Genomic DNA, 54,823 nt, shown 5'->3' with positions numbered 1-54,823 from the left:
CGGGAGCCGAGGGCGGTCAGCAGCGGGGCGCCGATGACGACGCCGAGGGCGTAGGCGGAGACGAGGTAGCCGGCGGTGGGCACGGACGTGCCCAGATCGTCCGCGACGTTGGGCAGCAGGCCCATCATCACGAATTCCGTGGTGCCGATACCGAAGGCCGAGATCGCGAGCGCGAGCAGAGCCAAGGGCATGAAAGACCCAGACCTTTCAGGGGACGTCCGTAAGGGGAGAGGTAAGTTCTCTTACGGAACAAAGTCTCTCAGCCGCAGTATTCCGGCGCGGGAACGGGGCGTGACGACCGCGTTTCGGCAGTTCGTCGGCGAGGCCCGCCGGCGTCGGCCCATCTGCCTCGGTCAGATCTTGACCGAGGCGGCGACCGGGAGGTGGTCGCTGCCGGTCGACGGCATGACCCACGCCTTGACCGGATCCATCCCCTTCATCATGATCTGGTCGATCCGGGCCATCGGGAACGCCGCCGGCCAGCTGAAGCCGAACCCGTCGCCGGCCGCGCCCTGCGCGGAGCGCATCTGAGAGGTGACCGGGGCGAGTGAACGGTCGTTCATGGTCCCGTTGAGGTCGCCGAGCAGCATGACCTTGCGCACCGGGTCCGCGGCGATCGCCTCACCCAGCGCCTCGGCGCTGCCGTCGCGCTGGTTGGCGGTGAAGCCCGCCTCGACCTTGACCCGCACCGACGGCAGATGCGCGACGTAGACGCCGAACCGCTGACCGTCGGCGGCGGTGACGGTGGCGCGCAGCGCGCGGGTCCAGCCCATCTTGATGTCCACCGGCCGGGCGTCGGACAGCGGGCGCTTGCTCCACAGGCCGACGGTGCCCTGCACGGTGTGGTACGGGTACGCCTTCGCCAGCCCCTGGCGGTAGGTGGGCAGCGCCTCGCCGGTCAGCTCCTCCAGGGCCACCACGTCGGCGCCGGACGCCACGATGTCCTTGGCGGTGGCCGCCGGGTCGGGGTTGCCGGCGTCGACGTTGTGGGTGACGACGGTGAGATTGCCGCCGGTGCCCGCCTTGTCGGTGATCTGCCCGCCGAAGAGGTTGAACCACGCGAAGACCGGCAGGACGAGGGCGATCAGCGCCGTCGTGGAGCGCCGCAGGACCGCGGCGAGCAGCAGCAGCGGGATGCACAGGCCCAGCCACGGCAGGAACGTCTCCAGCAGACTGCCCAGGTTTCCCACGGCGTTGGGGATCCGGGCGTGCAGGATCATCAGCAGCCCGAGCAGCACGGCGAGTACCGCGAGCACGATGCCGCGCCGCCACATCCCTTCCGGGCGCCACCAGTTCCGCAGGCGTTCGGCCCGGGAAGCGGCCCGCTCGGGGCCCTGCCCCTGTCCCGGCTCCGTCATGTATGCCTGCGCCATGTAGCTGTCCTCACTGCCTTGCTCCGGTGCGCACGTCGCCTGTGGTCCACGACCCTAGGCGATCGCCGTAACGCACTTTCTTAGATACGTGGTGCGCCTTCTTGGATGTGAGGACGGCGCGACGGCGGGTCGGGGTTCCGGTCCCGGGGTTCGTGACGGATGCTGTGACACAACGGGCATGATCCGGTCATATGAGCGTCCTTCGCGGCGGTGTTCGCGCGAGGTTCGGGCGGGTTCAGCCCGCCGCGGCCCGGGGACCGGGCCGTACCCCCTCCAGGACCATGTCGACGATGTCCTCGGCGAGCCCTTCGGGCAGTTCCTTGTGCTCATGGAGCATGGCGCGGGCCAGCATCGGGCCGACGAAGAGGTCGGCGACGGTCTCCAGATCGCGGTCGGCACGGATCTCGCCGTTGGCCACACCGCGCCGCAGGACGCCGAGCAGCGCCTCGTGGCGGGCCCGGACGACGGTGTCGTGGTACTCGGCCCACAGCTCGGGCTGGGCCTGGACATGGCTGACGAGGGTGCGCAGCAGCGCCGAGTTGCGCTTGGCCAGCCCCCGGCGGCGCAGGAACTCCAGCAGGCAGACCAGGTCGTCGCGTACCGAATCGCCCGGCAGCCGGGGGCTCTGGGCGTCCAGCGAGCGCATGACGTCCAGCATCAGGGCGCTCTTGCCGGGCCAGCGGCGGTAGACCGTGGCCTTGCCGACGCCGGCCTCGCGGGCGATCCGCTCCATGGACAACTCGCCTATGGAGACGCCGTCCTCCAGCAGGCGCAGCACCGCCTCGATGATGGCGGAGTCGGCCTCGGCGCTGCGCGGCCGCCCGCGCCGCCCGGCGGTCGCCGGCCCCGGCCCCGCCCGGTCCGCCGTCGCCTCGGGGTCCTGCGCCGCCCGGGTCATCGCGCTGCGCCCGCCTTCCGCTCGTCCTGCGGCTCCGCCGACCGCGGCGCCGGTCCCATTTTGCCCGGCAGGAAGGCCAGCACGACCAGGGCACCGATCACCGAGACGGCGGCCGAGCCGAGGGCGGTGACGTGTATGGCGTGGACGAAGGCGTCGTGGGCGGCGGTGACCAGCGGCCGGCCCGCGGGGCCCATCCGGTCCGCGAGGCCGAGGGTGGCCTCGATGGACTCGCCGGCCGCGTGCCGGGCGCCGGCGGGCACACCTGGCAGGGCGTCGAGCTTGTGCTGGATGCCGTCGCGGTAGGTCGTGGACAGCAGCGAGCCGAGGACCGCGACGCCGAGGGTGCCGCCGACCTGCCGGAAGACGTTGTTGAGCGCCGAGCCGGAGCCGGCCTTCTCGCGCGGCAGCGACTGCATGATCGCGACGGTGACCGGCGGCATGATGTGCGCCATACCGGCGCCCTGGAGGAAGAACAGCACCTCCATCACCCACATCGGGGTGTCGGTGTCCATCAGCAGCAGGCCCGCCATCGTGGCGGCCACCGCGAGCATGCTGGCGGTGCACACCGCGCGGGCGCCGTAGCGGTCCACCGCGAGCCGGGCCCGCGGCGCGAAGATCAGCTGGGCCGCGGCCAGCGGGAGGAGCAGCAGGCCGGACTGGAACGGGGTGTAGCCGCGCACGCTCTGGACGTAGAAGACGATGAAGAACGTGACGCCCATGAGCGCGAAGAAGACCAGGGCGATGGCGGCGATGGCCGCGGAGAACGCGGGCCGGCGGAAGTAGCCGATGTCGATGGAGGGGTGGTCGCTGCGCTTCTGGTGCAGTACGAACACCGCCAGCACGGCGAGGCCGCCGGCGATCGTGCCGAACACCTGGGGGTCGGTGAAGTCGGCGAGCTGGCCGCCCTTGATGATCCCGTAGACCAGCAGGACCAGGCCGACGACGGACAGCAGCACCCCGACCGGGTCCAGCCGTCCGGGGCTGGGGTCCTTGGAGTCGGGTACCAGGATCACCATCGCGACCAGCGCGATCAGCACGATGGGGACGTTGACGAGGAAGACCGAGCCCCACCAGAAGTGGTCCAGCAGCAGACCGCCGGCGATCGGTCCGATGGCGATGGCCAGGCCCACGCCGCCGGCCCACACGCCGATCGCCCGCGGCTGCTCCTCGCGCTCGAAGACGTTCATCAGGACGGCGAGGGTGGCCGGCATCACGAACGCGCCGCCCAGGCCCATCAGGGCGCGGAAGACGATCAGCTGGGTGGGGGAGCCGGCGAACGCGGCGAGCACCGAGCCTGCGCCGAAGACCACCAGGCCGAAGAGCAGCACCTTCTTGCGTCCGAGGCGGTCGCCGAGCAGGCCGGAGGTGAACAGCAGCCCGGCGAAGACCAGCGTGTAGGCGTTGATCGCCCACTCCAGCTCGCTCTGGGTGGCGCCGAGGCCGGTGGGCGCGGGCGTGGCGATCGTCTTCATGGCGACGTTGAGGATGGAGTTGTCCAGCACCACGATCAGCAGGCTGAGCATCAGCGTGCACAGGATCGCCCAGCGGCGGCGGTGGATGCGGTCGGGGACCTGCCGGGCGGGTGGTTCCCCCGGGGCGGATGGGGTGGATGAGGTGGCCATGGCGACACCCTAACGCATTTCGATACGGGGCCGTTCCGTATCGAAAAGAGCCGGGTCGCCCGGCGTGGCTCCCGGCGCGGCCGGCCGGTGGCAGGAGGCTGCCGTGCCCCTCCCTTTTCCTTTGCGTGCGGGCCGTGCCAGCATGGTGGGGAGTCCGGGGACACCGTCAGGGTGCCTCGAGATGACGAACAGGAGCCGTCACCATGACGCAGCTTTCGCCTGCTCCCGAGCCGGCCGCCGGGGCTACCCCGGGGTCCACCGCGAAGCCCGCTTCGGAGCGCAGCAAGTCGCTGTACGGAGGCACCGGCTCGCGCCGGATCACCGTCCGCGACATCGCCGCCGCCAAGGAGCGCGGCGAGAAGTGGCCGATGCTCACCGCCTACGACGCGATGACCGCCTCCGTCTTCGACGAGGCCGGGATCCCGGTCCTGCTCGTCGGCGACTCGATGGGCAACTGCCACCTCGGCTACGAGTCCACCGTCCCGGTCACCATGGACGAGATCACCCTGCTGTCCGCCGCGGTCGTCCGGGGCACCAAGCGCAGCCTGGTCGTCGGCGATCTGCCGTTCGGCTCGTATCAGGAAGGGCCGGTCCAGGCTCTGCGCAGCGCCACCCGGCTGGTGAAGGAGGCGGGCGTCGGCGCCGTCAAGCTGGAGGGCGGTGAGCGCTCCGCGGACCAGGTGGAGCTGCTGGTCTCGTCGGGCATTCCGGTGATGGCGCACGTCGGGCTGACCCCGCAGTCGGTCAACGCCTACGGCGGCTACCCCGTACAGGGCCGCGGCGAGGAGGCCGCGCAGCAGCTGCTGCGCGATGCCAAGGCGGTGCAGGACGCGGGGGCGTTCGCGGTCGTCCTGGAGGCCGTCCCGGCCGAGCTGGCCGCCGAGGTCACCCGTTCCCTGCACATCCCGACCGTCGGCATCGGCGCGGGCCTGGACTGCGACGCGCAGGTGCTGGTGTGGACCGACATGGCCGGTATGACCGCGGGCCGGGTGCCGAAGTTCGTCAAGCAGTACCTGAACATGCGGGAGCTGCTCGGCGGTGCGGCGAAGGAGTTCGCGCAGGAGGTCGTCGGCGGTGCGTTCCCCGCCGAGGAGCACACCTTCCACTAGGCACGCCTTCCTCCGCAACGATCGGCCCGGCGGCCGGAACCTCGCGTTCCGGCCGCCGTCGCCGTAGTGCCCCGCCCGGTCCGCCGGTGCGGCCGTCGGCGGCCCGTCCGCGGTGTCGGCGGTCTGTCCGCGGTGTCGGCGGTCTGTCGGCGGGTTGTCAGTGGCCGCTGGCATCTTTGAGGGCATGACGCGACAGACGATAACCACCAGGGGCGGCAACGCCGTGGAGGTGCGCGGTCTGGTCAAGCACTTCGGCGACGTCAAGGCCGTCGACGGGGTGGACCTGGACGTGAAGGAAGGCACCGTGCTCGGCGTGCTCGGCCCCAATGGCGCCGGCAAGACGACGCTCGTGCGCTGCCTGTCCACCCTCCTGGTGCCGGACGCCGGCCGCGCCGTCGTGGCCGGCTTCGACGTGGTGCGCCAGCCCCGCGCGCTGCGCCGCACGATCGGCCTGACCGGGCAGTACGCCTCGGTCGACGAGAAGCTCTCCGGCTGGGAGAACCTCTACATGATCGGGCGGCTGCTCGATCTGTCCCGCAAGGACGCCCGCGGCCGCGCGGACGAGATGCTGGAGCGGTTCTCGCTGACCGAGGCCGCCAAGCGGCCCGCGGCCAAGTACTCCGGCGGTATGCGCCGCCGGCTGGACCTCGCCGCCTCGATGATCGGCCGCCCGGCCGTCCTGTATCTGGACGAGCCGACCACCGGCCTGGACCCCCGCACCCGCAACGAGGTGTGGGAGGAGGTCCAGCGGATGGTCCGCGAGGGCGCGACGGTGCTGCTGACGACCCAGTACATGGAAGAGGCCGAGCAGTTGGCCGACGAGCTGACGGTCATCGACCGCGGCCGGGTGATCGCCGAGGGCCGGGTCGACGAGCTGAAGGCCAAGGTCGGCGGGCGGACCCTGCAGATCCGGCCCTCGGACCCCGGCGAGCTGGACCGGATGGTCGGCGCCATCGCCCAGGCCGGGCTGGACGGCATCGCGGGCGCGACCGCTGACCACGACGGGGGTGTGGTCAACGTCCCGATCATCAGCGACGAACAGCTGACGGCGGTGGTCAACGTGCTCGGCCAGCGGGGCTTCGCGCTCGCCGGGATATCCACCCATCTGCCCAGCCTGGACGAGGTGTTCCTGGCCATCACGGGCCAGAAGACCTCGGAGGCCGCCGAAGACGTCATGGACCGGAGTTACGCGGAGGTGTCGGCATGAGTGCCGCGACGATCACGGCGCCGCTCGCCAAGCCCGGCGCCGACGAGGGCCGGATCGGCCTGCGGGCCAATCTGCGGCACATCGGCGCGCTGGTGCGGCGCAACGCCCTGCAGATCAAGCAGGACCCCGAGTCGATGTTCGACGTCCTGCTGATGCCGGTCATCTTCATCCTGCTGTTCGTGTACGTCTTCGGCGGCGCGATGTTCGGCAAGGGCAACCAACAGCAGTACGTCCAGTATCTGGTGCCCGGCATGATGGCGATGATGGGCATGAACATCGCCATGGCGGTGGGCACGGGCGTCAACGAGGACTTCCGCAAGGGCGTGATGGACCGCTTCCGGACCATGCCGATAGCCCGGTCCTCGGTCCTGATAGCCAAGATCGTGGTCGAGATCGGCCGGATGCTGATCGCCACCGCGATCCTGCTGGGCATGGGCTTCCTGATCGGCCTCGAAGTCCACGGCAGCCTGCTGGAGTTCGCCGGCGCGATCGTGCTGTCCACGGCCTTCGGCGCCGCCCTGATGTGGATCTTCATCCTGCTGGGTCTCGCCATGAAGACCCCGCAGGCGGTGCAGGGCGTGGCGATGATGGTGCTGATGCCGCTGCAGTTCGGCTCGTCGATCTTCGCGCCGACCAAGGACATGCCCGGCTGGCTGAAGGGGTTCACCGACGTCAATCCGCTGTCCAACCTGGCGGACGCGGCCCGCGCGCTGATCAACGGCCAGGGCGCGGTGGCGCACCCGACCGTGGTCACCCTCGCCTGGGCGGTCGCCATCACGGCGATCACGATGCCGCTCGCGGTGGCGAAGTTCCGCAAGAAGACCTGACGCGCGTCCTACGGGGGGCTCCCCCGTAGGACGGCCATTCGCCCGGCTCGCGTCAGATGAGAGCGGTGGCCTCTTCGAGGGAGAGGCCACCGCCTTCGGCGTACGCGGCGTCATAGGCGCCATCGCCCAGCAGCGCCCGGGCCGCCGCCTCGGTACGGGCCCGGTCGTCGCGGATGATCAGCGCCGGGACATGGTCGACGACCCGCAGCGCGTCGTACGCACCCACCAGACGCGCCGCGTCCCGGCCCGCCCGTTCACCGTGCACAGCCATCAACACCCGTGCGCCGCCGAGGAGTTGGAGTACGGGCAGATCCGGGGCGACCATCCGCGCCAAGGGCTCCTGCATCATCTCCAAGGCCTTGCGGAACCTCGGCAGCAGCCCCTCGGTCAGGCCCTCCTCCAGATCCACCGAGACCAGCGACGCCTCCAGGAGCCCGACGAACATGTCCGGGGCGCGGGAAGTGAACAGCTCCCGCACCGTGAGCAACTCCTCGCGCGCCTCCTGGAACCGGCCCGTCATGGACAGCCGCATGGCCAGCGACAGCCGCGCGAACGGCTCGGTGTCCCGGCCGCTGTTGCCCTTCGCGGTCTCGGCCAGCACCTCGCGCAGCATCCGCTCGCCGGTCTCGCCCTGGCCGTCCTCGATCAGTACGGCGCCCAGCCGGCCGCGCAGCAGCAGGGTCTGGCCGTGGGCGCCCACCTCCTCGGCGTGCACCATCGCCGCCCGGTAGTCGCTCGCCGCGAGCTCGTAGGCGCCGCGCTTCTCATGGGTCTCGGCGCGCCCCGACAGCGCCTCGGCCGCGCCCCAGGCGTCGCCGACCCGGAGGAAGATCCGCAGCGCCTCGTCGGCGTCCCGCGCCGCCTGGGGCAGCCCGCCCGCATGGTCGTTGAAGATCTTGGCGCGCAGCTGCAGGACATACGCCAGCTCCCATGCGTAGCCCCGGTCGCGGCAGGCCCGCACCCCGCTGTCGACCAGCTCCGCCAGCTGGTCGAGCTGCCCGGTCAGCAGCACCGCGTAGTGCCACATCACACCGGGCACCCGGCAGGTCTGCGGCAGACCGGCGCGGTACGCGGTGAGGACGCCGGCCAGTTCCTCCTGCATCGCCGGGTCGCGCAGGGCCTGGATGTCGCTGTCCAGGCTGGACAGCGCGACCAGACGGACCTCGCGGCGGGCCTCCGTCAGCTGCTCGGGGTCCATCGGCGGCGGCTGGTCGATGGGCGTCTCGTGCAGCTCGGGCGCCGGTTCGACGGGGTGGAGAAAGGGGTTGGGGCCGAGCGCGGCGGCCGCGGTGGCCCAGTGGCGGGCGTCGCTGCGGTGATCGCGCAGCGACCAGAACCAGAACAGGGACAGCACCAGGCACAGCGCCTCGTGCTCGTCACCGGCCGCGATGGCACGGCGCAGCGCGGTGCGCAGATTGTCGTGCTCCAGCTCCAGCCGCTCCATGCAGGGACGCTGCCGGGGCCCGCGCAGCAACGGGTCACTGGTGCGGGCCAGTTCGCGGTAGGCGACGAGGTGCCGACGCTCCGCCCCGGCCCGCTCGCCCGCCTCGTCCAGCCGCTCACCGGCGTACTCCCCCACCGTCTCCAGCAGTCGGTAGCGCATCTGCTCCTCGCTGCCCCGGCCGGCCGGCGCCGCCACCACCAGCGACTTGTCGATCAGCGAGCCGAGCAGCCCGGCCACCTCGTACCCCTCGACGCCGTCGCCCGCGCAGACCTCCTCGGCCGCGGCGAGGTCACAGCCGCCGGCGAAGACGGACAGCCGGCGCAGTACCGCCCGCTCGGGCTCGTCGGTCAGGTCCCAGGACCAGTCCACCACCGCGCGCAGCGTCTGCTGCCGGGGCAGCAGGGTACGGCTGCCGCTGGTCAGCAGGCGGAAGCGGTCGTCGAGCCGGTCGGCCAGCTGCCGCGGGGAGAGCAACCGCAGCCGGGCGGCGGCCAGTTCGATGGCCAGCGGAAGCCCGTCGAGGCGGCGGCAGATCTCGGCGCAGGCCGCCGCGGTCTCCTCGTCGGCCCCGACCTGGAAACCGGGGCGGGCGGCGGCCCCGCGGTCGGCGAGCAGCCGCACCGCGACCGGGTCGGGCAGCGGCTCGACCGGCCGCAGCACCTCGCCCGGTACGGCCAGCGGCTCGCGGCTGGTGGCCAGCACCGTCACGCCGGGGCAGTGGGCCAGCAGCCGCTCGGCGAGCTCGGCGGCGGCGCCGATCACATGCTCGCAGTTGTCGAGCAGGAGCAGCATCCGGCGGCCGGCGCAGTGCTCGGCGAGCCGGGCGAGCGGGTCCAGGGCGGTCGGGTCGGTGGCGGCGCGCAGTCCCTCGGCGGTGGTGCCGCGGACGACGGTCTCGCGGGCGCCGAGCGCGGTCAGCACCGCCTCGGGCACGGTCTGCGGATCGTCCACCGGAGCCAGCTCCGCCAGCCATACGCCGTGCGGCCAGGCCTCAGGCAGCGCCGCCGCGGCGGCCTCGGCGGCCTCCTGCGACAGCCGGGTCTTGCCGGCGCCACCGGGGCCGAGCAGCGTCACCAGCCGGTGCTCTGCCAGATCGGACCGGATCGCCGCCAGATCGGCGTCCCGGCCGACGAAGGAGGTGAGCCGGGCCCGGAGGTTGCCGGGGCGGGCGGGTGCGGCGTCGAGCGGGGCCGCGGGGGGCACGGCGGGCGCGGCAGGGGCGGCAGGGGCTGCGGACGGAGCCACGGTCGGTTCCGGGCCGGGGGTCAGCAGCTCCGCGTGCAGGGCGCGCAGCTCCGGGCCCGGGTCGGCGCCGAGGCGGTCGGCGAGGCCGGTGCGTATCTCCTCGTAGGCGGCCAGGGCCTGTGCGGTGCGGCCGGCGGCGCGCAGCGCACGCAGCCGCAGGGCCTGGAGGGGCTCGTCGAGGGGGTGGTCCTGGCACAGCGCGACGAGGGTGGGCAGGGCCCGCTCGGCGCGGCCGAGGGCGAGGTCCGCGGCGAGGCGGGTGCGCTGGGCGTCCAGGCGGCGGCTCTCCGCACGGGCCGCCTCCACCCGCGCGTCCGGGAGGTCGGCGAGGGCCGGGCCGCGCCAGAGCGCCAGCGCCTCGTCGAGCAGGGCGGCGGCCCGGGACGGGTCCGCGTCGGCGAGCGCCCGGCCGCCGTCCGCGGTGAGCCGCTCGAAGCGGTGCAGGTCGACGGCGTCGGGCTCGGCGCACAGTCGGTAGCCGCCGTCGACCGAGGCGATGGCGGCGCGTCCCAGGGCCCGGCGCAACCGGCCGACCAGCGCCTGCAGCGCGCCGGCCGTGTCGGCGGGCGGGTCGGCGCCCCAGACGTCGGCGATCAGCACGTCCGGGGAGAGCGCGCGGCCGGGGCGCAGCGCGAGGGCGGCGAGCAGCGCGCGCAGGCGTGCGCCGCCGAGGGGGACGGGGGTACCGTCGGCCCGGTCGGCCTGGGTGGTGCCGAGAATTCCGTAGCGCACCACGCCATTGTCGTCCAAGGACGGAACTCCTTCGCCACCGGTTTTCGTTTCCCCGGCAGCGTCCCGGGGAGGGGCCGGGGTATCGACGCCGCTTGGGGGGACCCGCCGTGGTCCGGTTACGGTCGTGGCCGCCCCTCACCACACTCTCGGGAGCCCGCACCATGACCACAGCAATCCGGCCCGCCGACCGCCGCGTCAGCCCGGTCTTCCTGGCGCTCGCCGCCGTCCTGGCGGTGTCGGGGTGGGCCGTGTGGAGCGGCACCCTCGCCGCGAACACCGGCTTCGCGGTCTTCTTGTTCGTGGTGTCCGGCTGGGTGGTCTCGCTGTGCCTGCACGAGTACGCGCACGCCCGCACCGCCCTGCACAGCGGCGACATCTCGGTCGAGGCCAAGGGCTATCTGACGCTGAACCCGCTGAAGTACACCCATGCGCTGCTGAGCATCGTGCTGCCGGTGATCTTCGTGATCATGGGCGGGATCGGGCTGCCGGGCGGCGCGGTGTTCATCGAGCGCGGCCGGATCCGGGGCCGCTGGCGGCACAGCCTGATCTCGGCGGCCGGACCGCTGACGAACGTGGTGTTCGCGGCGGTGTGCACGGCGCCGTTCTGGCTGGGCGGGCTGTCGGGCGTGCCCGCCACCTTCCGCTTCGCGCTGGCGTTCCTCGCGCTGCTCCAGGTGACGGCCGCGATCTTGAACTTCGTGCCGGTGCCCGGCCTCGACGGCTACGGCGTACTCGAACCGTGGCTGCCGCTGAAGCTGCGGCGGCAGGTGGAGCCGTTCGCGCCGTTCGGGCTGCTGGCGGTCTTCGGGCTGCTGTGGGTCCCGGAGGTCAACCACGTGTTCTTCGACCTCGTCGACGCGATCCTGCGCGGCCTGGGCGTCTCGCAGCTCGACACCTACCTGGGCCAGGAGTTCTTCCGCTTCTGGCAGGGCGAGCCGCAGCTGCTGCCGTCGGGGGCCTGAGCGGGGTCCTCAGGCCCGCTGCGCCTGCTCCAGCTTCGTCTTGCGCACGTAGAACCACGCCATGTTGCTGGAGATACCGGCCAGCAGGACCCAGACGATGCCGATGAAGCTGCCCTGCACGAAGGAGACGACGGCCGCGGCGACGGCGAGGACGCACACGACGAGGGCCATGAGGGCGAGTCGCCGGGCCGGGCTGGGCGGGGGCAAGAGGGCCATGGGTCGGCTCCTGGGTGAGGGGTCACACGATCCCTCCCAGTGTCCCCCATGCCCCGGGACGCCGAAGCCCGCCCCACCCGCCCCCGCTCGGCAGGGGGTCACACGTCGGTGACCCGCAGGCCCGCGTGCGCCTTGTAGCGGCGGTTGACCGAGATCAGGTTGGCGACCAGCGACTCGACCTGGTGGGCGTTGCGCAACCGGCCGGCGAAGACCCCGCGCATTCCGGGGATACGGGCGGCCAGCGCCTGCACCAGGTCGGTGTCGGCGCGGGACTCGCCGAGCACCATCACATCGGTGTCGATCCGCTCGGTCGCGGGGTCCTGCAGCAGCACCGCGGACAGATGGTGGAAGGCCGCGGTGACCCGGGAGTCGGGCAGCAGGGCGGCGGCCTGTTCGGCGGCGCTGCCCTCCTCCGGCTTGAGCGCGTAGGCGCCCTTCTTGTCGAAGCCCAGCGGGTTGACGCAGTCGACGACGAGCTTGCCGGCCAGCGGCTCGCGCAGGGCCGTGAGCGTCTTGGCGTGGCCCTCCCAGGGAACGGCCACGATCACCACGTCGCTGCGGCGGGCGCACTCGGCGTTCTCGGCACCCTCGATGCCCAGGCCGAGCTCGTCGGCGGCGGTCTGTGCGCGCTCGGCGGCCCGGGAGCCGATGATCACCTTCTGGCCGGCCACGGCGAGTCGGTAGGCCAGGCCGCGGCCCTGGTCGCCGGTGCCGCCGAGGACTCCGACCACGAGGCCGGAGACGTCCGGGAGGTCCCAGGGGTCGCGCTGGAGGGCGGCCTTCGCACGGGTCGCGGCATTCGGGGACTGCGCAGCGTCGGAAGTAGTCATGACAGCGATCCTGTCACGCCGTTACGTCGTGCGGGGTGACGGCCACCGGTGCCGCGTCGCCCGCACGGCGGTCACGACTTCACGCTGCCCTCGGTCAGCCCCGTCCGCCAGTAGCGCTGGAGCACCGTCATCAGCACCATCAGCGGCACCACGGACAAGAACGCGCCGCCGACCGTGTACTGGTAGAGCACCGGTTGGCGGTCGGCGTAACCGGTCCAGGAGGTCAGGCCCAGCTGGATCGGATAGAGGTCGGAGTCGGAGAGCATCACCAGCGGCAGGAAGTAGTTGTTCCAGATGTGCACGAACTGGAAGAGGAAGACGGTGACCAGCGCGGGGGTCATCAGCCGCAGCCCGAGCCCGCCGAAGATCCTCGCCTCGCCCGCGCCGTCGATCCGCGCCGCTTCCAGGAGCGAGTCGGGGACGGCGGCGGCCGCGTAGATCCGGCAGAGGTAGACGCCGAAGGGGCTGACCGCGCTGGGGATCAGCACCGCCCAGAAGGTGTTGGCCAGTCCCATCGCGCTGAAGAGGAAGTAGAGCGGGAGGGCGAGCGCGGTGCCGGGGATCAGCACCCCGGCGAGGACGACGTTGAAGACCGCTTCCCGGCCGCGGAAGGGGAACTTGGCCAGCGCGTAGCCGGCCGCGGCGGACAGCAGGGTGGCGCAGACCGCGCCGATCCCGGCGTAGAGCAGGGAGTTGGCGAACCAGCGGGCGTAGATCCCGTGGTCGTAGGTGAGGACGTCGAGGAGGTGGTCCAGGGGCCGTGGACGGTCGGAGAACCAGAAGCCGAAGGTGCCGAAGAGGTCGGCGCTGTTCTTGGTGGTGGAGACGGTCAGCCAGTAGACGGGCACCAGGAAGTAGATCGCGGCGAGGGTCAGCAGCGAGGCGGTGATGATCCGGTGGCGGACCGGGGGCCGGTTCATCCGCCCTCCTTCGCGCGCCCGCCGACCAGCCGCAGGAAGCCGAAGGACAGCACGCACGCCACCAGTGCGAGCAGCACCGCCTCCGCCGCCGCCACATGCTGGTTGTTGCCGACGAACGCCTCGCTGTAGGCGTGCAGGTTGGGGGTGAAACCGGAGTCGATGGAGGAGGCCAGCGGGCGCAGCACCATCGGCTCGGCGAACAGCTGGAGGGTGCCGATGATGCTGAAGACGGTGGTGAGCACGAGCGCCGGCCGGATCAGCGGGATCTTGATGTGCCGGGCGACCTGCCAGGCGCTCGCGCCGTCGATCCGCGCCGCCTCGTACAGCTCGCCCGGTACGGCCTTGAGCTGGGCGATCAGCACCAGCATGTTGTAGCCGGTGAACTGCCAGGTGACGATGTTGGCGATGGCCCACAGCACGGTGCCGCGGGAGAGGAAGTCCACCTGCCAGCCGAGCGAGTCGGCGATCTTCACCAGCGGGCTGATGCCGGGGACGTAGAGGAACCCCCACAGGATCGAGGCGATGACGCCGGGCACGCCGTACGGCAGGAAGAAGGCGCTGCGGAAGAACGGCACCCAGCGCGCGGCGGCGCTCTCCAGGAGCAGCGCGAGGGCGGTGGCGAGCACGATCATCAGCGGGATCTGCACGGCGCCGAAGAGCAGCACCCGGCCGAAGCCGGTCAGGAACCGGTCGTCGGACAGCGCGTGGGCGTAGTTGTCGAGACCGGCGAACGCCTCGTGCTCCCGGCCGCCGAGGCCGAGCGGACCGGTGCGTTCGGTCCGGTGCAGGCTCTGGTAGAGCGCGTAGCCGATCGGGGCGAGGAAGCAGAGGGCGAAGACGGCGAGGAAGGGCAGGACGAAGCCGGCCGCGGCCCGGGCGTTGCGGGCCTCGGTCCGCGAGGCCCGGCGCGGACGTCGCAGCGGGACCGGCCGCGGGGCGGCGACCGGCTCCGCCCTGCCGAGCGTGTCCCGGCTCACCCGCCGCTCTCCACCTTCAGGCCCTTGCCCTTGAGGTCGGCGAGGGTCTGGCCCTGCACCTTCTTCAGCACGGCGCGGAAGGAGCCGCCGTCGGCGAGCGCGTCGGTGAAGGCGTCGCCGAGCCGCTGGTAGAGGGTGTCCACGCCGGGTCCCCAGCGCCAGCTGGTGTCGACGTGCGCACCGGCGTCCGCGAAGATCCTGCTGTACGCCTGGCCGCCGAAGAAGGGCTTGTCGACGTCGAGGTCGGCGGTGGCGTAGCCCTTCTTGGCGCTGGGGAAGCCGTAGCCGCCGTCGATCAGCAGCGCGATCGACTCGGGGTCGGTGTTGAGCCAGACCGCGAAGTCCAGGGCGTCCTTGGGGTAGCGCGCCTTGGCGAAGACGGCGGTGGTCGAGCCGCCCCAGTTGGCGAAGACCTTCTCGCCGGCCTTCCACTGCGGCATCGGCGCGGCCCGCCACTTGCCCTTGGTGCCCGGCGCGTTGCCGGACAGCAGCGCATCGCCCCAACTGGCGCCCAGCCAGGCCGCGACGGCCCCCGTCTGGAGGTCCTTGTACCAGGCGTTCTGCCGGTCCGGGATGGTCTTGACGAGCTTCCGCCTGACCAGCGACTCCCAGTAGTCGGCGACCTTGCGGGTGGGTTCGTCGTCGATGCCGACGATCCAGGTGTCCCCGTCGGCCGCGTACCACTTGGCGCCGGCCTGCCAGGCGAGGCCGGCGAAGCGGTTGCCGTTGGTGGGGGCGAAGGTCTCGATCCAGGCGCCCTTCTTGCGGACGGCCTTGGCGGCGCTCTCGTACTCGTCCCATGTCCCGGGGGTCCGTACGCCCCACTCGTCGAACAGGTCCTGCCGTACGAACAGGCCCATCGGCCCGGACGCCTGCGGGATGGCGTAGACCCCCTTGCCGAAGACGGACTGCTGCCACTGCCAGCCGAAGAACTTCCCCTTGTGGCGGGCGGCGCCGAGCGGGGCGAGGTCCAGCAGCCCGTTGTCGAGCAGGAAGCTGGGGACGACCGGGAACTCGATCTGTCCCAGGTCGGGCGGGTTGCCGGCCTTGATGGCGGCGTGCATCTTCGCGTACTGCTCGCCGTTGACGGCCGACACCTTCTCGACCTTGACCTGGACCTCGGGGTTCTCGCGGTTCCACCGGTCGACGGGCTTGTCGATGCCCGGCACCCAGGACCAGAAGGTCAGCTCGATCTTCTGCCCCTTCCTGCGTTCCTCGGGTTCCGGGCCGTCGTCGCCGTCGCCGCAGCCGGCGAGCGCGAAACCGGCTACGAGGGCGGCCGCCCCGCCCAGGACCGTTCTGCGGTGCACGGGGTTGCTGGTCATGTCGGCTCCTCCACGGGGATGCGGCGGAAGGTGATCGTCGAGTACGCGCTGAAGTCGCCGGTCTCGTAGAGCAGTCCGACGCTGTCGCGGTCGAGGGTGGCGCCGTCGTCGTCGCTGAGCAGGGCGTGGCCGCCGTTGTAGCGGGCCTCGGTGGCGTCGGCGGCGCTGTGGACCTGGAGGAGCAGCACCCGGCCGCCGGCGAGCACGAGCGGTGCGGGGTTGCCCGCGGTGCCGGTGCCGGTGCGGCCGACGACCTGGAGCGGGCCCCAGGTGCGGCCGCCGTCCAGGGACCGCTTGAGCACGATGTCGATGTCGCCCCGGTCGGCGGCCGACGAGACCCGGCCCTCGGCGAAGGCGAGGAGGGCCCCGGAGCGCGCCCGGACCACGGCGGGGATCCGGAAGCTCGTGTACCCCACGGTCCCGGCCCGGTACGGCACTGAGCTCTCGTACGCCATGGGTCACCCCCAATGGGCAAGGACGTAGGATGTCCCTTGTCCTGCGGTGACCATAGGGAGTGCCCAACTGGCCGTCAAGGCACCGCACATGGCGCCTTTCCGTGTCGGCAAAGACACTCCCGACACAGCATGAAATCCCGGTGAACGGGACGAAGGGGACAGTATCTTCGGCGGCCGGACCCGACCGCCCCGTCCGGCAGGCCCTAGTCGGCGAGCCGGTGGCGGATCCCGTCGAAGTGCCGGTGTATCGCCTCCACCGCGCGGTCCTCGTCGCGGGCCTCCAGCGCCTCCACGATCTCCCGGTGCTGACGGTATGTGACCTCCGGGTCCGGAAGGGCGTCGGACAGGTCCTCGCGCACCCGGCGCAGGGCCGCCCAGAAGGCGTCCAGCACCTCGCTCAGCAGGTGGTTGCCCAGGGAGCGGTAGAGGGCGAGATGGAAGGCCCGGTCGGTGGCGCTCTGCACCATGCCGCCGCGCGCCTCCTCCGCCATCCGCTGCACCAGCCCCTTGAGGACCGTGAGGTCCCCCGCGGGCAGGGTGCGCGCGACGGTGCCGATCAGGCCCGCCTCCAGGGCCTCGCGGACCTCCATCAGCTCGTACAGGCTCGACTCGCCCTGGTGGTGGCGGACCGCCGCACGGAAGGCGACGCCCTCGACGAACGGCTCCAGGGTGAGCGGGCCGACGTAGGTGCCGAAGCCGTGCCGGATCTCCACGATGCGCATGGCCTGCAGCGCCTTCAGCGCCTCGCGCACCGAGTTGCGGCTGACGTCGAGCAGGCCGACGAGTTCGGCCTCGGTGGGCAGCGGGTCGCCCGGCACCAGCCCGCCCTGCAGGATCAACTGCTTGATCTGCGCCTGCACATCCTCGGACATCGTCCCTCGCGCCATGGACTCTTCCTCTCCCGCAACCGCGTCTGCCGTACCGCCGACCCGCCCCCACGCCCTTGAGAAGCAGGGGCACCCCGTCCGACCCGCCCCACCCGGGACCGCACATCCTTGACCGACCGCCTGTGAACAGGTCTATTGTGCTCCGACATAGGACATCCCATGTCCCATGTCCGGCGACATCGGTCACCACCCGTCCGACATCGGAGACCCGGAGCCCCCATGGCACTGCGCACCCCCCTCCACGGCGTCATCCCACCGGTCTGCACCCCGCTCGACCCGCGCGGCGAGGTCGACACCGCCTCCCTGACCCGCCTGGTCGACCACCTCATCGACGGCGGTGTGCACGGACTGTTCGCCCTCGGCTCCACCAGCGAGGTCGCCTATCTGACCGACGCCCAGCGCGCCACGGCCCTGGAAGCGGTGCTCAAGGCCGCGGACGGCCGGGTGCCGGTGCTCGCCGGGACCATCGACACCACCACCCCGCGGGTCCTCGACCACGCCCGCACCGCCGCCGGCCTGGGCGCCGACGCCCTGGTCGCCACCGCGCCCTTCTACACCCGCACCCACCCCCGGGAGATCGCCGCCCACTTCCGGCACCTGCGCACGGCCGTGGACCTCCCCCTGCTCGCGTACGACATCCCGACGGCCGTCCACAGCAAGCTGACGCCCGCCCTGGTCAGCGAGCTGGCCGTGGACGGCACCCTGGCCGGGCTCAAGGACAGCAGCGGCGACGAGGGCTCGCTGCGCCGGCTGATCGTGGCGCTCGGCGGCCGCGCCGCCCGCCGCACCGGCCCCGCCCCCGGCTTCTCGATCCTCACCGGCTCCGAACTGACCGCGGACGCCGCCTTGTTGGCGGGCGCCGACGGCGTCGTCCCCGGCCTCGGCAACGTCGACCCGGCGGGCTACGTACGCCTCTACGACGCGGCCCGGTCCGGCGACTGGGAGCGGGCCGCCGCCGAACAGGAGCGCCTGGTCGCCCTGTTCTCGATGGTCGACGCCGGCCCGGAGAGCGAGATGGGCCGCAGCTCCTCCGCGCTGGGCGCCTTCAAGGCGGCCCTCCACCTCCTCGGCGTGATCAAGCAGGGCACCACCGCGCTCCCGCAACTGCCGCTGGGCGAGGAGTCGGTGCGGGAGGTCGGGCGGCTGCTCACCGAGGCCGGTCTGCCACTGCCCCGGGGAGACCGGCGAACCGGTTGAGGGGCCACACGGGAGGGCGCCTCAAGTCCCGTACGGGTGAAAGCCGTTGAAACCGAAACCAGGAAGCGCCGTCCTGCGGCAGGATGCCGTGCCATGGATGCCGTACGGGTAGCGCTGTTGCGCGAGGTGCTCGCCGGGACGGAGTGGGTCCAGGCCACCCGCAGGTTCGCCGGGTCGCTGCGGGCCGCGGTCGCACCGCACGGCGGCGGGCTGCTGCTGGTCGGCAGCGCCGCGTACGAGCCCTGGCATCTGGCCGCCCACCTGGACGACGAGGCCGCCTGGTCGGGCCTGCCGGAGCTGTCGCCGACGCTGGTGCGCCATCGCGTCCCCGGCGGTGCGCCGACCCATCTGGCGGTGGGGCTCGGACGGCTGGCGGCGGCCGGGCGGGGCGAGACGCTGCTGGTCGTCACGCCGGGGCAGCCGGGCGCCGGACTGCTGGAGCGGGTGCACGACGCCCGCCGCAACGGCGCGACGGTGCTGGCGCTGGACGGCGGCGACCGCGATCTGCACGCCCTGGCCCATGACGCGCTCGCCGCGCCGGCCGGGGCCCCGCCCGACGGCGGGACCGGCACCCCCGCGGACCTCGACCTCGACACCGTCCAGCATCTGGTGAGCGCGGCCGCCGGCGAGAACAGCCTGCCCGCCCCCCGCCGGCACCGCCGCTTCCGCGACCGGCTGGCCCGCATCGCCGACGCGCTGACGGAGCCGCCACCGCCGCGCTGGTAGGACACCGCCGCAAAGCCGGCGGCGCCGGCCGGTCCGGGCGTCGCGTTACGCGTCCTCGCCCGCGCCGCCCTTGCCCTTCGCCTGCCCGGCGTCCATGTCGTGCCACTTCGGGTCGGTCTCCCACTCCAGGTTCCGCTCCTTGGCGGTCTCCATGGCGTGCGCGGCCTCCTCGCGGGTGGCGTACGGGCCGAAACGGTCGGCGGCGCGGCACTCCGGGCCCTCCTCGACCCTCTGGTGCCGGAGGCAGTAGTACCACTCACCCGGCTTACCGACCGTCCGCCTCTTGAACAGCGCCATTGCCGCCTCCTGTGGGTGTTCCGTGTCACCATCCTGCCCGACGGCCCGCGGATACACTCGCTGGCATGTCTGGCCAGTCGCTTCTTGTCCCGGGGAAGATCTCCCCCACCCGCCCCGTCCCCGCCTCGATCCCGCGCCCCGAGTACGTCGGGAAGGACGCGCCCACGCCCTATACGGGGCCCGAGGTGCAGGACGCCGAAACGATCGAGCGGATGCGGATCGCCGGCCGGATCGCCGCACAGGCGATGGCGGAGGCCGCCAAGCTGATCGAGCCCGGTGTGACGACCGACGAACTCGACCGGGTCGCCCATGAGTTCATGTGCGACCACGGCGCCTACCCCTCCACCCTCGGCTACCGCGGGTTCCCCAAGTCCCTGTGCTCCTCGCTCAACGAGGTCATCTGCCACGGCATCCCGGACTCCACCGTCCTCAAGGACGGCGACATCGTGAACCTGGACGTCACCGCGTACATCAACGGCGTGCACGGTGACAACAACGCCACCTACCTGTGCGGCGACGTGGACGAGGAGTCCAAGCTGCTGGTGGAGCGGACCCGCGAGGCGCTCCAGCGCGCGATCAAGGCGGTCAAGCCGGGCCGCCAGATCAACATCATCGGCCGGGTCATCGAGTCGTACGCCAAGCGCTTCGGCTACGGGGTGGTCCGTGACTTCACCGGTCACGGCATCAACTCCTCCTTCCACTCCGGCCTGATCGTTCCGCACTACGACAGCCCGCACCACACCACCGACATCAGGCCCGGCATGACCTTCACGATCGAGCCGATGCTGACGCTGGGCACGCACGAGTACGACATGTGGGACGACGGCTGGACCGTGGTGACCAAGGACCGCAAGCGGACCGCCCAGTTCGAGCACACGCTGGTCGTGACGGAGACCGGGGCGGAGATCCTCACGCTTCCCTGAGCCAAGGCGTGCCCGGGTGAGTGGAGGGCGGCGGGACGCGGCCTCGCGGGGCCCGTCCCGGCCGTGGCGCACATTTTACCGACAGCGCGTCGGGAACAGGGGTAGCCTGGTTACCGACAGGACGTCGGGAACAGGTTGACTTAGGTAAGCCTAAGTAGTTAGGTGGCCCCAAGGTTCAGCGGCTCAGCCAAGCCCCTGCTCCCGTCCTCCCCCAGGCTCTCGACTTCGTTCGAGCAGGGGGGACCCCCATCCTCGGTCCCCGGAGGTCCGCCTTGGCAGCGTCCAGCCCGACCCACCCGACCCCGTCCACTCCGTCCGCTCCCCCCACGCCGTTCTCGACGGTCATCCGCACGGCGTCCCACGAGCAGCACACGGAGGCCGAGAACTCCTCGTTCATGAGCGACCTCCTCGGCGGCAGGCTCGGCGTCACGGCCTACCGGCGCTACACCGAGCAGCTGTGGTTCGTCTACCGCGCGCTGGAGGGCGCCTCCGAGGCGCTCGCCGACGATCCGGTCGCGGGCCCCTTCATCCGCCCGGAGCTGGCCCGCACCGCCGAGCTGGAGCGCGATCTCGCCCATCTCGGCGGGACGGCCTGGCGCGACGGCCTGGAGCCGCTGCCGGCCACCGCCGCCTACGCCGCCCGCGTGGCGCTCTGCGCCCGCGACTGGCCGGCCGGCTACGTGGCCCACCACTACACGCGCTACCTCGGCGATCTCTCCGGCGGCCAGATCATCCGCGGCACCGCCGAGAAGACCTGGGGCTTCGCCCGCAAGGGCGACGGAGTGCGGTTCTACGTCTTCGAGGACATAGCCAACCCCGCCGCCTTCAAGCGCGAGTACCGCACGCTGCTGGACGCGCTGCCGGTGGACGACCTGGAGAAGCAGCGGGTGGTCGACGAGTGCAAGCGCGCGTTCCGCCTGAACAGCGCGGTCTTCAGGGAGTTGGGCGAGCAGTTCCCGCTCAGCGCGTAGCGCGGCCGGGTCCGGGGTCCTCCCCCGGGCCCGGATGTAGCCCATCGGACGCCCCTTCGGACGCCCCTCAGCGGGAGGTGCGGCGGCGGGTGGCATAGACGGCGGCGGAGCCGGCGGCCAGGAGGGCGGCGGCACAGAGGAGCAGGGCGCCGGTGGGGGCCGTGGTGCCGGTCGCCGCGCGTTCGTCGCCGGTGGTGGCGTCGCCGGCATAGAGGGCGCCACTCGCCGGGTCGTAGCCGCCGGACGCGGAGTCGAAGCCGAAGCGGCTCTCGCCGACCGTTGCGGCGGCGTCGGCCGGCGTGCCACCGCCGTGCGCGACGGGCCCGGTGACAGCGGACTGGTAGGAGGCCTTGATCGCCTGGTCCGACCGTCCGCCGGAGAGCGTACGGACCGCCGCCGTACGGGCCGCGGCCTGCGCCCCGGCGGTCGGCAGCAGTGCCCCCATGGCGCCGGCCAGCAGCGCCGTGCCGAGTGCGACGGCGAGCATCCGGACCAGCCCGCGGCGCAGTTCGGCGCAGAGCACGCGCATGCGGTGGCGGATGCGTCCGAGGGTGGAGTCGCGGGTCGCGGCCGGGGGGAACGGCGGCATGGAGCACCCCTTCCAGGGCTGACTACTTAGGTAAGGCTAACCTAAGTCACATGCCGTCAGATGGGAACCATCGATGAACGCCCCCCGGCGCCGCCGCACCCGCGCGCCCCTCGGGCCGCCCGCGGGGACCTTCGCCGAAGGGTCGCCGCCGCGGACCCATCGGCAGCCGGTGGAGGCGGACAGGCATCCACGGACCGGAATACCGCTGGTCAGGCCTCGTCGCGAGATATGACCCTTACCTTGACCACGACTTGACGGTTCCGTGACTGGACATGGGTCAATCCGTGATCGGGCCGTTGTCCATGAGAGCGGGATCACTGGACAGGGTGGGCAGGAGAAGGTAAGCCTCAGATAAGTTAGGGCCGCCTTAGTGGCGACCCTAACGTCTGCCTACCCTTCCCGTACGTCGTTTTCGTACATCCGAGCCCGCTGGGAGCCCCGTATGCGAGCCCTTCGCCCCTCCGCCGTCGCCGCCATCGCCGCGGTCGCGGCCGTCACCGCCGTCGCCGGCTGCGCCGCGAAGAGCGACGGCAAGGCAGGCGGTGGCAAGGGCACGATCGAGGTGACCGCGACCGACTCCAGCTGTGAGCTCTCCGCCAAGGAGTTCCCCGCCGGACACGTCCGCTTCGCGGTGCAGAACAAGGGCTCCAAGGTCACCGAGGTGTACGTCTACGCGCCCGGCGACCGCATCGTGACGGAGCGGGAGAACATCGGGCCCGGCACCAGCACGGAGATCACCGCCGAGATCAAGCCCGGTTCGTACGAAATCGCCTGCAAGCCGGGCATGAAGGGCGACGGGATCCGGCAGAAGGTGACCGCCAGCGGCAAGGCCACCACCGTCAAGCGCGATCCCAAGCTGGACGCCGCGGTCGCCGCCTACCGCAAGTACGCCCAGGAGCAGGCCGACCAGACCATCCCGAAGGCGCAGAAGTTCGCCGACGCGGTCAAGGCCGGCGACCTGGACGAGGCGAAGAAGACCTACGCCGTCTCGCGGATCGGCTGGGAGCGCACCGAGCCGGTCGCCGAGTCGTTCGGCGACATCGACCCCAAGGTCGACCTGCGCGAGGACGGCCTGAAGAAGGGCCAGAAGTGGACCGGCTGGCACAAGCTGGAGAAGTCCCTGTGGAAGGAGAAGAAGATCTCCGGGGACGACAAGAAGCTCGCCGACCGGCTCATGACGGACCTGAAGGACTGGCAGAAGCGGGTCGGCAAGGCCGAGATCACCCCGACCAGCATGGCCAACGGCGCCAAGGAGCTGCTCGACGAGGTGGCCACCGGCAAGGTGACCGGTGAGGAAGAGCGCTACAGCCACACCGACCTGGTCGACTTCCAGGCCAACATCGAGGGCGCCGAGAAGGCCTACCAGCTGCTGAAGCCGGTCGCCGCCAAGAACGAGCCGGCGCTGGCCAAGGAGCTGGACAAGCAGTTCAAGGCGATCCACGCACAGCTCGACAAGTACCGCGACGACAAGTCCGCCGACGGCTTCGTCTCCTACGACACGGTCGACAAGAGCGAGAGCAAGGAGCTCTCCGACGGCGTCAACGCGCTGGCCGAGCCGCTGTCGAAGCTGGCCGCCGCCGTGGCCGTCACCAAGTAGTCCGCCGCCAGGCCACAGGGGGTCACGATGACGCACGACAACAGCACCGGAGCCCAGGACGAGCGGGCCGCCGAGGACACCGCGGCCACCGACGCCGCGGCCGCGCGGACCACCGACGGGCGGGCGCCCTCCCGGCGTTCGCTGCTGGGCTGGGGCGGCGCCGGGCTGGCGCTCGGCGCGGTCGCGGCCGGTGGGACGGCGGCGGCGCTGCGCGCCGGCAGCGACGTCCAGCCGGCCGCCGCGGACGCGACCGCGGGTGCCGCGGTCCCCTTCCACGGCAAGCACCAGGCCGGTATCGCCACCGCCGTCCAGGACCGGCTGCACTTCGCCGCGTTCGACGTCACCACCGACGACCGCGACGAGCTGATCGTGCTGCTCAAGGACTGGACGAAGGCCGCGGCGCGGATGACGTCCGGGGACGCGGTCGGCGACGGCGCGGTCGGCGGGCTGGCGGAGGCGCCGCCGGACGACACCGGCGAGGCGCTCGGCCTGCCGCCGTCCCGGCTCACCCTGACCTTCGGCATCGGCCCGACGCTGTTCGAGAAGGACGGCAAGGACCGCTTCGGCCTCAAGGCCCGCCGGCCCGCGGCGCTGACCGAGCTGCCGCAGTTCCCCGGCGACAACCTCGACAAGACCCGCAGCGGCGGCGATCTGTGCATCCAGGCCTGCGCGGACGACCCGCAGGTCGCGGTGCACGCGATCCGCAACCTGGCCCGCATCGGCTTCGGCAAGATAGCCATCCGCTGGTCGCAGCTCGGCTTCGGCAAGACCTCCTCCACGACGCCGGAGGCCCAGACGCCGCGCAACATGATGGGCTTCAAGGACGGCACCCGGAACATCGCGGGCACCGACAGCGCCGCGCTGACCAAGCACGTGTGGGTCGGCGAGGGCGACGAGAAGGGCCCGGCCGGCTGGATGGCCGGCGGCTCCTACCTCGTCGCGCGCCGGATCCGGATGCACATCGAGACCTGGGACCGCACCTCGCTCCAGGAGCAGGAGGAGATCTTCGGTCGGAACAAGGGCGAGGGCGCCGCGGTCGGCAAGAAGAACGAGCGGGACGAGCCGCATCTGAAGTCGATGCTGCCCACCGCCCACGTACGGCTCGCGCACCCGGACTCCAACCACGGTGTGCGCATCCTGCGCCGCGGCTACTCCTTCACCGACGGTACGGACGGCCTGGGCCGGCTCGACGCGGGGTTGTTCTTCCTCGCCTACCAGCGGGACGTGCGCGAGGGCTTCGTCCCCCTGCAGCGGAGGCTGGCGGCCGACGACGCGCTCAACGAGTACATCCAGCACGTCGGTTCCGCGCTCTTCGCGGTGCCGCCAGGTGTCCGCGACGCCGACGACTGGTGGGGCCGGGAGCTCTTCGCCTGACGCCGCCGGCGCCGAAGAGCCGCGCCGGAAAGAAGACTGCCGCCGTATGAAGGAAGGGAAGGCCCCGACGTGTTGGGCAACTACCTGATCGGTCTGCGCGAGGGCCTGGAAGCCAGCCTCGTCGTCTGCATCCTGATCGCCTATCTGGTCAAGACCGGGAGGCGGGAGGCGCTGCGCCCGGTCTGGCTCGGTATCGCGCTCGCCGTGGTGCTGTCGTTCGGGTTCGGTGCCGCCCTTCAGTTCGGCTCGCAGACCCTGACGTTCAAGGCGCAGGAGGCGCTCGGCGGCTCGCTGTCCGTCGTCGCGGTGTGCCTGGTGACGTGGATGGTCTTCTGGATGCGGCGCACCGCGCGGCACCTGAAGCAGGAGCTGCAGGGGAAGTTGGACGCGGCGCTGCAGATGGGCACCGCGGCGCTGGTGGTCACCGCGTTCCTGTCGGTGGGCCGCGAGGGCCTGGAGACCGCGCTGTTCGTCTGGACCGCCGCCCAGTCCGCGAACGACGGCGTACGGCCGCTGGTCGGGGCGCTGCTGGGGCTGCTGACCGCCGTCCTGATGGGCTGGTTGTTCTACCGCGGCGCGGTCCGGATCAACCTCGCGAAGTTCTTCACGTGGACCGGCGGGATGCTGGTGGTGGTCGCGGCCGGCGTGCTGGCGTACGGCTTCCACGACCTGCAGGAGGCCGAGTTCCTGCCGGGGCTGGGCAGCAAGGCGTTCGACGTCAGCGAGCAGATCCCGGCCGACAGCTGGTACGGCACGCTGCTGAAGGGCGTCTTCAACTTCCAGCCGGACCCGACCGTCCTCCAGGTCACGGTGTGGGCTCTGTATCTGATCCCCACGCTTCTGTTCTTCCTCGCCCCGGGTAGGGTGTCGCCGAATCGTGCCACCCCGGCGGCCGCCCAGTCCGCCCCGGTCGCCCCGAAGGAGCCCGAGCCCCATGACACGCAGGTCGCCGTTCCGGGTGCCCGTAACTCTGACGTCGGCAGCGACGGCGCTGCTGATACTGAGCGGGTGCATGACGGTGCACGGCGAGAGGGAGATGCTGCCGGCGGTGTCGAAGGCTGAGGGCGCCAAGGCGCTCGAACGCTTCGCCGACGGCTTCAACAAGGCCAACCGCCTGCTCGATCCGAAGCTGAACCCCTCCTTCGAGGCGGGCCCGCTGCTCGCCATCGACCAGGCCGGGATAAAGGCGGCGCACGCGCTCCGGCCGCAGGGCAATCCGGGCTTCCTCCCGCTGGCGTTCAAGGACGCGCACTTCACCGTGCCCAAGCAGAAGGGCTGGCCGAAGTACTTCCTCGCGGACGCGCTCAGCAACCGCAAGGACGCCAGTGGGCAGCACACCCGCTGGTTCCTGGTGTTCGGCCGCGACGACATCGACGAGAAGTGGCGCGCGCAGTACTTCGCGCAGTTCGCCGGGAACAAGGCACCGCAGCTGAAGACGGACGCGGACGGCTACGCGGAGGCGGTGCCCACCGGTGCGAAGTCGGGCCTCACCGTGGACCCGGGCAAGCTGAGCCGCCGCTACGCGGACTATCTCAACACCGGCAAGGGCAGCACCTTCGCGTCCGGGCCGAACACCGACGGCTGGCGGAAGCAGCGCGCCAAGGACTCCCACCAGCTCGGCGCGCGGATCCTGTGGGAGGACACCGCCTCGGAAGCGCCGCCGGTGGCGCTGCGAACGGCGGACGGCGGTGCGCTGGTGTTCTTCTCGACCTTCTACCACCAGCAGAAGACGGTCTCCGAGGGGTCGGTGATCACGGTGCCGGCCGGTCTGCAGGGCCTCGTCGAGGGCCCGCAGAAGAAGACCAACCGGATGGCCTTCACCACGGTCTCGTCCCAGGCGGTCACGGTGCCGGCCAAGGGGTCCGGCGAGAAGGTCGTCGTCCTCAACCGGCGCGAGGGCAAGACCTCGGTGAAACCCCAGTAGGGGCCCTCGCGGGGCGATCGACGCCGAAGGGGCCGACCGGGTGATCCCGGCGGCCCCTTCGGTGTGCGGAGCGGGGGTCAGCGGCCGATCGGCCAGGCCGCCGTCTCGTGGTAGGGCTCGCGGTCGGTGCGGTCGTGGAACTCGGCGCAGGCGTCGGTCAGCGACTCCAGCAGCGTCAGCGGGTCGGGCAGCGGCAGCTCGGGGCCGCGCAGCCAGGTCACCGCGGGCTGCTCGCCGGGCAGCGCCGAGGGCGGCAGGAGGACGTAGCTGCCGCGGCAGTGCCAGCGCAGCCCCGGGTGGTCCTCCAGGGTCTCGGGGTGGCAGTCCAGCTCGCAGGGCCACCACTCGTCCTCGTCGTCCGGGGTGCCGCGGGTGGCGGTGAAGAACAGCATCCGGCCGTCGCCGAAGCCGGCGCCGCCCAGCGTGATCGGCCCCACCTCGATGCCCGCCGCCTCCAGTCGCCCCAGGGCGCTGCGACCCGCCTCGACGGGGACGTCGAGCACGTCGTGGGCGATGCCGGTGGCGGTGATGAAGTTGGCCTGCGGGAGGGTGCGGACCCAGGCGGCGACCACGTCGCGGTCGGTGGTGGCGACGGTCTGCCAGCCGAAGGAGATGGGATGTCGGCCCGGGGTGGGACAGCCGACGCGTTCACAGGAACAGCCGTAGCCGGAGGGGTGTGCCGCCGGGGCGACGGGGAAGCCCGCGTCGGCCGCGGCCAGCAGCAGGTCCTCGCGGCCGCGCGCGGCCGCCGATCCCGTGTCCGTATCGCCGCCGTCCGATCCGCTCTTCGGCCGGCGCAGCCACTGGGAGAACCTGCTCTTGCGTTCCATCTATCCCCTCACTTCGAGCGGTGGTCTGGGATCAATGCTGCCACCATCCTGCGCTTCGGGTGACCGGTGTGGGGATCCGGGGCGAACCGAGAACGGGCGAATACCGGCAATACACCCCATCGGCGACAGGTCGCCGGCCTCGCCCGCCGTCCGCCCGGCGCGGTCAGTCGCGGGGTCGCAGACCACGCAGTACCTGGTCGACAAGGGTGTCGACGAACTCGTAGGTCAATTCGCCGGTGCGCATCAACCAGCGCTGTGAGAAGGGACTCAACACCATCTCGGCGGCCAGCCGCACGTCGATGTCGGCGGCCACCTCGCCCGCCTCCTGGGCGGCCCGCAGCCGTTCGACGTAGACGCGGATGCCGGGCTCCAGCAACCGGCCGACGAAGGTGCGGGAGAGCTCCTCGTCACCGGCGCCGGCCGCCGCGAGGGCGCGGTAGGGGGCCTGGAACGCCGGGTCGTTGAACTCGTCGGCGGTCGCCCGCAGCACGAACTTCAGGTCGGCGGCCAGATCGCCGGTGTCCGGGAGGCCCTTTTCGTAGTCCTCGTCGACGCCGGCGGTGAACGCGTCCAGCAGGACCGCGGCCTTGGAGGGCCACCAGCGGTAGATCGTCTGCTTGCCGACCCCGGCCCGGGAGGCGATGCCCTCGATCGTGAGTTTCTCGTAGCCGACCTCGCCGACGAGGGCGAGGGCGGCATCGAAGATCGCACGGCGGGAGCGTTCGCTGCGGCGGGAGGCGTCGGGTGCGCTTTTGTTGGCCATGGCGCGGAGTCTAGCGAGGAAGAGGCGAGACGTATCGTCTTGACGAGACGAAGCGTCTCGGTTCATAGTGGTGGACATCAAGCGAGACGGATCGTCTCGCAGAAAGTGGTCGGCGAGGAGAGGGGATCCCCATGAGCAAGGGCAATGCGGGCGGAATGCTCGGTGTCGGAGGCACCCGGAGCAAGCTCTCGCGCGGTGCGCTGCGCGGCGCCGGCGGAGGTGCCCGTGGTGGCCAGGGGCAGCCGGATCCGCAGGACCGGCGCCGCGAGCTGCTCCGCAAGTTCCAGGAGCGGTCCCGGAAGGACTGACCTACGAGCGGGCCCAGTCGTCGCCCCACGACGCGTCGCGGGCCGCGCGGTAGCGGTCGCCGTGCCGCTTGGTGACCGTGGTGCGCTCCAGACCGTCGTTCACAGTGCACAGGTCCAGCAGGACCTGGCCCTTGCGCAGCTGGGGCTTGCGGACGATGCGGGCGCCGGCCGGGGCGGCGTCGAGGGCGGTGGCGGCCACGTAGCTGAACTTCTCGTCCTCGTACGGCAGGGATCCGCCCTTGACCTGGCGGTGCAGCGAGGAGCGGCTGACCCGGGCGGAGAAGTGGCACCAGTCCTCCCCGGGGACGATGGGGCAGGTGTCGCTGTGCGGGCAGGGGGCGACGATCCGCAGCCCGGCCTCGACGAGCTGGGCGCGGGCCTCTCGGATACGCAGGTAGCCGTCGGGCGTGCCGGGCTCGATGAGGACGACGCTCTTTGCGGCGGCGGCCGCGGCGACGACGGCGCGGCGGTCCTCGGGGCGGAGTTCGCCGAGGACGTAGGAGACCGTCACGAGGTCCGTACCGGCGGGGAGGGCGAGGCCCTCGCCGAGGGTCCGGCGCTGCCAGTCGGTGTCCGGCAGGACGCCGGCGGCCAGTTCGGCACCCAGGTCGAGGGCGGGCTGGGCCCAGTCCCAGACGGTGCTGTGGTGGCCTTCCCAGATGGCGGCGGTGGCCCAGGTCGCGGCGCCGGTGCCGCCGCCGATGTCGATGTGGGTGGCCGGGGACCAGTCGGGGACCCGGGCGGCGAAGGCGGCCAGCGCGGCCCGTACGGCTTCGAAGGTGGCCGGCATCCGGTAGGCGGCGTACGCGGCCACGTCGGCGCGGTCGCGCAGGACCGGGGCGTCGGTGGGGGTGCGTCCCCGGTAGTTGGCGATCAGACGGTCCACCGCCTGCGCGGCCTGCTTGGGCGGCAGGCCGTCGAGCAGGCCGGCCAGTGCGGCGCGCAGTTCCTCGTGCATTGGACGAATTCTACGGCGGGCCCGGACGCGCTCCCCCACCCCCGAACGGCCCCGGGGACACCCCGCCCGCCGTGCCTCACACGGCCCCCACCACGGCTCTGGCCAGGCGGGTGGCGGCCGCGGCGCGCGGGGCGCTGCCGCTGATCCGGCGGCGGGGGTGGACGGTGTTCGCGAGCAGGATCAGGAAGGTGTCGGTGGCGCGGTCGAGAACCAGGCTGGTGCCGGTGAAGCCGGTGTGCCCGGCCGCGCCGCGGCCCGCCAACTCGCCCATGAAGTACGGCTGGTCGATGCCGAAGCCGAGGCCGGGCGGGTCGAGCAGCGCGGCGACCGCGCCGGCCCCCAGGATCCGGGCGGAGCCGTAGGCGCCGCCGTTGAGCAGCGTGCGGCACAGCACGGCGAGGTCCTGGGCGGTGGAGAACAGGCCCGCGTGACCGGCCACACCGCCCAGCGCCCAGGCGTTCTCGTCGTGCACCTCGCCGCGGATCATGCCGCGGTCCGCCTTGGCCCAGGGGCGCCGCTGGTCCTCGGTCGCCGCCACTCCGGGCGGCGCCAGCGGGCCGTAGCAGGTGCTGGACATCCCCAGCGGGCCGGTGATGCCCTCGTGGACCAGGGCGTCCAGGCGCCGTCCGGTCAGCTGCTCCAGGATCAGCTGGAGGGAGATCAGGTTGACGTCGGAGTAGAGGTAGCTGGTGTCGGGGCGGCCGGTGGGGGAGGCCGCCTCCCGCCACAGCAGCTCCAGCTGGGCGGCGCGGTCACGGCGCTCGTAGAAGGGCAGCTCGGGGGCGAGCCCGGAGGTGTGGGTGAGCAGCTGGCGGACGGTGATGCCGGGGGCGAAGGCCGGCAGATGGGCCTTGACCTGGTCGTTGAGCACCAGGCGGCCGCGCTCGACCTGCTGGATCGCGACGATGGCGGTGAAGAGCTTGCTGAGCGAGGCGAGGTCGAAGACGGTGCCGGCCCGCATCGGCTCCCACTGCTCGCGGGGCAGATCCAGCCCCCGGTCCTGTTCGGGGTCGTAGGCCCGATAGCGGTGCGCCCAGCCCGCGGCGGCCTCGGCGACCACGACCGGCCCACGGCCGGCCAGCACCACGGCCCCCGGGCACCACGGCGGCCGGCCGTCGGGCAGCGCCCGCACACCGCGCACCAGCCTTTCCACCCAGGCCGGGTCGAGCCCCGCCTGGGTCGGCGTGCCGTAGGTGAGTCTCGGTGCCTTCAGGATCAGGTCCTCTCGCCCGCGCTCGGGGTGCTCTCCTTCCTACGCTGCCACGGGCGGCACATTCCCAGGAAGCTGACGAGCGCCAAAACGGCGCATACCAGCTGTACGAGGGCCATCGGGACGGCGGTGTGCTCACCCGCGACGCCCACCAGCGGGGAGGCCACCGAGCCCAGCAGGAAGGTCGAGGTGCCCAGCAGCGCGGAGGCGGAGCCGGCCGCGTGCGGGGTGCGCAGCAGGGCGAGGGTGTTGGCGTTCGGCAGGACCAGGCCCATACCGGCCATCAGGACGAAGAGGCCGGCGGCCATCGGGGCCAGGCCCACCGTGCCGAGGACGCCGGCGGACATCACCAGCAGTCCGCCCGCGGCGACGGCGATCAGCACCAGGCCGCAGCCCAGCACCTTCTCCATGCTGACCCGGCCGACCAGCAGCTTTCCGTTGATCTGGCCGGCCAGGACCAGGCCGACGGAGTTCAGGCCGAAGAGCAGGCTGAAGGTCTGCGGGGAGGCGCCGTAGATCTCCTGGACGACGAACGGCGAGGCCGAGATGTAGGCGAAGAGCGCGGCGAAGGCGAAGGCGCCGGCGAGCAGGTAGCCGGTGAAGCCCCGGTCGGCGAGCAGATCGCGCATGGTGCGCAGGGTCTGGCCGAGGCCGCCGGGGTGCCGCCGTTCGGGTGCCAGGGTCTCCGGCAGCGTGCGCCAGACCAGGAGGGTGAGCGCCGCGCCGACCGCGGTCAGGACGACGAAGACGCCGCGCCAGTCGGTGATCTGGAGGATCTGGCCGCCGATGAGCGGGGCGACGACCGGGGCCACGCCGGAGATCAGCATGAGGGTGGAGAAGAAGCGGGCCATCGCGTCGCCGTCGTAGAGGTCGCGGACCACCGCCCGCGCGATGACGATGCCGGCGGCGCCCGCCAGGCCCTGCAGCAGGCGGAAGGCGATGAGGAAGGCGACGTCGGTGGCGACCGCGCACAGGGCGGTGGCCAGGACGTAGATCACCATGCCCACCAGCAGCGGGCGGCGGCGCCCCCACTTGTCGCTCATCGGGCCGACGATCATCTGCCCCAGCGCCATGCCCGCCAGGCAGGTGGTGAGGGTGAGCTGGATGGTGGCGGCCGGGCTGTGCAGGGCCGCGGTGACCTGCGGCAGGGCCGGCAGATACATGTCCATGGAGAGCGGCGCGAGCGCCGTGAGGCCGCCGAGGACGAGGGTGACGAGGAGGCCGGTGCGGCGGGACGCGGCGGGTGCTGCTGCCGCGTCCCGCCCGGCTATGGCGGGCGAGTCCTGGGTCTCGGCCGTGGTGGGGCCGGGCTCTGTCATGAGCGTCTCCATGGGTCGTTGATGACCGAACCATGGTGTCATGCACGCGGCCGATACCGGCCGGTTCCGGGCCGGTCCCATCGACCTAGGACCAACGTCCCACTCGGCCCCGGGGCCGCCCGAGGGGTCAGGGACGGTCAGGCCCTGGGACCGTCAGACGCCTTCAGGCCCGTCAGGCGTCTTCAGGCCCGTCAGGCGGTCTTCAGGCCCGGATCGCCCGCCTCGGAGACGAAGGACGCGGCGGTGGCCACCGGCGCCCCGGGGGTGGTGACGGCGGACACCGTCCGGTAGTCGGCGCGGGCGGTGTCCTGGTCCAGGGTGACGGTCACATAGCCGCGCCGGCCGTTGTAGAACTTCAGGTGCGGGTTGGCGGCCATGTAGGTGGCCCAGTTGGCGGGCTTGTCCGCGCCGTCCTTGCCGCTGGCGATCGAGGTGGTGACGAACTCCACCCCCGCGGTGCGCGAGGCGGGGTCCTTGAAGTCCTTCTTGATGTCGAAGGCGTAGTGGACGTGCACATCACCGGTGAGCACGACGAGGTTGTCCACACCGGCCGACTCCGCGCCCGCCAGCACCCGGGCACGGGAGGCCGCGTAGCCGTCCCAGGCGTCCATGCTGACCTGGTAGCCCGGACCGGTGGCGTTGCGCCGCTCGGAGAAGGTGACCTGCTGGGGCACGACGTTCCAGCGGGCGGTGGACTGCCGCCAGCCGTCGATCAGCCAGCGCTCCTGGGCGGCGCCGGTGAGGGTCCGCCCGGGGTCCTCGGACTCGGGGCCCGGCGTGTGCCAGCCGTCCCCGTAGGCCTGGTCGGAGCGGTACTGGCGGGTGTCGAGGATGTCGAACTGGGCGAGCTGCCCGAACTGCAGGCGCCGGTAGAGCCGGGCGTCGGGTCCGTTGGGCCGCTGCGGGCGGCGCAGCGGCTGGTTCTCCCAGTACGCGCGGTAGGCGGCGGCCCGGCGGACGAGGAACTCGGCGGGCGGGAGGTTGTCCTCGCTGATGTCGGAGGCGTAGTTGTTCTCCACCTCGTGGTCGTCCCAGGTGACGATGAAGGGGTGCGCGGCGTGGGCGGCCTGCAGGTCCGGGTCGGACCGGTAGAGGGCGTAGCGCAGCCGGTAGTCCTCCAGCGTGACCGTCTCGCGGTTGAAGAGCGCGGGCAGCTTGCGGTCGGTGTAGTTGCGGGCCCCGCCGGTCGCGCCGACCGGGTACTCGTAGAGGTAGTCGCCGAGGTGGAAGACCACGTCGAGGTCCTCCTGCGCCAGGTGCCGGTAGGCCGTGAAGTAGCCGTCGTGGTAGGCCTGGCAGGAGACCGCGGCGAGCTTCAGCGCGGAGATCCGGGCGCCGCGGGCGGGCGCGGTGCGGGTGCGGCCGACGGGGCTGATCCAGCTGCCGGCGCGGAAGCGGTAGTAGTAGACCCGGTCGGGCGCGAGGCCGGTGGGCTCGATGTGCACGGAGTGGTTGAACTCCGGATGCGCGTCGGCCCGGCCGCGGCCGGCCAGCCGTGTGAAGCGCTCGTCGTAGGCGACTTCCCAGCGGACGGTGACTCTGGCGTTCGGCATCCCTCCCCCACTCTCGTACGGACGCGGTGCGAGGCGGGTCCACAGCACCACGGAGCCGGGCTGCGGGTCGCCGGAGGCGACGCCGAGGGTGAAGGGGTTCTCGGTGATCTGGCGGGGGTCGGCCTCGGCGGCGTACGCCGCGCCGGCGCCCGGGAGGTTGGTCGCGAAGGCGAGGGCGGCGGCGGCCCCGGTGGCGGTGAGGAAGCGGCGCCGGCCGACGTGAGCCGCGGCGGCCCGGATCTGCTGCTCGTACGCTGCTGGGTGCGTCATCTGGCCCTCCCCTGATGGCGGTTGTCGCCCACGATTGGAGTGCCCCGGGACGGCGCCGTGCTGTCCCGTGTACGACGCATGCATGACAGCCGGATGATGGTTGGGCCCGGACCGGACGACGCAGGACAATCACGGCATCCGCCGTCCGCTGCCGGGCCTCCGTAGGATGCGCTGCATGGCTGAACTGATGGTGCGGGACGGCACCTGGAGCTTCGACGGCGAGAGCGTGCGCATCGTGCCGGGAAGCGAGCGCGGGGTGCACAAACTGCGTCAGGACCTCGGCGAGTTCACGGTGCCGCTGGCCGCGCTGGCCGGCGTCGCCTACGAGCCGGCCCGCAAGGGCGGCCGGCTGCGACTGCGGCTGCGGGCCGGCGCCGACCCGCTGCTGCAGGTCACCGGCGGCACCCTGCCGGACGACGCGAACCCGTACCAGGTGGCCGTGGACCCCGGGCGGGTCGAGGTGGCCGAGTACTTCGTGGACGCGGTGCGGCAGGCCCTGATGCTGGATCAGATACCGGACGGGCCCTGCGACCGCTACCTGCTGCCCGGCCCCTCGGTACCGCTGTCGGCCGCCGGGGTGGACGGCATCGCCACCTTCGACGGCGAGCGGGTGCAGATCGAATGGCGCTGGAACACCAGCGAGACCAAGCGGCATTGGGGCCCCAGGGACCTCGCGCTGGCCGACCTGGCGGCGGTGGAGTGGCGGGCCGCCGCGGGCCTGGAGTCCGGCTACCTCCGCTTCCGTACGCACGGGGGGACCGAGCGGCTCAAGCCGGAGCACGATCCCCACTCGATCGAGCTGTGGGGCTTCAAGAAGGAGAGCGGCACGACGGCGCTGCTGGCGGCGGCGGTGGCGGCGCGGCTGCCGCACCCGTCGGGCGACGGCGCGCCGAAGCCGGCCGCGGCGGCCCCGGCACTCGCCCCGCCCACCGGGGAGACGGCCGCCGCACCCGCCGAGGACCATGACGCGCTGCTGCGCCGGCTGCGGGAACTGGGCGAGCTGCACCGCGACGGCATCCTGACCGAGGCGGAGTTCACCGCCGCGAAGGCGGCCGTCCTTCAGCGCTTCCACACCGGCGGCTGAGTCGCCCGGTCCGCTCCCCGTACGGCGTTTACGCTGCCGCCATGGCACAGAACACAGAGCGGGCACGGGCAGCACAGGCGACGCCGACGGCACGGGCCGGGCAGGTGGGCGGGACGGCCACCGCGCCCTGGCCCACACTGCCGGCGCCCTCCTCACCGGCCGGGCAGAGCCCGCAGACGGCAGCGGTGCCGCAGGAGGCACGGCGGGGCGGGGCAGCGCCCCGGAAGGTGGCGGTGGTGACCGGCGCCGGTTCCGGCATCGGCCGGGCGGTCGCCCATGCGCTGATCGCCGAGGACTGGTCGGTAGTGCTGGCCGGGCGGCGCGCCGAGGCGCTGGCGGAGACCGCCCGCCTGGTGGGGCTCACCGACATCAACAGCCCCACGGTCATGACGGTGCCGACCGACGTCACCCGCCCCGACCAGGTCGACGCGCTCTTCGCGGCCGTGCAGGACCGCTTCGACCACCTCGACCTGCTCTTCAACAACGCCGGCACCTTCGGCCGGGCGGTACCGCTGGAGGAGCTGTCCTACGACGACTGGCGCACGGTGGTCGAGGTGAACCTCACCGGCTCCTTCCTCTGCGCCCAGGCCGCCTTCCGCGCTATGAAGGCCCAGGACCCGCAGGGCGGACGGATCATCAACAACGGCTCGATCTCCGCCCATGCGCCCCGGCCCCACTCCATCGCCTACACCGCCACCAAGCATGCGATGACCGGCCTGACCAAGTCGCTGTCCCTGGACGGGCGTCCGTACCGGATCGCCTGCGGACAGATCGACATCGGCAACGCGGCGACCGAGATGACCGGCCGGATGCAGACCGGCATCCTGCAGGCGAACGGCCAGACGGCCGTCGAGCCGGTGATGGACGCGGCGGACGTCGCCCGTACGGTCGTCCACATGGCGGCGCTGCCGCTGGAGGCCAATGTGCAGTTCGCGACGGTCCTGGCGACGAACATGCCGTATATCGGGCGGGGTTGAGGTGCCCGCCCCACGGGGCCACCGCGGGCGCCGGACGGGGCCGCCGCTGCCGTGACCGGCCCCGCGCGGCCGCCCCCGGTACCCGCCCGCCGGCACCGATCCCCGTACGCCCCCTGCCCTCCCGCCGCTTCCGGTGGCACGCTTACCTCGGATCCGCACCACTCGTCTGCCGGGCCGCCCCCGCGCGGCCCCATCCCCCGCGGCCGCGCGCGCCCTGCCTCGCGCGGCCCCGCAGAAGGAGTTACGCGTGAGACGAACCGTTCGCGGCATACCGGCAGTTCACGGCATACCCACGGCACACCCCGCGCGCAGGTCCCGGGCCGCCCTCGGCGCCCTGACGGCCGCCGGTACGCTGCTCGCCCTGCTGCTCCCCACCGGCTCGGCCGGCGCCGCCACCCCGCCCGGCTCCCACCGCTCCCCCGCCCCGCAGACCGTCGCCGACGCCTTCTGGACCGCGAGCCGGATGCGCTCCGCCGCTCCCCTGGACCTGGCCGCACCGGCGAAGGGCGCCCTGACCACCGCCGTTCCGCGCAGCGCCCCCCTGAAGGTGCCGCCCACCCTCCCCACGCTCCCTCAGCTCCCGAAGGTGCCCTCGCTCCCCTCGCTGCTGCCCGGGGTGCTCCCCCAGGCCGGCGGGCCCTGGACCGGCGGCGGCGCGGTCACCAAGACCGCCGGCCGGGTCTTCTTCACCTACCAGGGCCGCAACGCCTCCTGCTCCGGCGACGCGGTGACCAGCGGCAACAAGAGCACGGTGATCACCGCCGGGCACTGCGTGAAGCTGCAGGGCAACTGGCACACCAACTGGGTCTTCGTCCCCGGCTACCACGACGGCGAGGCCCCGTACGGCAAGTGGCCGGCCGCCAAGACGCTCGCCACCCCGCAGTGGACGGCCAGCGAGGACATCAACTACGACGTCGGCGCGGCGGTCGTCGCCCCGCTCGACGGCAAGAAGCTCACCGACGTCGTCGGCGGCCAGGGCCTGTCCTTCAACTCCGGCTACAACAAGGCGATGTACGCCTTCGGGTACCCGGCGGCCGCCCCGTACGACGGCAGCAAGCTGATCTACTGCAGCGGCAACACCATCAAGGACCCGCTGTTCTCCAAGGACCACGGGCTGTCCTGCAACATGACCGGCGGATCCAGCGGCGGCCCCTGGTTCACCTCGTTCGACGAGAAGACCGGCACCGGCCTGCAGGCCTCGGTGAACAGCTTCGGCTACCAGTTCCTGCCCAACACGATGTTCGGCCCGTACTTCGGCGACGACGCCAAGAACCTCTACGAGAAGGCCCAGACGAGCTGAGCCGGACATCCTGAGCCGGACTGGGCGAGCCGCGCCCCGGGGCCGTACGGCGACACCCTGCGGACACCGTCCGGAGGCGCCGTACGGCCTCCCGGCTCTCTCCCGCGGGCGTCAGGTCCGGGGCCGGTCCCGGCAGGAGAGGGCGTCGATGGTCTCGAGGCGTGGCTTGTAGTCGGTCTCCCAGGTGGCGTCGGCCTTCGGTATCGACCACAGCGAGGTCGCGAAGTCATGGCTCCAGCTGTTGCTGCCGACATAGTCCCGCAGCGCGTCGCGCAGCCGCAGGCAGTCCTTGCGGTGCCCCTTGTTCATGGCGATGCCGTAGTGGTTGGCCGACCCGTAGGTGAGGTCGGGGACGACCCTGAGATCCGGGTTCTCCTGCGTGAAGCCGTAGAGGATCATCTGGTCGGTGGAGACCGCGTCGGCCACCTTCTTGACCTTGAGGTCCTCGATGCAACTGGAGGCGTCCGGCCGCTCGTAGACCGCGATCCGGCTGTACTCGGGGCCCTCCAGCGTGGTCACCGAGGTGGTTCCGGGCCAGGTGCAGACCCGCTTGCCGAAGAGGTCGTCGGGCCTTCGGATGCGGTGGTCGTCCTTGCGGACCATGATGCCCTGGTAGGTGGAGGCGTACGGGCCCGCGAAGTCCAGCTTCCTCATCCGCTCGACGGTGATCGAGAACGTCGCGACGACCAGGTCCTTCTTCTTCTCCGTCAGCACCGCGCTGCGGTCCTCGGACGGCACGATCCCGAAGTCCGGTTCGACGCCCACGGCCTTGAGGATCTCCTGGGCGACGGTGATGTCGAAGCCGGAGAACTTGTACGTGTGGACCACCCCGGTGCCCGGCTGGTCGTTCTTCGCGCCCACCGAGACCTTGCCGGACTCGAAGAGCGAGGGCGGGGCGGAGGCACCGCAGGCGGTCGCGGTCAGCGCGGCGCCGGCGAGCAGCAGCGCCCCCGGCAGCGTCCGCCACCCCCGCCGAACGCGCCCCCGCCGCCCCACCGCGGCCCCGGCCGATATTCCTGCCGCTACTGCTACTGCTACTGCTACTGCTCGCACCATCTCCCCGTTCACCCCGTCCTCCCCGTTCACCCGTTCACCCCGTCTATGCGTCGTACAGCACCGCGCCCGTCACATGGACGTCCATGCGGCAGCCGCGCGCCGTGTGCAGCCGGACGTCGATGCGGACGCTGCGGACCCCCGCGCCCAGCGAGAATTCGGCCGTGCCACCGGGGCGGATCTCCTTCGACTGAGCCGCGGCGCCCGAAGTGAGCAGCGACAGCGTGGCGCCGGTGTCCGGAAGGCAGGTGGGGCCGGCCGGTTCGTGGTCGGCGATGGCCAGCGTCAACCGCAGGCCGTCGCGGGGCTGCGCCAGGGCGGAGGCGTCGAGCCGAAGGGCCAGGGCGCGATGCCCGGTGCCGTCCAGCGGCTGCCGGCCCTCCGTACGCACCTGCCCGGTCACATCGATCTCACCGTGCGTCAGGACCTGTCGGAACGCCAGCCAGCCGCCGACGGTGGCCAGGACGGAGACCAGCGAGAGGACGCCGACCACGCGGGCGTCGCGGGGCCTTCGGCCGAGGACGCGGGCGGCGGCCGTGCCGAGCGACAGCGCGGCGAGCGTGCCCCACAGGGTGTACTGCCGGGCCGGCCCGTCCGGCCAGTTGGTTCCGGCGACCACCAGGGCGGCGCAGGCCAGCAGCAGGGGCAGCCAGCGGGCGCTGGGGTGCATCACCCACTTGATGATCACGTTCCTGATGTCATTGGCCGCGATGGAGTGATCGCCGTGCGCCGTCGGGTTGTTGTAGACGTCGCCGTTGTCGCCGAGGCGGCCGGTCATGAGCCGTCCCGGGTGCGCTCGCCGCCTCCCATGTGGATGTCGCCGTGGATCTCGACAGCCGCGATGGAGCCCTGGCCGGTCGCGGTCGGGGTGTTGTGCACGGTGTATCCGCCGGTGGACGGGGCGAGCCGGTCGACGTGGTCCAGGAGGTGGGCGGCGTCACGCCGGGCGGCCGGGGCGCGCAGCCAGGCGGTCACCGCGGCGGACAGCAGTCGGCGCTCCTGGTCGGTGAGCGTCGCGAGCAGCTCGTCGAGGGCGTCCGCACGGTCGGCGTCCAGCTGATGGGGCGTGCCGCCGCCGGTGTCGCCGGCGAGGTCGCCGTCGGTGCCGTCGCCACGGCGCAGCAGCCGGCGGAAGAAGCCCTCGCCGGCCGTCACGGTGCGTTCGGCGATCCGCTGCTGGGCGGCGGTGATCACCGAGGTGCCCAGGCTGTTCGCGGCCAGGGTGAGATAGGGAGCGATTTCGGTGGACACGGTCGCCAGGTCGGACATCCAGCTCTCCCCCACGGATGGACATCAGGGGCGCACCAGGGGCGTGGCACACCACCCCCATCACCCTTACGAGGAAGGCGTGTTACCCATGTGGAGGATGCATCACACCCACACCGCTGAGGGGTTTCGAGCCGTATTTCAGGCCGGGGTGGCATTGGGGCGGCTGAGGCCCGCCCCTTCTCGGAAGCGGCGACGAAAACGGCCCCGCCCCACCCCCTCGAAGAGGGGCGGGGCGGGGCCGACCGCCTGCGGGCCCGGAGAACCCGGCAGGACGCGTCACGCCAGGGGCAGAGCCTTGGTCGCAGCCTGAACCTGGTCCGTGGACACCGGAAGGTCCTTGATCGGAAGCTTGTCCGTGGAGACCGGCAGCCCCTTGGCGGGGAGGGCGTCCGTCGACAGCGGCAGCCCCTTGGCCGCAAGCGCGTCCGTGGAGAGTCCGCCAGTGGGCAGCTGGTCCGTCGACAGCCCGCTGGTCGGCAGCTGGCCCGTGGACGCTCCACCGGTGGGCAGCTGGTCGGTGGACAGCCCGGAGGTCGACAGCGGCAGACCCTTGGCCGGCAGACCCTTCGTCGGCAGCCCCTTGGCCGGCAGCGTCTTGGCCGGCAGTGCCGTAGTCGGCAGCCCACCCATCAGCGCCCCGCCCGCCGTGGCGGTCTTCGTCGTCTCCCCCAGGACGTCACCCGCCGATCCGGCGACATCGCCGGCCAGCGGCGCGACCGTCTGCGCGGCGGTCTGCGCCGCCCCGCTCGCCGAACCACCGAGCTCACCGGGGTCAACGGCACTCGTGCCGCCCAGGTCGGGGGCCTTCGGCACCTCGACGGCCTGGGCGGCACCGGCCGAACCCAGCGTCAGGGCGGCTGCGGCGGTGGCGGCTGCGGTGAGGACTCGTCGCATCAAAACTCCTTAGGGAGGTGGGGAGATGGGCTTTTATGAAAAGAACGACGCACCCCGCCACCAGACACGCACCACACCCCGCACTCGGTCCACGTGCAGTCGCCGGTCAACGCGCTACGGTGACAGCCACGTTGGGAACCACCGCGCATCGGGCGGGGAGGGAGTGCCGGCCATGCCGAAGCCGGAGGACTGGATGACGGCCCGCCCCGAGGCGCCGGTCGAACTCCACCCGGACAGGCCGCACGCGGCGCGCGTGTACGACGTGCTCCTCGGCGGTACCACCAACTACCCCGCCGACCGCGCCGCGGCCGAGCAGACGCTCGCCGCCGTGCCGAACGCCTCCGTGATCGCCCGGCAGAACCGGGCCTTCATGCGCCGGGCGGCCCGGTATCTGACCGCCGAGGCCGGAATCCGGCAGTTCCTCGACCTCGGAACGGGCATCCCGACCTCGCCCACGCTCCATGAGGTCGTCCAGGCCATCGCCCCGCGGTCACGGATCGTCTACGCCGACAACGACCCCATCGTCCTGGCGCACTCGCGCGCCCTGCACACCAGCCACCCCGACGGCCGGACCGCCTACATCCAGGCGGACCTGTGCTATCCGGACGAGCTCCTCCAGAACCGGCGGTTACGGCAGACCCTCGACCTCGGGCGGCCCGTCGCACTGACCCTCATCGCCGTACTGCACTGGCTGCCGGCCACGCGCGATCCGTACGCCATCGTCCGCCGACTGATGCGTGCACTGCCCTCCGGCAGTTTCCTGGCGCTGACCTACGTCACGGACGGCTTCGCGCCCGTCGCTCTGGAGAGGGTCCCGGGGACCCTCTCGACCACGGTGCCCCACCTCAACGCCCGCAGCCGGAACGAGGTCCTGCGGTTCTTCGACGGCCTGGAGCTGGTCGAGCCCGGCGTCGAGGTGGCCCAGCGGTGGCGACCGGACCCCACCGGCCCCCGAACGGCCGCCTGGGGCCACACCGGCCCCCCGCTCTACGCGGGGGTGGCCCGCAAGGCCTGACCCATCCGCACGGTGGCCCTGGCAGCCCGCCGGACGGGACCGGCGGCCGCGCTGCTCCCGGTCTTCCCAGCTACCCGGTGTGGTCCTCAGAGGGGACGGACGGGCTCAGCCGGCGCCGACGGGCAGGGGGCCGAGCCGGGTTTCCAGCCAGGTCGGTAGGTTCAGCAGTCGGACGCCTTCCTGTTCGTCCGGGTCGGTTCGTGCGACCAGGCACACCATGGCCTCGGTGCCGCTGTTCACCGGCATGTGCGGAGTGTTCGCCGGGATGTAGAAGTAGTCGCCGGCGTGCAGCACCACGTGCTCGGCCAGCTCCGCCCCGTGCCATACCTCGACCTGGCCGGATTGGATGAAGATGGCCGACTCATGGCCTTCGTGCAGGTGCGGCCGCCCCCGCGTACCGGCGGGCATCACCAGTCGGTGGAGACACAGGCCTTCCGCCCCGGCCGACTGGGCGCTGACGCCCGTTCCGAAGGTGCCGCCCTGGACTCCCTCGTACTGCCCGGTGCGGACCACCGTGCACTGTTTCTGATCTGCCATGCGCGCAGTACAGCAGCTCGCCCGCAGCGGTCGATCAGTTCGCGCCAGGTCGGCCCCGGCCGCGCGACCGAGTGACCTCCGGCCGCCGCCGGCCGAGCCACAGCCGGTCAGTGCCAGATGGCGACCGGGCGTCCTTCGGCGTCGTGTTCGGGTGGGTCCGGGAGGGGGCGGGCGCGGTCGAGGGCGATTTGGTGGGCCGTCCATGCGGCGGCGGCCGCGTCCAGTACGTCGTCGGGCGGGGTGCGCCCCGCGTCCCCCAGGTCGTCAGGGAGGACGATTCCGGCCGTGGCGAGGAGCGCGCGCCGCGCCGTCTGGCCCGCCCAGCTCTTCTTGCGGGCAAGCAGCGGCGTCCCGCCCGCCAGGGCCCGGAACGACACTTCCGGGTGCACTTCCCTGAGCCGGTGGCCCCCGGGTTCCGCCAAGCAGGCGTTCGCCTCACGGAGTTTGGGCGCGAGCCCCCAGCTCTGGCGGCTCAGCCCGGCCCCGGTGAGTGCGCGGCACCGGCGCCGCGCGTCGTCGTACGTCTCCTCCTGCCACACCGCGCGCGGCGGCACCCGGAAGACGCTCCCCCTGCGCGGTCCCAGCAGGGCCGCCGCCTCGGCGTCCGCCCGCCGCCACCCGGCGTCGAGGAGCCCCAGCGGCATGTCCACGGCCACGACCTCGACGCCGCCGGCCGCGGCAACGGGCAGGAGGGAGCGCAGGGTCGTCACGGCACGCGCCTGCGCGAAGCGGCCGTCGCGGAGCTCGACCGCCAGCCAACCCCCCGGGCAGGCGTCGACGCCGAGGACGGTCACCATGTCACCACCATGTCAGCCAGTGTCCTCGAACCAGGCCGTCGGGGAACGGCCCGTTGGGGAGTATCCGTACTCTCCGAAGAGGCGGACGAAGTGAGCGAGGACGACGGTCCGGCGGCGCGCCAGTCCCCGGTCCGTCCGCTCGTACAGCTCGACCCACTCCTGGCCCCCGGGCCCGATCGGCTGCACCAGTCGGCCTCCGACCCGCAACTGCGCGGCCAGCGGCGGCGGCACCTCCGGGAAGGCGGCACACACCACGATCGCGTCGAACGGAGCCCGGTCCGCCGCGCCCCGGGTGCCGTCGCCGACGACGATCTCGGCGTTGCGTATGCCCTGCCCGGCGAGGTTGGCCCGGGCCCGCTCGGCCAGGTCCGCCCACCGCTCGACGCCGACGACGTACGCCGCGAGGCGGGCCAGCAGCGCCGTCTGGAAGCCGAGACCGCTGCCGACCTCCAGCACGTGTTCCTCCCCTGTGAGGCCGAGCGCGGCGACCATCATCGCCACGAGGGAGGGCTGCGTCGTCACCTGGTCATGAGCGAGCGGAATCGGCACGTCCGCGTATGCCGACGCCTTGCCGGTGGCCGGGACGAAGGCCTCGCGCGGGGTCGCGCCCAGGGCGCGCAGCAGGCGTTCGTCCGTCACGCCGGAGGCCCGGGCGGCTTCGACCAGCTTCTCGGGGCCCGGGTTCTCGGGGTCCCGGCCGCGGCGGGGACGGGGGTGGGGATGGGGCATCGTGAGCGTCTCCGTCCGAGCTGTCGGACGTCACGGGACCCGGCCGTGGCACGAACCACGACCAAGAACTACGACTACGGCGACAGGCCGGAGCTGTAGTGGCGGACGAGTCGGCCTGTACGCCGGGTTCTGTCGCCCCCGGTCCTTGCGGGCCGAGGGGAGACGGCCATCCATCTAGGACTGCCGTTGCCGGCAGCCTCGTGCGGTCTACCCGCGGACTCGGGCGGGCAGCCCTCGATCGTCCGCGCAGGGGCATCAGCGATGCCCCCTCTTGACCTTGCTCCGGGTGGGGTTTACCTAGCCCTCCGAGTCACCTCGGAGGCTGGTGGTCTCTTACACCACCGTTTCACCCTTACCCGCGCCTTGCGGCCCGGGCGGTTTGCTTTCTGTGGCACTGTCCCGCGGGTCACCCCGGGTGGGCGTTACCCACCACCTTGCCCTGTGGAGCCCGGACGTTCCTCGGGAGGATCCGCGCATCCGAAGATGTCAGGACCCCCACGCGGCCGTCCGGCCGGCTCGTCCGCCGTGCCGACCATGGTACCCACAGGTCGAGGGGCCGCGAGCCGCCCCTCACCGGCCGGCCTCGCCCCCTCCCGGTCCGCCCTTGACCTTGTCGCAGCGGCAACGTTTCTACTGGGCGCATGAGAATCGGTGAGCTCGCAGGTCTGGTCGGCGTCAGCACACGCGCCGTGCGCCACTACCACCACCTCGGTCTGCTGGCCGAGCCCGAACGCCGGGCCAACGGCTACCGGGAGTACGGGCTGCGGGACGCGGTCGAGCTCGCACGCCTGCGCCGGCTGACGGAGCTGGGGCTCGGGCTGGACGAAGTACGCGATGTGCTCGCCGACGACTCCGGGCGCGAGCTGGACGAGGTCCTGGCCGAGCTGGACGCGGATCTGGCCCGCCAGGAGGAGGAGGTCCGCCGGCGGCGGGGTCGGCTGGCCGCCCTGCGGCGGCAGGCGGAGCAGCACGGGGGGCTGTGGGCGGAGGGGCCGGTGTCGGACGAACTGGCGGCCGTCTTCGGGGAGATGGCCCGTACCTCGGCCGCGCGCCCCGGTCCGGAGCCCGCGATGGCGGCGAAGGAGCGCGAGGTGTTGGCGCTGATGGAGTCGATGGCGGGAGGGAAGGAGGGCAGCCGGGTGGTGGCGCTGCTGCAGGAGGCCACCTCGACGCCGGGGGCGATGGAGCGGACGTACGAGGTGTACGGGCTGCTGGACGCGCTGGCCACGGCCGCGCCGGACGATCCGCGGGTCGCGCAGGCCGCACGGGCGCTCGCCGAGTGCATTCCGGACTCGGTGTTCGCCGAGGTCGGCGGGGAGGACTGGGAGCGGGCGGCCGGCCCGGGGACGGACGACGGCCTCATAGCGGCGTACTACGCGCACTTCGCGCCCGCGCAGGCCGAGGCCGTACGGCAGGCGATCCGGCTCGTGGCGGAGCGTGCCCGGTGAGCCGGGGCGGCACGCTGCGCGCACTGGCCGCACACGAGGGCCGCTGGATGGTGAGCCTGGGGCGGTGGGTGGCGCGGCGGCGGATCTCGGTGGCGCCGGGAGACCGGGCGATGCCCTATGCGGGGGCGCAGGCGGCGCTGGTGTACGGGCTGACGTTCGTGTGTGGGGTGGAGACCGTCGGGCTGCATGTGCTGCTGGGCGGTGTGCCGGTGGCGCGTGCGGTGATGCTGGTCCTCGACGTCTACACGGTGCTGATGATGCTGGGGTTCCAGGCGGCGGCGGTCACCCGGCCGCATGTCCTGGGCCCCGGTGAGCTGCGGCTCTGCGAAGGGGCGCGGCGGGAGCTGCGGATACCGCTGGAGCGGATCGCCTCCGTGCGCCATGACCTGCGGTTCAGCAAGGAGGGTGGGGCCGGGGTCGTGGAGCTGGCGGTCGGCGGGCAGACGTCGGTGACCGTGGAGCTGGCCGAACCGGTCGAGACCACGACGCTGCTGGGGCGGCGGGAGACGGTGCGGACGGTGCGGTTCCACGCCGATGACGCACGGGGCGCGGTCGCGGCCGTGCGGGCGGCGGTGGCGGCATGCGGCGAGTGCCCCGGGGCGCCGGGGACACCCGAGACGCCGGGTGCCCCCGAGGCGGTCAGGCAGGGGTGAAGCGGACCGGTTCGCGGCCCGGCTCCGCCTCGGCGAGGCGGACCCGGATGCGGTGGCCCAGCGGCAGCTCGGGGCCGTTCGAGGCGGCGTCGACCGGGCCGATGACGGCCGGGTCGTAGAGGTGGACGGTGCCCTGGGTGGGGTCCTTCTCCTGGATCTCGACGACCAGCGCCTCGAAGGTCTCGCCGACCCGGTCGCGCAGCAGCGCCGCCTCGACGAGGTCGACACAGGCCCGCTCGACCCGGTTGGCGTGCTGGGTCCCGGACTCCATCTCGCCCGGCAGTGCCGGCAGCGCGCCGCGCACCCAGTCGGCCGGCTCCTCGCCGGCGGAGGCGGCCAGGCACAGCTCGGAGGTGTAGCGGTCGACCAGCCGCCGCAGCGGAGCGGTGGCGTGCGCGTAGGGGGCGGCGACGGCGGCGTGCTGCACCTCGGAGGCCGTGGGCGGGGTGCCGTCGAAGACGGTGTAGCCGGCGCCGCGCAGCAGGGCGGTGCACTCCTGGAGGAACGCGGCGTGGGTGGCGCGGCGCGGGTCGAGGGTGCGGATCAGCGCGGAGTAGGAGGTGTGGTGCGGCCAGTCGATGCCCAGGGCGCGGGCGGTGAGGCGGAGCCGGGCGACCGAGCCGTCCGGGGCTCTGGGCAGGGTGCGCAGCACGCCGATCCCGGAGGCGAGCATCAGCTCGGCCGCGGCCATGCCGGTGAGCAGGGAGATCTGCGCGTTCCAGGCGTAGGCCGGCAGCGGGGCGCGGTATTCGAGGGTGTAGTGGCCGTCGTGCTCGACGATCTCCTGCTCGGGGACGTGCAGGGAGATCGCGCCCCGGGCGGCCTCCCGCTCCTCGCGCAGCAGGCCGATCTCACGGAGCAGGGCGAGCGGCTCCTCGGCCGTCCCGTCGTCCAGGACCCGCTGGACGCCCGCGTAGTCCAGCTTGGCCCGGGAGCGGACCAGGGCGCGGCGCACCGAGGTGGCGGTCAGCGCGCCCTGCGCGTCGAGGTCGAGCTGCCACAGCACGGCCGGACGGTCCTGGTCGGGCAGCAGGCTGGCGGCGCCCTCGCTCAGCGCGTAGGGGTGCAGCGGAACGCGCTCGTCGGGGAAGTACAGGGTCGTCACACGGTGGTGGGCCTCGGCGTCCAGGGCGCCGCCCGGTGTGACGAAGGAGGCCACATCGGCGATGGCGTAGTGGACGCGGAAGCCGCCGCCGCTGCGCCGGGACAGGAACATCGCCTGGTCGAGGTCGAGGGAGCCGGGCGGGTCGATGGTGAAGAGGGGGAGGTCGGTGGCGTCCTCCAGGGTGTGCTCGGTCGCCACCGCGCCGTCGGCGGCCGGGATCCGCGGGGCACGGGCGGCGCTCTCCGCCTCGGCCTGCGCCGTGGGCGGGAAGTGGTCCGGGATCTCCAGCTTTCCGCGCAGCTCACGCAGCGCGGCGCGCAGCGGGGCCTCGGCTGCGTCGGTCACATGCATATGGCGACGGGGCATGAAACCGAGCGTATGGCCGGCGGGCGCCGTTGGCGCGGTGTACACGGGCCGAGCAGCGCCTCCACGGGCGGAGGGGCCGCGGGGGCGTTTCCGCACCCGGCCGCCGCAGGCCATACGCTTTCCCGGGGCCGCACCCCCGCCCGTACCGCCGTGAAGGAGAACACCGTGCTCGTGCTGTTGCCGCCGTCCGAAGGCAAGGCCACGCCGGGAGCCGGGGCGCCGCTGGACATCGGTGCGCTGTCGCTGCCGGGGCTGACCGACGCGCGCCGGGCGGTGTTCGAGGAGCTGGTCGAGCTGTGCGCGGCGGACGAGGCGAAGGCCCAGGAGGTGCTCGGGCTGAGCGACGGTCTCCGGGGTGAGATCGCCAAGAACGCGGGGCTGCGGGCCGCCGGGACGCGCCCGGCCGGGGAGATCTACACCGGCGTGCTCTACGACGCGCTCGGGGCCGGGTCCCTGGACGCGCGGGCGCGCAAGCTGGCCGAGCGCTCGCTGCTGGTGTTCTCGGGTCTGTGGGGCGCCGTGCGCCTGGGCGACCGGATCCCGTCGTACCGCTGCTCGATGGGGGTGAAGCTGCCGGGGTTGGGCGCGCTGGGCGCGTACTGGCGGGCGCCGATGGCGGAGGTGATGCCGCAGGCGGCCGGGGACGGGCTGGTGCTGGACCTGCGGTCGGCGGCGTACGCCACGGCGTGGAAGCCCAAGGGCGAGGTGGCCGGACGGACCGCGACGGTCCGGGTGCTCCAGTCGAAGATCGTGTCCGGTGTGGAGAAGCGGTCGGTGGTCAGCCACTTCAACAAGGCGACCAAGGGGCGGATGGTGCGGGACCTGCTGTCCGCGGGGCTGGAGCCGGCGGATCCGGCGGAGCTGGTGGAGGCGCTGCGCGGGCTGGGGTACGTCGTGGAGGCGAAGGCGCCGGCGAAGCGCGGCGCGGCGTGGTCCCTCGATGTGATCGTGACGGAGCTGTAGGGCCGGTGGCCGGGCGGCCGGGCACCTGAGGAGCGGAGGGTCCCAGGGCCGCGGACCCCCAGGACTGTTGCAACATGCGCAACGATCGTTGCGGAGGGTGGCTGCGTGGGCGCACTATGGGCGGCGTGACCAGCGCCTCCTCCCCCGTGCCCACCGCCCCCTCGGTCCTCGGGCTCGCCCCCGTCATCCCGGTCGTCGTGCTGGAGGACGCGGCCGACGCCGTACCGCTCGCCCGGGCGCTGGTCTCCGGCGGACTGCCCGCCATCGAGGTGACCCTGCGGACGCCCGCCGCGCTGGACGCCGTCGCGGCCATCGCCCGCGAGGTCCCGGAGGCGGTGGTCGGCGCCGGCACGCTGCTGACCCCCGAGCATGTCGCCGCGGCCGGTGCGGTCGGCGCGCAGTTCCTGGTCAGCCCCGGCTGGTCGCCGCGGCTGCTGCGCGCGATGCGGGACTCGGGCATCCCGTTCCTGCCCGGCGTCTCGACCGCCTCGGAAGTGGTGACCCTGCTGGAGGAGGGCGTCACCGAGCTGAAGTTCTTCCCGGCCGAGGCGGCCGGCGGCACGGCCTATCTGAAGTCGCTGGCCGCGCCGCTCCCGCAGGCCCGCTTCTGCCCGACCGGCGGGATCGACCTGGCGTCGGCCCCGTCGTATCTGGCGCTGCCCAACGTCGGCTGCGTGGGCGGCACATGGATGCTGCCGGCCGACGCACTGGCCGCCAAGGACTGGGACCGGGTGCGCCGGCTCGCCCTGGAAGCGGCGGCGCTGGCGGTCTGACGGCCCGCCGCGCCCGGTGACGCGAACGGGCCCGGCGCATCGGACGGCCGATGCGCCGGGCCCGTCTTCCGGTGTCCGCGTGGCAACCGCTCGCGTACCCGGACGCGTCCACCACCGGGGCGCCTGGCCTACCGCAGATGCGAGGTGTCGTTCAGCAGCCGCAACGAGGCGTTGCCGTCCGCGAAGTACGCGACCGCGGAGAGCGAGGCCGCGGAGAGCTCCATACGGAACAGCGACTCCGGCGGGGCGCCCAGAGCCAGCCGGACCAGCGTCTTGATCGGCGTGACATGCGTGACCAGCAGCACCGTCTTGCCGGCGTAGCGGGCGAGCAGCTTGTCGCGGGCGACGGCGACCCGGCGGGCGACCGTCGCGAAGGACTCGCCGCCTCCGGTGGGCGCCGCCTTGGACGAGCCGAGCCAGGCGTCGAGGTCATCGGGGAAGCGCTCGCGCACCTCGCCGAAGGTCAGCCCCTCCCAGGCACCGAAGTCGGTCTCGCGCAGGCCCTCTTCGACACGGACCTCCTGGCCGAGCCGGTCCGCGACCGCCTGGGCGGTCTCCCGGCAGCGCCGCAGCGGGGAGCTGACGACGGCCTGGACCGTGCCGCGGGCGGCGAGCGCGGCGGCGACCGCCTCGGCCTGGCGGCGGCCGGCGGCGGACAGCTCGGGGTCGGCGCCGCCGCTCCCGGAGAACCGCTTCTGGGGCGTGAGCGCCGTCTCGCCGTGCCGCAGCAGGACGAAGGTCGCCGGTACGCCGAGGTCGGGGGCGCCCCAGCCGGCCGGCGGAGGGGCGGCCGCCACCTCGTCCGCGGCCTCGGCCGCCACGTCGGCGGCGCGGGCCGCGGGGCTGCGGGCCGGCGCGGTGGTGGTGGCCAGCGCCGCCCTGGAGTCCCCGGGCTCCCACTGCCTGCCCTGCTTGCCGGCGTCCATCGCCTCGTTGGCGAGCCGGTCGGCGTGCTTGTTCTGCGCGCGCGGGATCCATTCGTACGCGACCTGGCCGGCCGGGAAGACCGCCCTGGCCTCGGCGGCCAGCGGCTTCATGTCCGGGTGCTTGATCTGCCAGCGCCCGGACATCTGCTCGACGACCAGTTTGGAGTCCATCCGCACCTGGATGCGCGCCTGCGGATCCAGCGCGTGCGCCGCCCTGAGGCCGGCCACCAGGCCCTTGTACTCGGCGACGTTGTTGGTCGCGGTGCCGATGAACTCCGCGGCCTCGGCGAGCGCCTCGCCCGTCTCCGGGTCGAGGACGACCGCGCCGTAGCCGGCCGGCCCCGGGTTGCCCCGGGACCCGCCGTCCGCCTCGACGATCAGCGTGCGCGCCATGGCCTACAGGCCCGAGTCGGGCGTACGGACCAGGATCCGGCTGCAGTTCTCGCACCGCACGACGGCGTCGGCGGGGGCCGCCCGCACGTCGTTCAGCTCGGTGATGTTCAGCTCCAGCCGGCAGCCCTCGCAGCGGCGCTGGTAGAGACGGGCCGCGCCGACGCCGCCCTCCTTGGTGCGGATGCGGTCGTAGAGCTTGAGGAGGTCGGCCGGGATGTCGGCGACGGTCAGCTCGCGCTCCTTGGTGACGGTGGCGGCCTCGGCGTCGATCTCGCCGGTCGCGGTGTCACGGCGGGAGACGGCGTCGTCGACCTTGGCCTGGATGGCCGCCACCCGGTCGGTCAGCTCGCCGACCCGCTCCTGGGCGGCCTCGCGGCGCTCCATGACCTCCAGGACGACGTCCTCCAGGTCGCTCTGACGCTTCGCCAGGGAGGCGATCTCGTGCTGGAGGTTCTCCAGGTCCTTGGGGGAGGTGACGGCTCCGGAGTCCAGGCGCTTCTGGTCGCGGGCGGCGCGCTGGCGCACCTGGTCCACGTCCTGCTCGGCCTTGGTCTGCTCGCGGCTGGTGTCGCTCTCCTCGGTCTGCGCGGCGACGAGCAGGTCGCGCTGCTGGGTGAGGTCGGCCTCCAGGGTCTGCAGCTCGGCCAGCTCGGGGAGGTTCTTGCGCCGGTGCGCGAGCTGGGTGAGCCTCACGTCCAGGTTCTGGACGTCGAGGAGGCGGATCTGGTCGGCGGGCGCGGCGTTCAGCGTGGGGCTCCTGTGGTGTGCGTCGGGGTGAAGAGAGGGGTGGACGCCGCGTGGGCGGTCCAGGGGTCGGTGACCGTACGGGAGACATGCGTGCGCAGTCCCCAGTCGTGCCGGTCGGAGACCGCGTCGAGCTGGGCCGCGGCCTGCTCGCACCACGGCCATTCGGTGGCCCAGTGGGCGGCGTCGAGCAGCGCCAGCGGGCCGTTGCGGGTGTGCTGGGTGGCCTCGGAGGCCGGGTGGTGGCGCAGGTCGGCGGTGAGGAAGGCATCCACACCGGCCGCCCGCACGTCCTCGAAGAGGCTGTCACCGGAGCCGCCGGAGACCGCGATGGTGCGGATCACCCGCTCCGGGTCGCCGGCCGCGCGGATGCCCTGCGCGGTGGCCGGCAGCCGGGCCGCGGCGTACGAGGCGAACTCGGCCAGCGTCATCGGATGCGCCGGCTCGCAGATCCGGCCCAGGCCGCGCCGGCCCGCCGGGTCGCTCGCGTCCGGCACCAGCGGGCCCAGGATGCGCAGATCCAGAGCGCCCGCCAGGGCGTCGGAGACACCGGGGTCGGCGGTGTCGGCGTTGGTGTGCGCGACGTGCAGGGCGATGTCGTGCTTGATGAGGGTGTGCACGACCTTGCCCTTGAAGGTCGAGGCCGCGACCGTCGTCGTGCCGCGCAGATAGAGCGGGTGGTGGGTGACGAGGAGGTCGGCGCCGAGCTTCACCGCCTCGTCGGCGATCTCCTGGACCGGGTCGACGGCGAACAGCACACGGCGGACCTCGGCGTCGGGATCTCCGCAGACCGTGCCGACGGCGTCCCACCCTTCGGCCCGCTCGGGGGGCCAGAGGGCGTCGAGCGCGGTGAGGACTTCAGACAGTACGGGCACGGAGGGAAGGTTACCCCCCGCCTGTGACAGGGGGTGGGGCCAACGGCGCGACGGGGGCGGTGGTGCCGGGCGCGGACGTCCTCCCGGCCGGCCGCTACTCGACCAGGAAGCCCCGCAGATCGTCCAGGACGCTGCCGGCCGCGGTGACGCCCAGCCCCAGGTACCAGGTCTCGTCCCGGACGTTCTCGGCGTGCCCGTCCTTGACCGCCTTGAGGTTCTTCCACAGGGGGTTGCGCTCCGCGCTGTCCCGCTTGGTGGCCTTGGGGTCGCCGTAGACACCGGTGAAGATCCAGTCCGCGTCGGCCTGGTCGATGTTCTCCGGGCTGACCTCGGTGGCGAGGTCGTCGATCCGCTGGTTCTCGGGCCGCGGCAGGCCGACGTCCTTCAGGATCGTGCCGATGAACGACTGCTCGGCGTAGAGCCGGGTGAACTGCGGCATGTAGCGCAGCATCGTGACGGTCGGCTTCTTGGGGCCGATGTCCGCGCCGAGCTTGCGGGCCTTGGTCTCGTACGCGGCCAGCTCGGCCTTGGCCTCGGCGGTCTTGTCCACAGCCGCGGCGTTCAGCAGGTAGTTCTGCTTCCACGTGAAGCCGGGGCGGATCGAGAACACGGTCGGAGCGATCCTGCTGAGCTGCCGGTACTGCTTCTCGGCGCGCAGCTTGCTGCCCAGGATGAGGTCGGGCTTGAGCTGCTCGACCGCCTCCAGGTTGAGGCCGTTGACGGTGCCGACGCTCTTGGGGTGGCCGGCGGCCTTCTTGAGGTAGTCGGGGATGCCCTCGTCGCCCTCGGTCGGGGCGTAGCCGACCGGCTTGATGCCCAGGGAGACGACGTTGTCGAGCTCGCCGACGTCGAGGACGACCACCCTCTTGGGCGCGGCCTTGATCCGGGTGCTGCCCATCGCGTGCTCGATGGTGCGCGGGAACCGTCCCGGCTCGGCGTCGGTGCCCATCTTCGCGGTCTCTTCCGCCGCCTTGGCGAAGTCCTTGCCGCCCTGGGCGACGGCCTTCGACCCCGCACCGTCGCCGCCCTTGCCGCCCGCGCCGGAGGAACCGCAGGCCGCGAGCGACAGGGCACCGGCGGCGACGAGGGCTATCGCGGCGCTGCCGCGGCGGCTAAGGGACATCACGTACTCCAAGGGAAGGGCCGGACAAGGCCGAGTTAGGTAGACCTAACTTAATGCACGGTTGAAACCGCAAGCACAACCACCCCATCCGGCACCGGCGAACCGGACAACTGCCACTCTTACGCGTGAAGTACCGCAACTCGCGATGATCGTCCGCAAGTGCGAAAACTAGCTTCGGTTGCCGACTGGAGGTGACCGAAGCAATGACGATCTGCGCCACTGAGGACGCCACCGCCCTGGCCGGCCCGCACCGCGCCGCCCTGACGATCGCCGCCGACGGCTCGTACGCCGCCCGGCTCGCCCGTCACGACGATGCCGCGGGGAGCTGGTTCCCGGAGCGCTGGACGCTGGGCGGACCCGAGCCGTACGCCGTACCGCTGCCGGGCAGCCAGCCCGAGGAGCCGGACAGCGAGCTGCTGCCCCTCACGGACGGCCGGGTGCTGATCCTGCGTCGGGTCGCCGACCGCTTCGCCCTCTGCCTGCTCTACCCGACGGACCCGGGGACCGGTGAGCTGCTGCTGGGCACCGTGGAAGCGCCCGAACTGACGCTGCTGCCACCCGCCCCCGACGGAACCCTCGGCTACGCGCTGGCCCCCGGGCCGCACCGCACCGGGCTGTGGCTGGTGCACGGCGGCGGGGACGGCCCCGAGCGGATCGCCGAGATTCCGGGCCGCTGTACGGGCGGCGCCTGGCTGGACCGCTGCGGCCGGCTCCTCGCCCTGGACCGGGAGTTGGACGGCCGGACCAAGACCGTGGTGGTCGACCTGGGGCGGGGCGGCGAGACCGGCCCGCTCCTGCAGATCACCGAGCACAGCAACGACCGCCTGCTGCTCGCCGACCCGGACAGCGGGCTGCTGCTCGTACGGTCGGACGCCCCTGGGTACGACCGGCTGGGCTGGGGCGTACTGGGCAGCAGCCTGCCGGTGCGCTTCCCGGAGTGCCTGCGGCCCGCCGGCTTCGCCCCCGAGGGCCACGAACCGGGCGGAGGCGGAGCGGAGGCCGGCGTGGCGATGACCCCGTTCGCCGTCCAGCCGGGACAGATGCTGGCACCGGAGAGCTGCGCGGTGGCGTTCCGGATGGACGCGGCGAGCGGTACGTGGCTGGGGATCTGGCGGCCCTTGGGGCGGCGGCTGCGCCAACTCCCCGTACCGGCGGGGTGGCTGGCGGGGGCCGGGCTGTGGACGGCGGACGGCGCACTGCTGCTGCCGTACGCGACGGACGCCGAGCCGTGCGGGGTGGCGCGGATGGCCATACCGCTGGAGCCGGTGGGGCACGGCCCCGTGGAGCCGGTGGGGCCGGTGAAGGCGGCGGGGTCGGTAGGACCGGTGGGGCCCGTGGGCCTCATGCAGGCGCTGAGGGCGGTGGGCCCCAAGGGCGCCGTCGAACAGGAGGGGGCGGTGCGGCCGGAGCCCTCCCCTTCCGGGGCAAGCACGGCGAACGGCGCGGGGATTGTCCCGGATGCAGCGGATGACGACAACCGCTCCACAAGATCCACACATCCGCGGCTCGTCGGCGGGGAACCGCACCGCTCCGCCGCACATCCTCGAATGTGCAGGCCAGTTCCCCTGCAACAGGCACCTCTCACGGCACGGTAGACCCGGTGCGATGTGATTTCCGGCCCCGTTACTATTTCGGGCCGGGGCACGCAGCCGGTTGACCGGCCACCGACAGTTCCGCTCGGGGTCAGCCTCGGCGACGACCGTCGGGCGAGGTCCCGACGCGTAAAGCCGTAAGCGATCTGACGGAGTGACTCTCTTCATGTCCGAAGCCCGAACCGACACGACCCAGGCGCGCCCCCGGGAGGCATCCGCCCAGGCCGCCGAGGCCGCAAGCTCCGGCAGGCACCGTGGCCCGGCCGCCACGGAGGAGTCCGGCTCCACCCCCCACGGCCGGCACCGCCGCGACAAGCAGCCGCAGGACGCGTAGGTCCGGGCCGGCGGCTCCAGTCCGCCGGCCGGTCG

The 54,823-nt window shown here is 72.7% G+C and carries 54 protein-coding genes, 1 other RNA gene and 1 pseudogene (1 of these 56 cut by a window edge); 23 read left to right on the top strand and 33 right to left on the bottom strand.

Annotated elements, in window-relative coordinates:
- The 4 genes from ACFWZH_RS28980 to ACFWZH_RS28965 all read right to left on the bottom strand — a co-directional run.
- Nucleotides 1–191, bottom strand: partial view of an MFS transporter gene (locus tag ACFWZH_RS28980; protein WP_384437532.1) — the start only. It extends 1,021 nt beyond the left edge of the window; 191 of the gene's 1,212 nt are visible here — the first part of the coding sequence; the start codon lies at nt 189–191; its stop codon lies off the left edge, out of view.
- Nucleotides 192–353: 162 nt separating this feature from the next.
- Nucleotides 354–1,358, bottom strand: coding sequence for an endonuclease/exonuclease/phosphatase family protein (locus ACFWZH_RS28975; RefSeq protein WP_384437616.1), 1,005 nt, complete (start codon nt 1,356–1,358; stop codon nt 354–356).
- 250 nt (nt 1,359–1,608) lie between these two features.
- Nucleotides 1,609–2,271, bottom strand: a complete 663-nt coding sequence (locus ACFWZH_RS28970; protein ID WP_384437530.1) for a TetR/AcrR family transcriptional regulator — start codon at nt 2,269–2,271, stop codon at nt 1,609–1,611.
- Nucleotides 2,268–3,893 (bottom strand): MFS transporter, encoded by a 1,626-nt coding sequence (locus ACFWZH_RS28965; RefSeq protein ID WP_384437527.1) that lies wholly within the window; start codon nt 3,891–3,893, stop codon nt 2,268–2,270. Before ACFWZH_RS28965 ends, ACFWZH_RS28970 begins: the two co-directional genes overlap by 4 nt.
- Nucleotides 3,894–4,096: 203 nt before the next feature.
- Here ACFWZH_RS28965 and panB point away from each other — a divergent pair, with 203 nt between their 5' ends.
- The 3 genes from panB to ACFWZH_RS28950 all read left to right on the top strand — a co-directional run bounded on the left by panB (nt 4,097) and on the right by ACFWZH_RS28950 (nt 7,036).
- On the top strand, nt 4,097–5,002 hold the full coding sequence (gene panB / locus ACFWZH_RS28960) for a 3-methyl-2-oxobutanoate hydroxymethyltransferase (protein ID WP_384437524.1): 906 nt from the start codon (nt 4,097–4,099) through the stop codon (nt 5,000–5,002).
- A gap of 184 nt (nt 5,003–5,186) precedes the next feature.
- Nucleotides 5,187–6,209 carry an ATP-binding cassette domain-containing protein gene (locus tag ACFWZH_RS28955; RefSeq protein WP_384437521.1) on the top strand — a complete coding sequence of 341 codons (1,023 nt, stop codon included), beginning with the start codon at nt 5,187–5,189 and terminating at the stop codon, nt 6,207–6,209.
- Nucleotides 6,206–7,036, top strand: coding sequence for an ABC transporter permease (locus ACFWZH_RS28950; protein WP_384437519.1), 831 nt, complete (start codon nt 6,206–6,208; stop codon nt 7,034–7,036). The genes ACFWZH_RS28955 and ACFWZH_RS28950 overlap by 4 nt, the downstream gene beginning before the upstream one ends.
- Before the next feature lie 52 nt (nt 7,037–7,088).
- Here ACFWZH_RS28950 and ACFWZH_RS28945 read toward each other — a convergent pair whose 3' ends face one another.
- Entirely contained in the window at nt 7,089–10,457 is a 3,369-nt protein-coding gene (locus ACFWZH_RS28945; RefSeq protein ID WP_384437614.1) for a BTAD domain-containing putative transcriptional regulator, read from the bottom strand.
- 161 nt (nt 10,458–10,618) lie between these two features.
- Here ACFWZH_RS28945 and ACFWZH_RS28940 point away from each other — a divergent pair, with 161 nt between their 5' ends.
- Nucleotides 10,619–11,419, top strand: coding sequence for a site-2 protease family protein (locus ACFWZH_RS28940; RefSeq protein WP_384437516.1), 801 nt, complete (start codon nt 10,619–10,621; stop codon nt 11,417–11,419).
- A gap of 9 nt (nt 11,420–11,428) precedes the next feature.
- Here the strand turns inward: ACFWZH_RS28940 and ACFWZH_RS28935 are convergent, their stop codons facing one another.
- From ACFWZH_RS28935 to ACFWZH_RS28905, 7 genes and pseudogenes are all read right to left on the bottom strand, one after another.
- Nucleotides 11,429–11,635, bottom strand: a complete 207-nt coding sequence (locus ACFWZH_RS28935; protein ID WP_384437513.1) for a hypothetical protein — start codon at nt 11,633–11,635, stop codon at nt 11,429–11,431.
- Between the two features lie 98 nt (nt 11,636–11,733).
- Entirely contained in the window at nt 11,734–12,465 is a 732-nt protein-coding gene (gene npdG, locus ACFWZH_RS28930) for an NADPH-dependent F420 reductase (RefSeq protein ID WP_384437510.1), read from the bottom strand.
- Nucleotides 12,466–12,536: 71 nt separating this feature from the next.
- Nucleotides 12,537–13,385, bottom strand: coding sequence for a carbohydrate ABC transporter permease (locus tag ACFWZH_RS28925; protein ID WP_384437507.1), 849 nt, complete (start codon nt 13,383–13,385; stop codon nt 12,537–12,539).
- Entirely contained in the window at nt 13,382–14,362 is a 981-nt protein-coding gene (locus ACFWZH_RS28920; protein WP_384437504.1) for a carbohydrate ABC transporter permease, read from the bottom strand. Before ACFWZH_RS28920 ends, ACFWZH_RS28925 begins: the two co-directional genes overlap by 4 nt.
- Entirely contained in the window at nt 14,359–15,687 is a 1,329-nt protein-coding gene (locus ACFWZH_RS28915; protein WP_384437500.1) for an ABC transporter substrate-binding protein, read from the bottom strand. The genes ACFWZH_RS28920 and ACFWZH_RS28915 overlap by 4 nt, the downstream gene beginning before the upstream one ends.
- A 95-nt stretch (nt 15,688–15,782) precedes the next feature.
- Nucleotides 15,783–16,142: pseudogene (locus ACFWZH_RS28910) on the bottom strand (exo-alpha-sialidase); the annotation flags it as partial.
- Nucleotides 16,143–16,345: 203 nt separating this feature from the next.
- Nucleotides 16,346–17,029, bottom strand: coding sequence for a FadR/GntR family transcriptional regulator (locus ACFWZH_RS28905; RefSeq protein WP_384437497.1), 684 nt, complete (start codon nt 17,027–17,029; stop codon nt 16,346–16,348).
- A 219-nt stretch (nt 17,030–17,248) separates the two neighbouring features.
- Between ACFWZH_RS28905 and ACFWZH_RS28900 the strand changes: the two genes are divergently transcribed.
- The gene (locus ACFWZH_RS28900; RefSeq protein WP_384437494.1) at nt 17,249–18,226 is read left to right on the top strand and encodes a dihydrodipicolinate synthase family protein; all 978 of its coding nucleotides are present in this window, start codon (nt 17,249–17,251) and stop codon (nt 18,224–18,226) included.
- 93 nt (nt 18,227–18,319) lie between these two features.
- The gene (locus tag ACFWZH_RS28895) at nt 18,320–18,952 is read left to right on the top strand and encodes a hypothetical protein (RefSeq protein ID WP_384437491.1); all 633 of its coding nucleotides are present in this window, start codon (nt 18,320–18,322) and stop codon (nt 18,950–18,952) included.
- Between the two features lie 45 nt (nt 18,953–18,997).
- Here the strand turns inward: ACFWZH_RS28895 and ACFWZH_RS28890 are convergent, their stop codons facing one another.
- Nucleotides 18,998–19,249, bottom strand: coding sequence for a hypothetical protein (locus tag ACFWZH_RS28890; protein ID WP_384437488.1), 252 nt, complete (start codon nt 19,247–19,249; stop codon nt 18,998–19,000).
- 65 nt (nt 19,250–19,314) lie between these two features.
- Here ACFWZH_RS28890 and map point away from each other — a divergent pair, with 65 nt between their 5' ends.
- Both map and ACFWZH_RS28880 read left to right on the top strand, forming a co-directional pair.
- Complete coding sequence (gene map / locus ACFWZH_RS28885; protein WP_384437485.1) at nt 19,315–20,172, top strand: type I methionyl aminopeptidase; 858 nt, start codon at nt 19,315–19,317, stop codon at nt 20,170–20,172.
- A gap of 272 nt (nt 20,173–20,444) precedes the next feature.
- Nucleotides 20,445–21,143, top strand: coding sequence for a heme oxygenase (biliverdin-producing) (locus ACFWZH_RS28880; protein ID WP_384437482.1), 699 nt, complete (start codon nt 20,445–20,447; stop codon nt 21,141–21,143).
- Nucleotides 21,144–21,210: 67 nt separating this feature from the next.
- Here the strand turns inward: ACFWZH_RS28880 and ACFWZH_RS28875 are convergent, their stop codons facing one another.
- Entirely contained in the window at nt 21,211–21,732 is a 522-nt protein-coding gene (locus ACFWZH_RS28875) for an HtaA domain-containing protein (protein ID WP_384437479.1), read from the bottom strand.
- 442 nt (nt 21,733–22,174) lie between these two features.
- Between ACFWZH_RS28875 and efeO the strand changes: the two genes are divergently transcribed.
- From efeO to ACFWZH_RS28855, 4 genes are all read left to right on the top strand, one after another.
- Entirely contained in the window at nt 22,175–23,329 is a 1,155-nt protein-coding gene (gene efeO, locus ACFWZH_RS28870) for an iron uptake system protein EfeO (RefSeq protein ID WP_384437476.1), read from the top strand.
- A gap of 27 nt (nt 23,330–23,356) precedes the next feature.
- Nucleotides 23,357–24,703 carry an iron uptake transporter deferrochelatase/peroxidase subunit gene (gene efeB / locus ACFWZH_RS28865; protein ID WP_384437473.1) on the top strand — a complete coding sequence of 449 codons (1,347 nt, stop codon included), beginning with the start codon at nt 23,357–23,359 and terminating at the stop codon, nt 24,701–24,703.
- Nucleotides 24,704–24,772: 69 nt separating this feature from the next.
- Nucleotides 24,773–25,765: an iron uptake transporter permease EfeU gene (gene efeU, locus ACFWZH_RS28860; protein ID WP_384437470.1), complete on the top strand. Its 993-nt coding sequence runs from the start codon at nt 24,773–24,775 to the stop codon at nt 25,763–25,765.
- Nucleotides 25,752–26,627 (top strand): hypothetical protein, encoded by an 876-nt coding sequence (locus ACFWZH_RS28855; protein WP_384437467.1) that lies wholly within the window; start codon nt 25,752–25,754, stop codon nt 26,625–26,627. Before efeU ends, ACFWZH_RS28855 begins: the two co-directional genes overlap by 14 nt.
- Before the next feature lie 77 nt (nt 26,628–26,704).
- Here ACFWZH_RS28855 and ACFWZH_RS28850 read toward each other — a convergent pair whose 3' ends face one another.
- Nucleotides 26,705–27,457 (bottom strand): bifunctional DNA primase/polymerase, encoded by a 753-nt coding sequence (locus ACFWZH_RS28850; RefSeq protein ID WP_384437464.1) that lies wholly within the window; start codon nt 27,455–27,457, stop codon nt 26,705–26,707.
- Nucleotides 27,458–27,620: 163 nt separating this feature from the next.
- Complete coding sequence (locus ACFWZH_RS28845; protein WP_384437461.1) at nt 27,621–28,220, bottom strand: TetR/AcrR family transcriptional regulator; 600 nt, start codon at nt 28,218–28,220, stop codon at nt 27,621–27,623.
- Between the two features lie 131 nt (nt 28,221–28,351).
- Between ACFWZH_RS28845 and ACFWZH_RS28840 the strand changes: the two genes are divergently transcribed.
- Nucleotides 28,352–28,528, top strand: a complete 177-nt coding sequence (locus ACFWZH_RS28840; protein WP_384437458.1) for a DUF6243 family protein — start codon at nt 28,352–28,354, stop codon at nt 28,526–28,528.
- 1 nt (nt 28,529) lies between these two features.
- Here ACFWZH_RS28840 and ACFWZH_RS28835 read toward each other — a convergent pair whose 3' ends face one another.
- The 4 genes from ACFWZH_RS28835 to ACFWZH_RS28820 form a co-directional block, all read right to left on the bottom strand.
- Nucleotides 28,530–29,486 (bottom strand): small ribosomal subunit Rsm22 family protein, encoded by a 957-nt coding sequence (locus ACFWZH_RS28835; protein WP_384437455.1) that lies wholly within the window; start codon nt 29,484–29,486, stop codon nt 28,530–28,532.
- Between the two features lie 76 nt (nt 29,487–29,562).
- On the bottom strand, nt 29,563–30,618 hold the full coding sequence (locus ACFWZH_RS28830; protein WP_384437611.1) for a serine hydrolase domain-containing protein: 1,056 nt from the start codon (nt 30,616–30,618) through the stop codon (nt 29,563–29,565).
- Nucleotides 30,619–30,701: 83 nt separating this feature from the next.
- Complete coding sequence (locus ACFWZH_RS28825) at nt 30,702–32,015, bottom strand: Bcr/CflA family multidrug efflux MFS transporter (RefSeq protein WP_384437452.1); 1,314 nt, start codon at nt 32,013–32,015, stop codon at nt 30,702–30,704.
- Between the two features lie 191 nt (nt 32,016–32,206).
- Nucleotides 32,207–33,838: an alkaline phosphatase D family protein gene (locus tag ACFWZH_RS28820; RefSeq protein WP_384437449.1), complete on the bottom strand. Its 1,632-nt coding sequence runs from the start codon at nt 33,836–33,838 to the stop codon at nt 32,207–32,209.
- Nucleotides 33,839–34,013: 175 nt separating this feature from the next.
- Here ACFWZH_RS28820 and ACFWZH_RS28815 point away from each other — a divergent pair, with 175 nt between their 5' ends.
- The 3 genes from ACFWZH_RS28815 to ACFWZH_RS28805 all read left to right on the top strand — a co-directional run bounded on the left by ACFWZH_RS28815 (nt 34,014) and on the right by ACFWZH_RS28805 (nt 37,199).
- Nucleotides 34,014–34,922, top strand: a complete 909-nt coding sequence (locus ACFWZH_RS28815) for a DUF4429 domain-containing protein (protein WP_384437446.1) — start codon at nt 34,014–34,016, stop codon at nt 34,920–34,922.
- Nucleotides 34,923–34,963: 41 nt separating this feature from the next.
- Nucleotides 34,964–35,899: an SDR family oxidoreductase gene (locus ACFWZH_RS28810; RefSeq protein WP_384437443.1), complete on the top strand. Its 936-nt coding sequence runs from the start codon at nt 34,964–34,966 to the stop codon at nt 35,897–35,899.
- A 247-nt stretch (nt 35,900–36,146) separates the two neighbouring features.
- The gene (locus ACFWZH_RS28805) at nt 36,147–37,199 is read left to right on the top strand and encodes a trypsin-like serine peptidase (RefSeq protein WP_384437440.1); all 1,053 of its coding nucleotides are present in this window, start codon (nt 36,147–36,149) and stop codon (nt 37,197–37,199) included.
- Between the two features lie 111 nt (nt 37,200–37,310).
- Here ACFWZH_RS28805 and ACFWZH_RS28800 read toward each other — a convergent pair whose 3' ends face one another.
- The 4 genes from ACFWZH_RS28800 to ACFWZH_RS28785 form a co-directional block, all read right to left on the bottom strand.
- Nucleotides 37,311–38,267, bottom strand: a complete 957-nt coding sequence (locus ACFWZH_RS28800) for a transporter substrate-binding domain-containing protein (protein WP_384437437.1) — start codon at nt 38,265–38,267, stop codon at nt 37,311–37,313.
- A gap of 31 nt (nt 38,268–38,298) precedes the next feature.
- Nucleotides 38,299–39,030, bottom strand: a complete 732-nt coding sequence (locus tag ACFWZH_RS28795; RefSeq protein WP_384437434.1) for a hypothetical protein — start codon at nt 39,028–39,030, stop codon at nt 38,299–38,301.
- A complete protein-coding gene (locus ACFWZH_RS28790) occupies nt 39,027–39,521 on the bottom strand; it encodes a hypothetical protein (RefSeq protein ID WP_384437432.1) in 495 nt (164 codons plus the stop codon). Before ACFWZH_RS28790 ends, ACFWZH_RS28795 begins: the two co-directional genes overlap by 4 nt.
- Before the next feature lie 276 nt (nt 39,522–39,797).
- Nucleotides 39,798–40,415: a hypothetical protein gene (locus ACFWZH_RS28785; RefSeq protein ID WP_384437429.1), complete on the bottom strand. Its 618-nt coding sequence runs from the start codon at nt 40,413–40,415 to the stop codon at nt 39,798–39,800.
- A gap of 172 nt (nt 40,416–40,587) precedes the next feature.
- Between ACFWZH_RS28785 and ACFWZH_RS28780 the strand changes: the two genes are divergently transcribed.
- Nucleotides 40,588–41,430, top strand: coding sequence for an SAM-dependent methyltransferase (locus tag ACFWZH_RS28780; protein WP_384437426.1), 843 nt, complete (start codon nt 40,588–40,590; stop codon nt 41,428–41,430).
- A gap of 105 nt (nt 41,431–41,535) precedes the next feature.
- On the opposite strand, the gene ACFWZH_RS28775 is transcribed toward ACFWZH_RS28780, so the two are convergent.
- From ACFWZH_RS28775 to rnpB, 4 genes are all read right to left on the bottom strand, one after another.
- The gene (locus ACFWZH_RS28775) at nt 41,536–41,967 is read right to left on the bottom strand and encodes a cupin domain-containing protein (RefSeq protein WP_384437423.1); all 432 of its coding nucleotides are present in this window, start codon (nt 41,965–41,967) and stop codon (nt 41,536–41,538) included.
- A 107-nt stretch (nt 41,968–42,074) separates the two neighbouring features.
- A complete protein-coding gene (locus tag ACFWZH_RS28770; protein WP_384437420.1) occupies nt 42,075–42,764 on the bottom strand; it encodes a DUF429 domain-containing protein in 690 nt (229 codons plus the stop codon).
- Between the two features lie 12 nt (nt 42,765–42,776).
- Entirely contained in the window at nt 42,777–43,493 is a 717-nt protein-coding gene (locus ACFWZH_RS28765) for a protein-L-isoaspartate O-methyltransferase (RefSeq protein WP_384437417.1), read from the bottom strand.
- A gap of 102 nt (nt 43,494–43,595) precedes the next feature.
- Nucleotides 43,596–44,012, bottom strand: an RNA gene (gene rnpB, locus ACFWZH_RS28760) — RNase P RNA component class A.
- A gap of 122 nt (nt 44,013–44,134) precedes the next feature.
- Between rnpB and ACFWZH_RS28755 the strand changes: the two genes are divergently transcribed.
- The gene (locus tag ACFWZH_RS28755) at nt 44,135–44,941 is read left to right on the top strand and encodes a MerR family transcriptional regulator (protein WP_384437414.1); all 807 of its coding nucleotides are present in this window, start codon (nt 44,135–44,137) and stop codon (nt 44,939–44,941) included.
- Nucleotides 44,938–45,594 carry a hypothetical protein gene (locus ACFWZH_RS28750; RefSeq protein WP_384437411.1) on the top strand — a complete coding sequence of 219 codons (657 nt, stop codon included), beginning with the start codon at nt 44,938–44,940 and terminating at the stop codon, nt 45,592–45,594. Before ACFWZH_RS28755 ends, ACFWZH_RS28750 begins: the two co-directional genes overlap by 4 nt.
- On the opposite strand, the gene ACFWZH_RS28745 is transcribed toward ACFWZH_RS28750, so the two are convergent.
- On the bottom strand, nt 45,581–47,065 hold the full coding sequence (locus ACFWZH_RS28745; RefSeq protein WP_384437408.1) for an RNB domain-containing ribonuclease: 1,485 nt from the start codon (nt 47,063–47,065) through the stop codon (nt 45,581–45,583). The genes ACFWZH_RS28750 and ACFWZH_RS28745 overlap by 14 nt on opposite strands.
- A gap of 165 nt (nt 47,066–47,230) precedes the next feature.
- On the opposite strand from ACFWZH_RS28745, the gene yaaA reads away from it, so the two are divergent.
- Together yaaA and eda are read left to right on the top strand one after the other, a co-directional pair.
- Nucleotides 47,231–48,028: a peroxide stress protein YaaA gene (gene yaaA / locus ACFWZH_RS28740; protein ID WP_384437405.1), complete on the top strand. Its 798-nt coding sequence runs from the start codon at nt 47,231–47,233 to the stop codon at nt 48,026–48,028.
- A gap of 116 nt (nt 48,029–48,144) precedes the next feature.
- On the top strand, nt 48,145–48,801 hold the full coding sequence (gene eda, locus ACFWZH_RS28735; protein WP_384437609.1) for a bifunctional 4-hydroxy-2-oxoglutarate aldolase/2-dehydro-3-deoxy-phosphogluconate aldolase: 657 nt from the start codon (nt 48,145–48,147) through the stop codon (nt 48,799–48,801).
- Nucleotides 48,802–48,929: 128 nt separating this feature from the next.
- On the opposite strand, the gene ACFWZH_RS28730 is transcribed toward eda, so the two are convergent.
- The 4 genes from ACFWZH_RS28730 to ACFWZH_RS28715 all read right to left on the bottom strand — a co-directional run bounded on the left by ACFWZH_RS28730 (nt 48,930) and on the right by ACFWZH_RS28715 (nt 52,862).
- Nucleotides 48,930–50,120: a bifunctional RNase H/acid phosphatase gene (locus tag ACFWZH_RS28730; protein WP_384437402.1), complete on the bottom strand. Its 1,191-nt coding sequence runs from the start codon at nt 50,118–50,120 to the stop codon at nt 48,930–48,932.
- Between the two features lie 3 nt (nt 50,121–50,123).
- Entirely contained in the window at nt 50,124–50,867 is a 744-nt protein-coding gene (locus tag ACFWZH_RS28725) for a zinc ribbon domain-containing protein (protein WP_384437606.1), read from the bottom strand.
- Entirely contained in the window at nt 50,864–51,739 is an 876-nt protein-coding gene (locus ACFWZH_RS28720; protein ID WP_384437400.1) for a Nif3-like dinuclear metal center hexameric protein, read from the bottom strand. Before ACFWZH_RS28720 ends, ACFWZH_RS28725 begins: the two co-directional genes overlap by 4 nt.
- A gap of 94 nt (nt 51,740–51,833) precedes the next feature.
- Nucleotides 51,834–52,862: an ABC transporter substrate-binding protein gene (locus tag ACFWZH_RS28715; RefSeq protein WP_384437397.1), complete on the bottom strand. Its 1,029-nt coding sequence runs from the start codon at nt 52,860–52,862 to the stop codon at nt 51,834–51,836.
- A 203-nt stretch (nt 52,863–53,065) separates the two neighbouring features.
- Here ACFWZH_RS28715 and ACFWZH_RS28710 point away from each other — a divergent pair, with 203 nt between their 5' ends.
- Nucleotides 53,066–54,457, top strand: coding sequence for a hypothetical protein (locus ACFWZH_RS28710; RefSeq protein WP_384437394.1), 1,392 nt, complete (start codon nt 53,066–53,068; stop codon nt 54,455–54,457).
- Between the two features lie 163 nt (nt 54,458–54,620).
- The gene (locus ACFWZH_RS28705) at nt 54,621–54,788 is read left to right on the top strand and encodes a hypothetical protein (RefSeq protein ID WP_384437392.1); all 168 of its coding nucleotides are present in this window, start codon (nt 54,621–54,623) and stop codon (nt 54,786–54,788) included.
- Nucleotides 54,789–54,823: the final 35 nt, after the last annotated feature.

The sequence above is a fragment of the Streptomyces sp. NPDC059008 genome, from assembly GCF_042749045.1.
Taxonomy (GTDB): Bacteria; Actinomycetota; Actinomycetes; order Streptomycetales; family Streptomycetaceae; genus Streptomyces.
This window is presented reverse-complemented; position numbering and strand designations above follow the sequence as displayed.

Coding starts and splice junctions, on each gene's coding strand:
- panB (WP_384437524.1), top strand. CDS start 4,097: ATGACGCAGCTTTCGCCTGCTCCCGAGCCGGCCGCCGGGGCTACCCCG.
- ACFWZH_RS28790 (WP_384437432.1), bottom strand. CDS start 39,521: ATGTCCGACCTGGCGACCGTGTCCACCGAAATCGCTCCCTATCTCACC.
- npdG (WP_384437510.1), bottom strand. CDS start 12,465: ATGACTACTTCCGACGCTGCGCAGTCCCCGAATGCCGCGACCCGTGCG.
- ACFWZH_RS28705 (WP_384437392.1), top strand. CDS start 54,621: ATGTCCGAAGCCCGAACCGACACGACCCAGGCGCGCCCCCGGGAGGCA.
- ACFWZH_RS28970 (WP_384437530.1), bottom strand. CDS start 2,271: ATGACCCGGGCGGCGCAGGACCCCGAGGCGACGGCGGACCGGGCGGGG.
- ACFWZH_RS28935 (WP_384437513.1), bottom strand. CDS start 11,635: ATGGCCCTCTTGCCCCCGCCCAGCCCGGCCCGGCGACTCGCCCTCATG.
- ACFWZH_RS28770 (WP_384437420.1), bottom strand. CDS start 42,764: ATGGTGACCGTCCTCGGCGTCGACGCCTGCCCGGGGGGTTGGCTGGCG.
- ACFWZH_RS28815 (WP_384437446.1), top strand. CDS start 34,014: ATGGCTGAACTGATGGTGCGGGACGGCACCTGGAGCTTCGACGGCGAG.
- ACFWZH_RS28875 (WP_384437479.1), bottom strand. CDS start 21,732: ATGCCGCCGTTCCCCCCGGCCGCGACCCGCGACTCCACCCTCGGACGC.
- ACFWZH_RS28850 (WP_384437464.1), bottom strand. CDS start 27,457: ATGGAACGCAAGAGCAGGTTCTCCCAGTGGCTGCGCCGGCCGAAGAGC.
- efeO (WP_384437476.1), top strand. CDS start 22,175: ATGCGAGCCCTTCGCCCCTCCGCCGTCGCCGCCATCGCCGCGGTCGCG.
- ACFWZH_RS28810 (WP_384437443.1), top strand. CDS start 34,964: ATGGCACAGAACACAGAGCGGGCACGGGCAGCACAGGCGACGCCGACG.
- ACFWZH_RS28730 (WP_384437402.1), bottom strand. CDS start 50,120: ATGGCGCGCACGCTGATCGTCGAGGCGGACGGCGGGTCCCGGGGCAAC.
- map (WP_384437485.1), top strand. CDS start 19,315: ATGTCTGGCCAGTCGCTTCTTGTCCCGGGGAAGATCTCCCCCACCCGC.
- ACFWZH_RS28900 (WP_384437494.1), top strand. CDS start 17,249: ATGGCACTGCGCACCCCCCTCCACGGCGTCATCCCACCGGTCTGCACC.
- ACFWZH_RS28955 (WP_384437521.1), top strand. CDS start 5,187: ATGACGCGACAGACGATAACCACCAGGGGCGGCAACGCCGTGGAGGTG.
- eda (WP_384437609.1), top strand. CDS start 48,145: ATGGGCGGCGTGACCAGCGCCTCCTCCCCCGTGCCCACCGCCCCCTCG.
- ACFWZH_RS28780 (WP_384437426.1), top strand. CDS start 40,588: ATGCCGAAGCCGGAGGACTGGATGACGGCCCGCCCCGAGGCGCCGGTC.
- ACFWZH_RS28765 (WP_384437417.1), bottom strand. CDS start 43,493: ATGCCCCATCCCCACCCCCGTCCCCGCCGCGGCCGGGACCCCGAGAAC.
- ACFWZH_RS28965 (WP_384437527.1), bottom strand. CDS start 3,893: ATGGCCACCTCATCCACCCCATCCGCCCCGGGGGAACCACCCGCCCGG.
- ACFWZH_RS28755 (WP_384437414.1), top strand. CDS start 44,135: ATGAGAATCGGTGAGCTCGCAGGTCTGGTCGGCGTCAGCACACGCGCC.
- ACFWZH_RS28825 (WP_384437452.1), bottom strand. CDS start 32,015: ATGACAGAGCCCGGCCCCACCACGGCCGAGACCCAGGACTCGCCCGCC.
- ACFWZH_RS28775 (WP_384437423.1), bottom strand. CDS start 41,967: ATGGCAGATCAGAAACAGTGCACGGTGGTCCGCACCGGGCAGTACGAG.
- ACFWZH_RS28795 (WP_384437434.1), bottom strand. CDS start 39,030: ATGACCGGCCGCCTCGGCGACAACGGCGACGTCTACAACAACCCGACG.
- ACFWZH_RS28950 (WP_384437519.1), top strand. CDS start 6,206: ATGAGTGCCGCGACGATCACGGCGCCGCTCGCCAAGCCCGGCGCCGAC.
- ACFWZH_RS28820 (WP_384437449.1), bottom strand. CDS start 33,838: ATGACGCACCCAGCAGCGTACGAGCAGCAGATCCGGGCCGCCGCGGCT.
- ACFWZH_RS28785 (WP_384437429.1), bottom strand. CDS start 40,415: ATGCGACGAGTCCTCACCGCAGCCGCCACCGCCGCAGCCGCCCTGACG.
- ACFWZH_RS28840 (WP_384437458.1), top strand. CDS start 28,352: ATGAGCAAGGGCAATGCGGGCGGAATGCTCGGTGTCGGAGGCACCCGG.
- ACFWZH_RS28745 (WP_384437408.1), bottom strand. CDS start 47,065: ATGCCCCGTCGCCATATGCATGTGACCGACGCAGCCGAGGCCCCGCTG.
- ACFWZH_RS28895 (WP_384437491.1), top strand. CDS start 18,320: ATGGATGCCGTACGGGTAGCGCTGTTGCGCGAGGTGCTCGCCGGGACG.
- ACFWZH_RS28915 (WP_384437500.1), bottom strand. CDS start 15,687: ATGACCAGCAACCCCGTGCACCGCAGAACGGTCCTGGGCGGGGCGGCC.
- ACFWZH_RS28710 (WP_384437394.1), top strand. CDS start 53,066: ATGACGATCTGCGCCACTGAGGACGCCACCGCCCTGGCCGGCCCGCAC.
- ACFWZH_RS28905 (WP_384437497.1), bottom strand. CDS start 17,029: ATGGCGCGAGGGACGATGTCCGAGGATGTGCAGGCGCAGATCAAGCAG.
- ACFWZH_RS28715 (WP_384437397.1), bottom strand. CDS start 52,862: ATGTCCCTTAGCCGCCGCGGCAGCGCCGCGATAGCCCTCGTCGCCGCC.
- efeB (WP_384437473.1), top strand. CDS start 23,357: ATGACGCACGACAACAGCACCGGAGCCCAGGACGAGCGGGCCGCCGAG.
- ACFWZH_RS28835 (WP_384437455.1), bottom strand. CDS start 29,486: ATGCACGAGGAACTGCGCGCCGCACTGGCCGGCCTGCTCGACGGCCTG.
- ACFWZH_RS28975 (WP_384437616.1), bottom strand. CDS start 1,358: ATGACGGAGCCGGGACAGGGGCAGGGCCCCGAGCGGGCCGCTTCCCGG.
- ACFWZH_RS28925 (WP_384437507.1), bottom strand. CDS start 13,385: ATGAACCGGCCCCCGGTCCGCCACCGGATCATCACCGCCTCGCTGCTG.
- ACFWZH_RS28940 (WP_384437516.1), top strand. CDS start 10,619: ATGACCACAGCAATCCGGCCCGCCGACCGCCGCGTCAGCCCGGTCTTC.
- ACFWZH_RS28845 (WP_384437461.1), bottom strand. CDS start 28,220: ATGGCCAACAAAAGCGCACCCGACGCCTCCCGCCGCAGCGAACGCTCC.
- ACFWZH_RS28890 (WP_384437488.1), bottom strand. CDS start 19,249: ATGGCGCTGTTCAAGAGGCGGACGGTCGGTAAGCCGGGTGAGTGGTAC.